This is a genomic window from Kribbella sp. NPDC056345 (genome assembly GCF_042262745.1).
Lineage (GTDB): Bacteria > Actinomycetota > Actinomycetes > Propionibacteriales > Kribbellaceae > Kribbella.
This window is the reverse complement of record NZ_JBHJQQ010000017.1, coordinates 1-57,037: the sequence shown is the minus strand read 5'-3', so window position 1 is coordinate 57,037 and position 57,037 is coordinate 1. Positions and strand designations below refer to the sequence as shown.

At 68.5% G+C, this 57,037-nt stretch carries 52 protein-coding genes and 1 pseudogene (1 of these 53 cut by a window edge); 27 read left to right on the top strand and 26 right to left on the bottom strand.

From position 1 onward, the window contains the following. The 4 genes and pseudogenes from ACFCV3_RS37465 to ACFCV3_RS37450 form a co-directional block, all read right to left on the bottom strand. On the bottom strand, window positions 1-997 hold the 5' end (the start) of the coding sequence (locus ACFCV3_RS37465) for a hypothetical protein (RefSeq protein ID WP_376039008.1). Its footprint begins 1,244 nt before the window's first position; 997 of the gene's 2,241 nt are visible here — the first part of the coding sequence; its start codon is at window positions 995-997; its stop codon lies off the left edge, out of view. Between the two features lie 282 nt (window positions 998-1,279). Next, a pseudogene (locus ACFCV3_RS37460) lies at window positions 1,280-1,372 on the bottom strand (DUF2510 domain-containing protein); the annotation flags it as partial. Window positions 1,373-1,421: 49 nt separating this feature from the next. Further along, window positions 1,422-1,709, bottom strand: coding sequence for an Lrp/AsnC family transcriptional regulator (locus tag ACFCV3_RS37455; RefSeq protein ID WP_376038807.1), 288 nt, complete (start codon window positions 1,707-1,709; stop codon window positions 1,422-1,424). Between the two features lie 76 nt (window positions 1,710-1,785). Beyond that, a complete protein-coding gene (locus ACFCV3_RS37450) occupies window positions 1,786-3,561 on the bottom strand; it encodes a DEDD exonuclease domain-containing protein (protein ID WP_376038805.1) in 1,776 nt (591 codons plus the stop codon). Window positions 3,562-3,738: 177 nt separating this feature from the next. On the opposite strand from ACFCV3_RS37450, the gene ACFCV3_RS37445 reads away from it, so the two are divergent. Both ACFCV3_RS37445 and ACFCV3_RS37440 read left to right on the top strand, forming a co-directional pair. Continuing rightward, window positions 3,739-5,046 carry an NYN domain-containing protein gene (locus tag ACFCV3_RS37445; RefSeq protein WP_376038803.1) on the top strand — a complete coding sequence of 436 codons (1,308 nt, stop codon included), beginning with the start codon at window positions 3,739-3,741 and terminating at the stop codon, window positions 5,044-5,046. A gap of 104 nt (window positions 5,047-5,150) precedes the next feature. Next, window positions 5,151-5,381 carry a hypothetical protein gene (locus tag ACFCV3_RS37440; RefSeq protein WP_376038801.1) on the top strand — a complete coding sequence of 77 codons (231 nt, stop codon included), beginning with the start codon at window positions 5,151-5,153 and terminating at the stop codon, window positions 5,379-5,381. A gap of 159 nt (window positions 5,382-5,540) precedes the next feature. Here the strand turns inward: ACFCV3_RS37440 and ACFCV3_RS37435 are convergent, their stop codons facing one another. After that, window positions 5,541-7,799, bottom strand: coding sequence for a tetratricopeptide repeat protein (locus ACFCV3_RS37435; RefSeq protein ID WP_376038799.1), 2,259 nt, complete (start codon window positions 7,797-7,799; stop codon window positions 5,541-5,543). Window positions 7,800-8,060: 261 nt separating this feature from the next. On the opposite strand from ACFCV3_RS37435, the gene ACFCV3_RS37430 reads away from it, so the two are divergent. The 5 genes from ACFCV3_RS37430 to ACFCV3_RS37410 all read left to right on the top strand — a co-directional run bounded on the left by ACFCV3_RS37430 (window position 8,061) and on the right by ACFCV3_RS37410 (window position 14,366). Further along, window positions 8,061-9,110, top strand: a complete 1,050-nt coding sequence (locus ACFCV3_RS37430) for an NlpC/P60 family protein (protein WP_376038796.1) — start codon at window positions 8,061-8,063, stop codon at window positions 9,108-9,110. 98 nt (window positions 9,111-9,208) lie between these two features. After that, on the top strand, window positions 9,209-10,675 hold the full coding sequence (locus ACFCV3_RS37425) for a hypothetical protein (RefSeq protein WP_376038795.1): 1,467 nt from the start codon (window positions 9,209-9,211) through the stop codon (window positions 10,673-10,675). Continuing rightward, the gene (locus tag ACFCV3_RS37420) at window positions 10,668-11,891 is read left to right on the top strand and encodes a M48 family metalloprotease (RefSeq protein ID WP_376038792.1); all 1,224 of its coding nucleotides are present in this window, start codon (window positions 10,668-10,670) and stop codon (window positions 11,889-11,891) included. Before ACFCV3_RS37425 ends, ACFCV3_RS37420 begins: the two co-directional genes overlap by 8 nt. Then, window positions 11,888-13,000, top strand: a complete 1,113-nt coding sequence (locus tag ACFCV3_RS37415) for a glycosyltransferase family 4 protein (RefSeq protein ID WP_376038790.1) — start codon at window positions 11,888-11,890, stop codon at window positions 12,998-13,000. Before ACFCV3_RS37420 ends, ACFCV3_RS37415 begins: the two co-directional genes overlap by 4 nt. A gap of 193 nt (window positions 13,001-13,193) precedes the next feature. Beyond that, entirely contained in the window at window positions 13,194-14,366 is a 1,173-nt protein-coding gene (locus ACFCV3_RS37410) for an alanine--tRNA ligase-related protein (RefSeq protein WP_376038787.1), read from the top strand. Here ACFCV3_RS37410 and ACFCV3_RS37405 read toward each other — a convergent pair. Genes ACFCV3_RS37405 through ACFCV3_RS37395 form a run of 3 tightly spaced genes read right to left on the bottom strand, consistent with a single transcriptional unit; the run spans window position 14,359 to window position 16,994 of the window. Further along, the gene (locus ACFCV3_RS37405; RefSeq protein ID WP_376038785.1) at window positions 14,359-15,330 is read right to left on the bottom strand and encodes a DMT family transporter; all 972 of its coding nucleotides are present in this window, start codon (window positions 15,328-15,330) and stop codon (window positions 14,359-14,361) included. The two genes, ACFCV3_RS37410 and ACFCV3_RS37405, sit on opposite strands and share 8 nt — an antisense overlap. A gap of 39 nt (window positions 15,331-15,369) precedes the next feature. Continuing rightward, window positions 15,370-16,014: a hypothetical protein gene (locus tag ACFCV3_RS37400; protein WP_376038782.1), complete on the bottom strand. Its 645-nt coding sequence runs from the start codon at window positions 16,012-16,014 to the stop codon at window positions 15,370-15,372. After that, window positions 16,011-16,994: a DUF5937 family protein gene (locus ACFCV3_RS37395; protein ID WP_376038779.1), complete on the bottom strand. Its 984-nt coding sequence runs from the start codon at window positions 16,992-16,994 to the stop codon at window positions 16,011-16,013. The genes ACFCV3_RS37400 and ACFCV3_RS37395 overlap by 4 nt, the downstream gene beginning before the upstream one ends. A 67-nt stretch (window positions 16,995-17,061) precedes the next feature. Between ACFCV3_RS37395 and ACFCV3_RS37390 the strand changes: the two genes are divergently transcribed. Continuing rightward, window positions 17,062-18,279 carry an MFS transporter gene (locus ACFCV3_RS37390; RefSeq protein WP_376038776.1) on the top strand — a complete coding sequence of 406 codons (1,218 nt, stop codon included), beginning with the start codon at window positions 17,062-17,064 and terminating at the stop codon, window positions 18,277-18,279. Here ACFCV3_RS37390 and ACFCV3_RS37385 read toward each other — a convergent pair. Together ACFCV3_RS37385 and ACFCV3_RS37380 are read right to left on the bottom strand one after the other, a co-directional pair. After that, window positions 18,228-19,217, bottom strand: coding sequence for a LacI family DNA-binding transcriptional regulator (locus ACFCV3_RS37385; RefSeq protein ID WP_376038773.1), 990 nt, complete (start codon window positions 19,215-19,217; stop codon window positions 18,228-18,230). The genes ACFCV3_RS37390 and ACFCV3_RS37385 overlap by 52 nt on opposite strands. A gap of 9 nt (window positions 19,218-19,226) precedes the next feature. Next, a complete protein-coding gene (locus ACFCV3_RS37380; protein WP_376038771.1) occupies window positions 19,227-20,939 on the bottom strand; it encodes a glycoside hydrolase family 36 protein in 1,713 nt (570 codons plus the stop codon). Between the two features lie 113 nt (window positions 20,940-21,052). Here ACFCV3_RS37380 and ACFCV3_RS37375 point away from each other — a divergent pair, with 113 nt between their 5' ends. The 5 genes from ACFCV3_RS37375 to ACFCV3_RS37355 all read left to right on the top strand — a co-directional run bounded on the left by ACFCV3_RS37375 (window position 21,053) and on the right by ACFCV3_RS37355 (window position 26,010). Next, a complete protein-coding gene (locus ACFCV3_RS37375) occupies window positions 21,053-22,264 on the top strand; it encodes a hypothetical protein (protein ID WP_376038768.1) in 1,212 nt (403 codons plus the stop codon). Beyond that, a complete protein-coding gene (locus ACFCV3_RS37370; protein ID WP_376038766.1) occupies window positions 22,261-23,505 on the top strand; it encodes an extracellular solute-binding protein in 1,245 nt (414 codons plus the stop codon). Before ACFCV3_RS37375 ends, ACFCV3_RS37370 begins: the two co-directional genes overlap by 4 nt. Further along, window positions 23,502-24,542: a carbohydrate ABC transporter permease gene (locus ACFCV3_RS37365; protein ID WP_376038764.1), complete on the top strand. Its 1,041-nt coding sequence runs from the start codon at window positions 23,502-23,504 to the stop codon at window positions 24,540-24,542. Before ACFCV3_RS37370 ends, ACFCV3_RS37365 begins: the two co-directional genes overlap by 4 nt. Beyond that, the gene (locus ACFCV3_RS37360; RefSeq protein ID WP_376038761.1) at window positions 24,539-25,366 is read left to right on the top strand and encodes a carbohydrate ABC transporter permease; all 828 of its coding nucleotides are present in this window, start codon (window positions 24,539-24,541) and stop codon (window positions 25,364-25,366) included. The genes ACFCV3_RS37365 and ACFCV3_RS37360 overlap by 4 nt, the downstream gene beginning before the upstream one ends. Window positions 25,367-25,443: 77 nt before the next feature. Further along, complete coding sequence (locus ACFCV3_RS37355) at window positions 25,444-26,010, top strand: hypothetical protein (RefSeq protein WP_376038758.1); 567 nt, start codon at window positions 25,444-25,446, stop codon at window positions 26,008-26,010. A 45-nt stretch (window positions 26,011-26,055) separates the two neighbouring features. Here ACFCV3_RS37355 and ACFCV3_RS37350 read toward each other — a convergent pair whose 3' ends face one another. The 5 genes from ACFCV3_RS37350 to ACFCV3_RS37330 form a co-directional block, all read right to left on the bottom strand. Further along, window positions 26,056-26,679 carry a response regulator transcription factor gene (locus tag ACFCV3_RS37350; protein WP_202874854.1) on the bottom strand — a complete coding sequence of 208 codons (624 nt, stop codon included), beginning with the start codon at window positions 26,677-26,679 and terminating at the stop codon, window positions 26,056-26,058. Then, entirely contained in the window at window positions 26,676-27,923 is a 1,248-nt protein-coding gene (locus ACFCV3_RS37345) for a sensor histidine kinase (RefSeq protein WP_376038755.1), read from the bottom strand. Before ACFCV3_RS37345 ends, ACFCV3_RS37350 begins: the two co-directional genes overlap by 4 nt. 16 nt (window positions 27,924-27,939) lie before the next feature. Further along, on the bottom strand, window positions 27,940-28,695 hold the full coding sequence (locus tag ACFCV3_RS37340; protein ID WP_376038752.1) for an ABC transporter permease: 756 nt from the start codon (window positions 28,693-28,695) through the stop codon (window positions 27,940-27,942). Beyond that, entirely contained in the window at window positions 28,692-29,597 is a 906-nt protein-coding gene (locus ACFCV3_RS37335; protein ID WP_376038750.1) for an ABC transporter ATP-binding protein, read from the bottom strand. Before ACFCV3_RS37335 ends, ACFCV3_RS37340 begins: the two co-directional genes overlap by 4 nt. A gap of 240 nt (window positions 29,598-29,837) precedes the next feature. After that, window positions 29,838-30,788, bottom strand: coding sequence for a saccharopine dehydrogenase (locus ACFCV3_RS37330; protein WP_376038747.1), 951 nt, complete (start codon window positions 30,786-30,788; stop codon window positions 29,838-29,840). A gap of 70 nt (window positions 30,789-30,858) precedes the next feature. Here ACFCV3_RS37330 and ACFCV3_RS37325 point away from each other — a divergent pair, with 70 nt between their 5' ends. Next, complete coding sequence (locus ACFCV3_RS37325) at window positions 30,859-31,401, top strand: TetR/AcrR family transcriptional regulator (RefSeq protein WP_376038745.1); 543 nt, start codon at window positions 30,859-30,861, stop codon at window positions 31,399-31,401. A gap of 1 nt (window position 31,402) precedes the next feature. On the opposite strand, the gene ACFCV3_RS37320 is transcribed toward ACFCV3_RS37325, so the two are convergent. Then, on the bottom strand, window positions 31,403-33,190 hold the full coding sequence (locus ACFCV3_RS37320; protein WP_376038743.1) for an AMP-dependent synthetase/ligase: 1,788 nt from the start codon (window positions 33,188-33,190) through the stop codon (window positions 31,403-31,405). 105 nt (window positions 33,191-33,295) lie between these two features. Here ACFCV3_RS37320 and ACFCV3_RS37315 point away from each other — a divergent pair, with 105 nt between their 5' ends. The 7 genes from ACFCV3_RS37315 to ACFCV3_RS37285 all read left to right on the top strand — a co-directional run bounded on the left by ACFCV3_RS37315 (window position 33,296) and on the right by ACFCV3_RS37285 (window position 41,041). Next, window positions 33,296-34,204: an SRPBCC family protein gene (locus ACFCV3_RS37315; protein ID WP_376038741.1), complete on the top strand. Its 909-nt coding sequence runs from the start codon at window positions 33,296-33,298 to the stop codon at window positions 34,202-34,204. A 6-nt stretch (window positions 34,205-34,210) separates the two neighbouring features. Beyond that, complete coding sequence (locus ACFCV3_RS37310) at window positions 34,211-35,500, top strand: ArsA family ATPase (protein ID WP_376038739.1); 1,290 nt, start codon at window positions 34,211-34,213, stop codon at window positions 35,498-35,500. Continuing rightward, entirely contained in the window at window positions 35,497-35,886 is a 390-nt protein-coding gene (locus tag ACFCV3_RS37305; protein WP_376038737.1) for a hypothetical protein, read from the top strand. The genes ACFCV3_RS37310 and ACFCV3_RS37305 overlap by 4 nt, the downstream gene beginning before the upstream one ends. Further along, on the top strand, window positions 35,877-36,836 hold the full coding sequence (locus ACFCV3_RS37300; protein ID WP_376038735.1) for an ROK family glucokinase: 960 nt from the start codon (window positions 35,877-35,879) through the stop codon (window positions 36,834-36,836). The genes ACFCV3_RS37305 and ACFCV3_RS37300 overlap by 10 nt, the downstream gene beginning before the upstream one ends. Before the next feature lie 70 nt (window positions 36,837-36,906). Next, window positions 36,907-38,037 carry an ROK family glucokinase gene (locus tag ACFCV3_RS37295; RefSeq protein ID WP_376038732.1) on the top strand — a complete coding sequence of 377 codons (1,131 nt, stop codon included), beginning with the start codon at window positions 36,907-36,909 and terminating at the stop codon, window positions 38,035-38,037. Further along, window positions 38,034-38,729: an endonuclease/exonuclease/phosphatase family protein gene (locus ACFCV3_RS37290; RefSeq protein ID WP_376038729.1), complete on the top strand. Its 696-nt coding sequence runs from the start codon at window positions 38,034-38,036 to the stop codon at window positions 38,727-38,729. Before ACFCV3_RS37295 ends, ACFCV3_RS37290 begins: the two co-directional genes overlap by 4 nt. Before the next feature lie 17 nt (window positions 38,730-38,746). Then, complete coding sequence (locus ACFCV3_RS37285) at window positions 38,747-41,041, top strand: glycoside hydrolase N-terminal domain-containing protein (RefSeq protein ID WP_376038727.1); 2,295 nt, start codon at window positions 38,747-38,749, stop codon at window positions 41,039-41,041. Between the two features lie 7 nt (window positions 41,042-41,048). Here the strand turns inward: ACFCV3_RS37285 and ACFCV3_RS37280 are convergent, their stop codons facing one another. The 5 genes from ACFCV3_RS37280 to ACFCV3_RS37260 form a co-directional block, all read right to left on the bottom strand. Continuing rightward, window positions 41,049-41,801: an enoyl-CoA hydratase-related protein gene (locus ACFCV3_RS37280; protein WP_376038725.1), complete on the bottom strand. Its 753-nt coding sequence runs from the start codon at window positions 41,799-41,801 to the stop codon at window positions 41,049-41,051. A 120-nt stretch (window positions 41,802-41,921) separates the two neighbouring features. Beyond that, window positions 41,922-42,341, bottom strand: a complete 420-nt coding sequence (locus ACFCV3_RS37275; protein ID WP_376038723.1) for a YybH family protein — start codon at window positions 42,339-42,341, stop codon at window positions 41,922-41,924. A 29-nt stretch (window positions 42,342-42,370) separates the two neighbouring features. Continuing rightward, the gene (locus tag ACFCV3_RS37270) at window positions 42,371-43,600 is read right to left on the bottom strand and encodes a TIGR00300 family protein (protein WP_376038721.1); all 1,230 of its coding nucleotides are present in this window, start codon (window positions 43,598-43,600) and stop codon (window positions 42,371-42,373) included. 55 nt (window positions 43,601-43,655) lie between these two features. Beyond that, window positions 43,656-44,312: a hypothetical protein gene (locus tag ACFCV3_RS37265; RefSeq protein ID WP_376038719.1), complete on the bottom strand. Its 657-nt coding sequence runs from the start codon at window positions 44,310-44,312 to the stop codon at window positions 43,656-43,658. Further along, the gene (locus ACFCV3_RS37260) at window positions 44,305-45,093 is read right to left on the bottom strand and encodes an alpha/beta hydrolase (protein WP_376038716.1); all 789 of its coding nucleotides are present in this window, start codon (window positions 45,091-45,093) and stop codon (window positions 44,305-44,307) included. The genes ACFCV3_RS37265 and ACFCV3_RS37260 overlap by 8 nt, the downstream gene beginning before the upstream one ends. Window positions 45,094-45,385: 292 nt before the next feature. Between ACFCV3_RS37260 and ACFCV3_RS37255 the strand changes: the two genes are divergently transcribed. From ACFCV3_RS37255 to ACFCV3_RS37245, 3 genes are all read left to right on the top strand, one after another. Further along, window positions 45,386-46,150: a lysophospholipid acyltransferase family protein gene (locus ACFCV3_RS37255; protein WP_376038713.1), complete on the top strand. Its 765-nt coding sequence runs from the start codon at window positions 45,386-45,388 to the stop codon at window positions 46,148-46,150. 63 nt (window positions 46,151-46,213) lie between these two features. Beyond that, on the top strand, window positions 46,214-47,587 hold the full coding sequence (locus tag ACFCV3_RS37250; RefSeq protein ID WP_376038711.1) for a class II 3-deoxy-7-phosphoheptulonate synthase: 1,374 nt from the start codon (window positions 46,214-46,216) through the stop codon (window positions 47,585-47,587). Next, window positions 47,584-48,609: a threonine aldolase family protein gene (locus ACFCV3_RS37245; protein ID WP_376038708.1), complete on the top strand. Its 1,026-nt coding sequence runs from the start codon at window positions 47,584-47,586 to the stop codon at window positions 48,607-48,609. The genes ACFCV3_RS37250 and ACFCV3_RS37245 overlap by 4 nt, the downstream gene beginning before the upstream one ends. On the opposite strand, the gene ACFCV3_RS37240 is transcribed toward ACFCV3_RS37245, so the two are convergent. Then, window positions 48,553-49,131, bottom strand: a complete 579-nt coding sequence (locus ACFCV3_RS37240) for a hypothetical protein (RefSeq protein WP_376038705.1) — start codon at window positions 49,129-49,131, stop codon at window positions 48,553-48,555. The two genes, ACFCV3_RS37245 and ACFCV3_RS37240, sit on opposite strands and share 57 nt — an antisense overlap. A 57-nt stretch (window positions 49,132-49,188) precedes the next feature. Between ACFCV3_RS37240 and ACFCV3_RS37235 the strand changes: the two genes are divergently transcribed. Beyond that, window positions 49,189-49,752, top strand: a complete 564-nt coding sequence (locus tag ACFCV3_RS37235) for an NADPH-dependent FMN reductase (RefSeq protein WP_376038703.1) — start codon at window positions 49,189-49,191, stop codon at window positions 49,750-49,752. Between the two features lie 38 nt (window positions 49,753-49,790). Beyond that, the gene (locus ACFCV3_RS37230; protein ID WP_376038700.1) at window positions 49,791-50,768 is read left to right on the top strand and encodes a ribose-phosphate diphosphokinase; all 978 of its coding nucleotides are present in this window, start codon (window positions 49,791-49,793) and stop codon (window positions 50,766-50,768) included. On the opposite strand, the gene ACFCV3_RS37225 is transcribed toward ACFCV3_RS37230, so the two are convergent. The 4 genes from ACFCV3_RS37225 to ACFCV3_RS37210 all read right to left on the bottom strand — a co-directional run bounded on the left by ACFCV3_RS37225 (window position 50,765) and on the right by ACFCV3_RS37210 (window position 56,370). Further along, window positions 50,765-51,595, bottom strand: coding sequence for a GNAT family N-acetyltransferase (locus ACFCV3_RS37225; protein WP_376038698.1), 831 nt, complete (start codon window positions 51,593-51,595; stop codon window positions 50,765-50,767). The two genes, ACFCV3_RS37230 and ACFCV3_RS37225, sit on opposite strands and share 4 nt — an antisense overlap. A 2-nt stretch (window positions 51,596-51,597) precedes the next feature. After that, the gene (locus ACFCV3_RS37220; RefSeq protein WP_376039003.1) at window positions 51,598-52,752 is read right to left on the bottom strand and encodes an amidohydrolase family protein; all 1,155 of its coding nucleotides are present in this window, start codon (window positions 52,750-52,752) and stop codon (window positions 51,598-51,600) included. Window positions 52,753-53,164: 412 nt separating this feature from the next. Next, window positions 53,165-54,730: a DPP IV N-terminal domain-containing protein gene (locus ACFCV3_RS37215; protein WP_376038695.1), complete on the bottom strand. Its 1,566-nt coding sequence runs from the start codon at window positions 54,728-54,730 to the stop codon at window positions 53,165-53,167. A gap of 167 nt (window positions 54,731-54,897) precedes the next feature. Then, window positions 54,898-56,370, bottom strand: coding sequence for a DHA2 family efflux MFS transporter permease subunit (locus ACFCV3_RS37210; RefSeq protein WP_376038693.1), 1,473 nt, complete (start codon window positions 56,368-56,370; stop codon window positions 54,898-54,900). An 84-nt stretch (window positions 56,371-56,454) separates the two neighbouring features. Here ACFCV3_RS37210 and ACFCV3_RS37205 point away from each other — a divergent pair. Then, a partial coding sequence (locus tag ACFCV3_RS37205) for a TetR/AcrR family transcriptional regulator (RefSeq protein ID WP_376038691.1) occupies window positions 56,455-57,037 on the top strand: 583 nt, incomplete at its 3' end.

Sequence of the window (57,037 nt, the reverse complement as noted above, 5' to 3'; positions counted from 1 at the left end):
ACCCTTGCTCCAAATCCGGACCCACACCCCACCCAGACTGCACCTGCGCAGCCCCCGCCTGCCCACCAGAGCCAGACTGACCGTCGGCACCCTCCCCACCCGAACTCGGCTGCCCCTGGGTAGCGTCACCACCCGCCTGCCCACCCCAGGTGGGCGCCGTCTCGCCAGTGGTCTGTGCGCCCCAGGTGGGCTGGGTCTGCGCAGCCTCGCCACCGGTGTGTGCGCCCCAGGTGGGCTGGGTCTGCGCAGCCTCGCCCGTCTGCGCGTGTGCGGCCTCGTCACCTGATTGCCCGCCCCAGGTCGGCTGCACCTGGGTGGCTTCGTCACTGGACTGCCCGCCCCAGGTGGGCTGGACCTGGGTGGTCTCGCTGTCCGGCTCTGCGCCGGCCTGGACCTCGGTGGTTTCCTCCACTGCACTCGACTCACGGGGCTTACGGGCAGGGTTAGGAGCCTGAGTCCAGCTCACATCGGACCACCCCTGCTCACCACCTTCCGCGACAGCACCAGCGTCGGCCGCTACCTCGCCACCGCTGTGAGCCCCAGCTCCCCAAGCCTCCGTCGTACCGCTGTCGGCCTCCGCGCCCCACCCACTGGCAGCGGCCTGCGCTTCGGTGTCCGTCTCGACGCCCCACCCACCAGCAGCACTGACCCCCGCCTGTACGTCGGTCTCACCCTCGACGCCCCAGTCGCCCCCAGAAGCACCCCACCGACCGGCACCGGAGTCCGCCGTACCAGCCTCTGCCGCCGCGTCCGCCGCCGCGTCTGCCTGGGCGTCCGCTTCAGGCGTGTCAGCCAGCCGCAGCGTCCACCCATTCGGCGCCGCCTGCTCCTCACCCTCTGAAGTGGCCTCAACCTCCGGCACCGGCTGCTGCGTCCAGTGCTCAGGCGGCGCCGGTGCGATCTCCGGTGCGTTCCAGGTAGCCCGCGCCCGCTCGAACGGCGTCAGCCCGTCATCCCCACGCACCTCACCGCTCGCAACTGCAGTGTCGCCACCCACCGGCCCCACCGCAGCCAGCCGTGGCCCACTCTCAGCCTCATCCGGATTAGGCCACCAGCCACCCTGCTGCGGAGGTGAAGTCGTATCCCACCCAGTCTGTGTCGCACCCCACGCCGGAGCACCAGACCCCTCCTGCACAGACGCAGTAGCCCCCCACCCCTGCTGAGGCTGAACGACAGTCTCAGGCTCTGCCGCCACAGGCTCCGGAGCAGTCTGTCCCTCGTCGCTCGGAGCAGGCCCGTCCGCAGCCTCAGGCTCTGTGGAACCGACCGTTTCCTTCTCGGTCCGATTGGTCCACTGCTTCCCGTTCCACCAGCGAATGGTGTCGGGCTGCCCGGTCGGATCCGGGTACCAGCCTGCGGGAGGGTTGCTCATACGTTCACCGTAACTTCAGCGCGTGTCAGAAAGGGCGTGGTTCCGAGCCTCAGACACCGTCCTCCTGGCCCAGGCTGAAGGCAGCCTCCAGGTCGTGGGTCGAGTACGCCCGGAACGCGATGTGCGTCTCGGTGCTCAGTACGCCGGGAACCCGGTTCAGGTGGTCCGGAATCACCGTCGCCAGCTCGTCGTGATGAGCGACCCGGATCATCGCGATCAGGTCGAGCCCGCCGGTCACGGAGTACACCTCGCTGACGCCCGCGATCGCCGCCACCTGCTCGGCGACCTCCGGGATCCGCGCGACATCGGCCTTGATGAACACGATCGCGGTGACCATGTCGTCCTCTCCTCGAAGCACACTCGAACGTGCCGAAGCATAGTGGCGACCACCCCCGCAGGCCTCACACGCCCGCTCAGCTCGCCCGGGCCGGCCCGAGCGGGCGGAGGCGGCGGCGTTCGGTGGGGTGGTGGAGGTCGGCGTTGGCGTTGTCGATGCGGGTGAGGTGGCGGCCGGCGCCGGTGATCGGGCAGGTCCAGGTGCCGTCCATCTCGACCAGGCGGATACCGGGCTGGTCCAGCCAGCGCAGGACCAGGTCGATCTCCTCGGGGGAGGCCGTGGCCACCGGGCCGATGCCGGGCAGGACCGTCTCGGCGGAGGCTCGCAGCATGTCGAGGTAGCGCCGTGGATCGGTCCCGCGCGGGCTGATGCCGGCCGCGGCCAGGCGGCCGTGGCGGATCACATGCAGCTCCCAGCCGCCGTCGTCGGTACGTCGAGCCGCGCAGATCTCGGCGCAGCTGGTGACGGACGCCATCCGCTGCATCCGCGCCGAACTCCTGACGAAGGCGCTCAACCGGTCCCGGTGGACGGCGGCGTCCTCGAAGCGCTCGTCGGCCGACAGTACGTCGATGCGCCGGTCGAGGGCGTCGATGACCGGCGTCGGGTCGGCGGTCAGCGCGGTTCGCAGGTTATGCACGAATTCGCCGTACGAATCGGCCGAGATGCGCCCGTCACACGGCGCCACACAACGACCCATCTCCGCCAGCACGCACGGCGACAGCCGGGGTGTCCGCGACATCCGGGCCGTGCACTGGCGGATCGGGAAGGCCTCGTGCAGCGCGGCCATCGCGCGCTCGGCGGTTTTGCGGGAGCTGAACGGGCCGAGGTAGCCGCCCTCGTCGTCACGCACCTGTTTGACCAGCGAAAGCCGGGGGAACGGCTCGACCGTGACCTTCAGCCAGTGCTGCCGCTCCGGGAACTTGGAGCGCCGGTTGTACCGCGGCTTGTGCTCCGCGATCAGCCGGAGCTCCCGGACCTCGGCCTCCAGCGACGTACCGCATTCGATACCGCGGACGGCGGTGGCGATCCCGACCATCTCGCCGATCCGGTTGCGGGTCTCGGAGGCGGTGAAGTACGAGCGGACCCGGTTGCGCAGGTCCTTCGACTTGCCGACGTACAGAACCTCGCCGCGGTCGTCGGTGAACAGGTACACACCCGGTGCATGGGGCAACGACTCGGCCAGGTGCCGCTTGGCCCGTACTGCGGGCGCGACGCGGGAGTTGAAGGTCTGCAGATCCTCAAGAGTCTGTACGCCGAGGGATCCGACCCGCTCGAACAGTCCGTGCAGCACGTCGACGGTGGCGCGGGCGTCGGACAGGGCGCGGTGGTTCGGCGTCGTGGTGGTGCGGAACAGCTTGGCCAGCGTCCCGAGTTTGCAGTTGGGCGCCTCGTCCGGCGTGATCACGCGGCGGGCCAGCAGTGCGGTGTCGACGACGGTGAAATCGGGCCAGTCGTACCCGTGCACGAGGCTGTCGTGCTTCAGGAAGCCCACGTCGAACGGCGCGTTGTGCGCCACCAGCACGCAGCCGCGGGCGAACTCGAGGAAGGCCGGCAGCACCGAGTCGATCCGGGGTGACGAGGCAACCATCGGGTTGGTGATACCGGTCAGGACGGCGATGAACGCCGGAATCGGCTCACCGGGATTCACCAGCGTCTGGAACTCGCCGACCACCTCACCGGCCCGCACCTTCACCGCACCGATCTCGGTGATCCCGGACTCGCCGGGCGCACCGCCGGTGGTCTCCAGGTCGACCACGCAGAACGTGATGCTGTGCAGCGGCGTCCCGAGGTCGTCGAAACTCGGCTGGACGCCCCGGATCGGCGACGACGTCGGCAGCGGCGGGCTGGTCATGGCAACGACGCTAAGAGCCGCCACCGACAATTCCCCAGGTGACACGCGAGTGAGTCGACTACGCTCTCGGTATGCGTACACAGGCGATCACCGCGAAATCGGCCGTGGTGCCGGTTCGTTGTGGTCTGCATCACGGGCCGCGTGCGGTGGCCGTCACCCCAGCCGGACTGCGGACCGGTGACTGAGGCAGGCACCGCCGCGAGCTCCGCCGCTACGACTTTGCCCGAACCCGTCCGGCAGCGAGTACTCGCTCTTGCCGCGCAGGCGCTCGGCCAGCTTCCCGCGACCGACGTCCCGGCGCCGTTGCGCCGGTTCGCGAGCTTCGCCCCGGCCAAGCGCGCCAAGCTCTCGGCCTCCGTGCTCGGCCCGATCCTCGAGACCGACGAGCATTTCCGCCGGCTGACGGCCTTCCAGGTACGCCGGGAGCACGCGGAGCTCGGTGATGCGGTCGCCGAAGGTATCCCGGTGCCGATGGCAGACCCGATCGAGGTCGCTGCACTGGCCTACCTGCTGCGTCCGGACGAGTGGGAGCTGCGGATCGCCGCGGCCGCCCAGCTGCCGGTCGAGGCACCGAAAGCCGACGACGAAGCCATCAACCGGCTGTCCGATCAGCTCGATCAGGCCCGTACCGAGACCCGCCAGGTCCGCGAACGGCTCCGCGAACAGGTCAACGAGCTCAAGGCCGAGAACGTCACCCTGCGGCGGAAGCTCAACGAGGCCCGGCAGCGGATCACCGGGCTGCAGAGCGATCTCGAACAACGCACCACCGAAGCGGAGACCGCCGACCAACGCGTCGATGCGGCCCGGGCCGAGGTGGAGCGTGAGGTACGCCGGCTGCGCGCACGGATCACGGAACTCGAAGCGGTCGAGCACGCAGCCCGTCGTACGGCGGGCCAGGAGCGCGAACTGGCGTCTACGCGGACCCGGCTGTTGCTGGACACCGTGATCGAGGCCGCGAGCGGTCTCCGTCGCGAGCTGGCCCTGCCACCGGGCGGTGACCTGCGACCGGCCGACACAGTTGCCGGGACTGAGCCCGCGGCCGCCCCGGTCGGGCGGACTGCGCCTGAGGACGATCCGGCCCTGTTCGACGAGCTGCTGGCGTTGCCGCAGGTGCATCTGATCATCGACGGGTACAACGTCACGAAGACGGCCTGGCCGACGTCGCCGCTGCACTCGCAACGGCAGCGCCTCGTCACAGCGCTCGGTGCGTTGGTCGCTCAGCGGCGGATCGAAGTGACGGTCGTGTTCGACGGCGCTGAGCTGTCCGGTCCGGTGCAGCTGAATCCGCCGCGTGGGGTCCGGGTGAGGTTCAGTCCGGCCGGTGTGATCGCTGACGAGGTGATCCGCCAGCTGGTGCGCGCCGAGCCGCCGGGGCGCCCGATCGTCGTCGTTTCGACCGATCGCGAGGTCGCCGAGAGTGTCGGAAAACTGGGCGCGCGTTCACTGTCCGCGACCAGCCTGATCAGCCGGATCGCCCGCGCCTGAATGCAGCGGCCGATCGGCAGACGATCAAAAACTGTCGGCGGGGTTCTCTAGCGTCCTTCTCAGCCGGATGCAAGTCCGGGTGCTTCCCCACTTTGGAGGACGTTGTGCTGATCGATTGCGACGCCTGTGTGATGCGTGGTCCGGGCTGCCAGGACTGCGTGGTGACGGTGGTGCTCGGCTTCTCCGCCGAGCGGGCCGGTTCCATCCGGATCGACGACGATGAGCGCGCGGCGCTCGACGTACTGGCCGAGTCCGGGCTCGTACCACCGCTGCGGCTCGTGCACGCCGTAGACACCATCCAGTCACCCACCGAGGAGACGGCGACCGGCACCTGACTGCCGCTGAACTGCCGGTCAACCGCCTGTCATGCGGCGATGACCATCAATAAGTTCGTGCCATGCCCAACAACCGCAGAAAAGCAGGGGACTCGGGCTGGGGCTGACCCAGCCACCATCAACCGGTACTGGTGAGCGCGCCACCAGTCCTTCGCATGGTCACTCGGTGGTTTCTCCCGCATCAAGCTCGTCCAGGGCCGTTTGCAGCTCCTCGAGTTGCGGATCACCACGACGCTGGGCTATCTCGACAGCGGACAGGTAGGCGCTTCGGGCCTCATCCGGTCGCCCAAGCTGCCGAAGGGTGATGGCGATCGCAGAGAGCGCGTCCACTTGCTGGCGCGGATTGCCGGTCTTCTCACCCAGCGCGAGCGACTCCCGAAAGCGGTCCAAGGCCTCTTCATGTCGTCCGGTCAGCCTCAGGGTTTCTGCGAGCCCACCAGTGCTCGCTCCCTCGATCTCGGCCAGTCCCAGTCGTTGCGCGGCCGCCAGTGCGGACTCGAAGTACGCTCCTGCCTCCTCGGCACGGTCTGCGCGCAGGTGCGCGAAGCCGAGGTTCAGGTCGGCGACGGCCGCAGCGTAACCGTCCTGGTCCTGCGCGGCGATCTCCGCACACTCCTGGAAATGGGCGATCGCCGTTGCGTTGTCGCCCAGGTCCATCTCGAGCACGCCCAGTGTGCTCAAGGCCCTGGCGAGCGGGAGCCGATGACCGTTGTCGCGGGCAATCGTGATGGCTGCCGCCAGCAGCTCACGGGTTTTGCCGTAGTCACACAGGTCCCGGTAGACGAGCGCAGTGTCGCGGAGCAGGATGCCCTCGCGTTCCTTGTCGCCGAGCCGGACGGCGGCCTCCAGGGCGCGCTCGTGGGTCGACAGCCAGATTGCCCAGTCCCGATGGATCTGGAAGTAGTCGATCATGGCCGTGGCCAGCTGGACGGCGTGCCGGTACTCGCCGAGTTTCGTGGCCACGTCGATGGCATCGGCAACGTTCGGGAGTTCGGCCGCGCACCAGCTGAGCGCGGCGTCCGTCGTACTGAAGCTCTCGGGGACGACGCCGTCGAGGACGGGGTCGATCGGCGTTCGGACTCGGGCGGGTCGCAGGGCATGACCCGCCCGGTCGGCGGACTGGAGGTAGTAGTCCAGGGCTCTGCGCCCGGCGGTCTCGTCCGGGTCGGGGAAGCGCTGAGCGAACAGCTTGACGAGGTCGTGCAGCACGAACCGCCGCTGAGCTTGTCCCTGCACCAGGTTGAGCGTCACCAGTTGCCTGAGCTGACGGTCGACGTTGGTGACCGACGTGGCCATCAGCGAGGCGACCACGTTGAGGCCGAAGGACGAACCCGGGAGCTGGCCGAGGCGGCGGAACAGGACCTTGAGGTCGTCGGGTAGCGGCCGGTAGGACAGTTCGAACGCCGGCAGGATCGAGGCAGCGGGGTCGTCCGGCAACGACAGTTGGTCGAGCCGGTCGGTCGACGCGAGCTCGTCGGCCACATCCCGCAGCGAGCGCTCCTTGTCGAAGGCAAGGTTGGCCGCAACGACTCGAAGCGCGAGGGGGAGACGTCCACACAGGTCGATGATGTCCGCGGCGGCCGGACGATCGGTGTCGACGCGGGCGTCGCCGATGATCCGGCGGAGGAGCTCTCCGGCCTCGGATTCGGCCAGTGCATCGAGCTGTACGGCGGTGGCTCCGTCGCGGGCGATGAGTCCGGTGAGGTGGTCGCGGCTGGTGATGAGCGTGGCGCAGGTCGGCGAGCCGGGGAGCAGCGGACGGACTTGGGCCGCGGTGGCGGCGTTGTCGAGGATCAGCAGCAGCTGCCGATCGGCAACGAGAGACCGGAAGAGCGTCGCGCGTTCGTCGAGCGTGATCGGTTGCTCGGCCCTCGAGACCCCGAGAGCGGCCAGGAAGCGACCGAGGGCTTCGGCGGGCTCGAGAGGTGCCTGACCAGGAGCAAATCCGTGCAGGTCGATGTACAGCTGGCCGTCTGGAAACCGAGCGGTCACTCCGTGTGCCCAATGGACCGCGAGCGCTGTCTTGCCGGCTCCGCCGATGGCCGAGATGACGACGGTGCGTGAGCCTGGCTCGTCCGAGACCAGCAGATCGAGATCGCGGAGCGCGGTGAACCGGCCGGTGAAGTTCGCGATGTCGGCCGGTAGCTGGGAGACCCGCTCGGCCGGCGGTGAGGCCGCGGGCCTCGGCTCGGGGGACTCGTCGGTGAGTAAGGCCAGAAGCTGACGTTCCTCGTCGGCGGGCAGTTCGAGTGCGTCGGCGATCTGGCGGATCGACCGGGACCGGGGCTTGGCGACGCGGCCGCCTTCGAGATCGCGGAGAGAACGCACGGAAAGAGCTGATCGGTCGGCCAGTTCTTCCTGCGTCAGGCCGGCGCGTTGACGTAACGCGCGGACTTGCCGGCCGATCTCGGTCACCACACCCCCAGGCTCATGGAGATGGCATCGTAACTGCTGTTACCCGACGTTAAGTTTGGATCAAACCCGAGGGGCGAATTGCACCGGTCACGAAACGGTCACTACTGTTACGTCCTGTTGCCTCAGGGTGCCGGTTGATAGGACCGGCCGGGCAGCGCGGAAGCCGAGGGAGTGACCTCGCGGGTGGTTCGGGCGTTAAGCCTGGAGAACCACCGGCGTGGTTGACGGGGACGGCGTCGAGCAGAGGAAGGGACCGACCGGGCTGTGTCCACCGGACGCATCAACCGCACCAAGGGAATCGCCCTCGCCGCCATCACCAGCACCGCCGTCGTGGCAGGTGTGCTGTTCATCCAGACGGGCGCGGACGCAGATCCGAAGCTCACGCTGGAGGAGGCGAAGCAGCAGGTTGCCGCTCTGCAGCACAAATCCGAGGAAGCCGGCGAGGCGGCCAACGACCTGCGCGGGCAGATCAGCTCCTCCCAGGCTCGGTTGAAGGCCCTGCAGGCCGCGGTCAACAAGCAGCAGGGTGAGGTCGACGCAGTCAAGCGTCAGATCGGCTCGCTCGCGGTCGCCGGGTACCAGACCTCCGGGATGTCGACGACGGCACAGTTGCTGCTGTCCTCCAACCCGGACCAGTTCCTCAGCCAGGCCTCGACCGCCCAGGCCTTCGCCGGGCAGCAGAACGCCGTACTGCGGAAGTTCCAGGACGCTCAGGGCAAGATCGCCGATCTGCAGGCCAGCGCGCGGAGCGAACTCGCTCAGTTGCAGGCAGTGCAGGGCCAGCAGAACAAGCTGATCGCGGAAGCCAAGGCCAACCTGGACGCTGCGGAGAAGGTGCTCGGCAAGCTCAGCGACGCCGAGCGCGAGCGCATCCGCCTCGAGAACGAGAAGGAAGCGGAGAAGGCGCGTAATGAGCGTCCGAGCCGCGACGGCGACCGGATGGACGACCTGCCGGTCCCGGCCAACGGGCGTGCGGGTATCGCCGTCCAGGCCGCGATGAACCAGCTCGGCGACTCCTACGTGTGGGGTGCCGAGGGACCGACTTCGTTCGACTGCTCCGGCCTGATGCTGTACGCCTGGGGCAAGGCCGGTGTCTCGTTGCCGCACTCGTCCAAGGCGCAGGCCAACGAGGGCCGCCGGATCAGCAAGAGCCAGCTCATGCCTGGCGATCTGGTCTTCTTCTACAGCCCGATCACCCACGTCGGCATGTACATCGGCAACGGCCGGATGGTGCACGCCCCGCGCCCGGGTAAGAGCGTCGAGACGTCGTCGATCAGCACGATGCCCTACAACACGGCCGTTCGGCCGGGCTGACCCGTCAGCTTGCGATACTCATCGGCTCCGGGGTCTCGGCCCCGGAGCCGAGTCGTTTCACGACCGTCCAAGTGCTCTACTGTCGGAGGAGGCACGTAGTGTCGCGCCTGACTGGGGCAGGTGAGCAGCGAGGGGTCGAAGTGATCGACGAGCAGGGCGATACCGTGCCGATGCCCGCCGTCGAGCACGCGGTCCAGGACGAGCTCAGGCCGGCGGAGCCGAAGCCGCCGTCGCCGTTCAGCGGAGTGATCGTCAAGAAGGTTGCCATCGGCCTGGCGGTCGTTCTGGTGGCCGGAGCGGGGTATGCCGGTCTCCGGCAGGTGGCCAACGCTCCTGCGGATCCGAATGCGCCGGTCGGTTCGCAGAATCCGCAGACCTCCACCACGCCGGACGACGAGGCAGCGGCCGGGGTTCAGCGGGCGACCGACGGTGGCGCCGTACTGCAGGCGATGGCCGACGCGGTGAAGAGTGACGACCGCAGCGACTTCCTCGACACGGTCGACCCGCAGTCGACCGCCTTCAAGGCCAGCGCGCGGACCATCTTCGCGAATCTCGAGCAGCTCCCGATCGGGATCTTCCAGTTCCGCTACATCAGCGACGACATCGCGGCGCTCCCGCCCGATCGCACCGCCGAGCTCGGCGGGACGGCGTCCTGGCTCGCGCAGGTCGAGGTCTCCTGGCAACTCACCGGGTACGACGTGAAGCCGGCGCGCGCGATTCTCCCGGTCACCTTCGTCGCCCGGGACGGCAAGACGTACGCCGCTTCGTTCTCGGATCGCTTCGTGGCGGGGCAGCGGCGTCCGGTCTGGACGCTGGGCGCGCTCGATGTCGCCAAGGGCGCCCGCAGTCTGGTGATCAGCCTGAAGTCCGAGGCGCAGGCGAAGGCGTACGTCGCAGTCGCGGATCGGGCGGTCACTTCGGTCAGCAAGGTGTGGGGCAAGTCGTGGCCGCAGAAGGTTGTCGTGTATCTGCCGGCCAAGCAGTCCCAGATGGAAGCCGTCCTCGGCGCCGCACCGAACACGTACACGCAGATCGCCGCCGTCACGATGGCGGAGCTCGATCAGCCGCAGAGTGGTGCACCGGTGCGGATCGTGGCCAACCCGAAGTTGTTCGAGGAGCTCGGCAAGCAGGGCCGCCGGATCGTGCTGACCCACGAGACCACGCACGTCGCGTCGACGGCGACCGCGTCGCCGGTGCCGTTGTGGCTGGCGGAGGGGTTCGCCGACTACGTCGCGTTCACCGCCGTGCCGGTGCAGGACGAGTCGGCCGCGAAGGAGCTGTTCAAGGCGATCCGGGCCGGCAAGGTCCCGGCCACGCTTCCCGATACGAACGCGTTCGCCGCGTCGTCAGCCGACCTGTCCCAGGCGTACGAGTCCGCCTGGCTGGCCTGCCGGCTGATCGCCGAGCGCGAGGGACAGTCCGCGCTGGTGAAGTTCTATCGCGCGGTGCACACGTCGAAGAGCTCGACCGGGCTGGCCGATGCGTTCAAGTCCACGCTGGGGATGACTGAGCAGGAGTTCGTCGTCGAGTGGCAGAAGTACCTCAAGAGGCTCGCGGGTGTCTAAAGGGGCGCCGCGGGTTGCGGCTCTCGTCCTCGCGGCCGCACTGGTCGTGGTGATCGTCACCACGACCCCCTGGCACCTGATCGATCTGCCGACGCCCGATCCGGCGCTGGACTTCACGCCGGCCGAGATCGCCCGCCAGCAGGCGTTCCGCGCCGAGCTGTTGCCGTGGTCAACGACTTCGTGGGCGCTGTCGGTGCTGGTCCCTCTCGTGATCGGATTCAGTCCGCTCGGGCGCCGCCTGTACGACGCCCTCCGCATCAGCCGGTGGTATGTCGCCGTACCGCTGCTGATCGCCGGTCTCGGACTGCTCACCAGCATCATCACCTTGCCCACCGACATTTTGGCCGAGCGGGTCCTGCGGGAGTACGGGCTGTCGGTGCAAGGTTGGGGACTGTGGGCTCGCGACCGCGCGGTGAACTGGCTGCTGGTCGCGCTGGCGATCGCCGCGATCGCTGTCTGTTTGATCGGGCTGGCGCGGCGTCGTCGTACTGGCTGGTGGTTGCCTGCGGCCATCGTTACTGCGCTGCTGGTGCTGGGGGTTTCGTTCGCTTATCCGGTGTTGGTCGAGCCGCGGTTCAACAACTTCACGTCGATGCCGGCGGGTCCGCAGCGGGACGACTTCCTGCGGCTCGCGGCGGAGGACGGCGTACCGGTCGAGGACGTGCTGGTTGCTGATGCGTCTCGGCGGACGACTGCGTTGAATGCTTACGTTTCCGGCTTCGGGTCGACGCGGCGGCTGGTCGTGTACGACACGTTGCTGAAGGAGACGCCGCCGGCTCAGACCCGGTTGGTGGTGGCACACGAGCTCGGGCATGCGGCTGAGGACGATGTGTTGCACGGCACGCTGATCGGCGTACTCGGTGCTGCTCTTGGGGTTGTCCTGTTGGGGGCGTTGCTCGGGGCAAGGATGGCGGATCCGCGGCGCACGGCGGCGTTGCTGGCACTGATCGCGATCGGTACGACGGTCTCCGGGCCGGTGCAGAATCTGGTCAGCCGGCGGATCGAGGCCCGCGCGGACTATCACTCGCTGCGGCTGACGAACGATCCACAGAACTTCGTGGCGATGGAGCACAACCTGGCGGTGACGAACATCTCCGGGCTGACGCCGAGCCGCTGGCGCTACTGGATGTTCGCCTCGCACCCGACCGCGCCGGAGCGGATCGCGATGGGCCGCGCCTGGGCTGCTGCGCACGGGTCGTCGGTTCCGTCGCGATGACGGTTCTCGTTGTCACCAACGACTTTCCGCCGCGCCAGGGCGGGATTGAGACCTTCGTCCGCTCGTTGTGCGACGAGCTGCCCGACCTGGTCGTGTACACGTCGAGCGAGCCCGGAGACGCCGAGTACGACGCGATGCTGCCGTTCCCGGTGATCCGCGATCGGACGTCGATGCTCCTGCCGACCCCGAGGGTCACACGACGCGCGGTCGGCCTGATGCGCGAGTACGCCGCCGACCGCGTCCTGTTCGGTGCCGCCGCACCCCTCGGGCTGATGGGCCCGGCTCTACGCCAGGCCGGCGCCCACCGAATAGTTGCCATCAGCCACGGCCACGAAACCTGGTGGGCAACCGTCCCCGGCACCCGCCAAGCCCTCCGCCGACTCGCCGACGCCGCCGACACCCTCACCACAGTGTCCTCCTGGTGCGCCGACCAGATCGCGCCGGCGCTGTCACCGCAAGCAGTACGCCGAATGCGCCGCCTCACACCGGGAGTCGACACCACGCGGTTCTTCCCGGGGTGTGGCTCCATCCCGTCCACCACGGTTCGTGGGGATGGGCCGGTGGTGGTTTGTGTTTCTCGGCTGGTGGCTCGGAAGGGGCAGGACACGTTGATTCGGGCTTGGCCTGGGGTGTTGGCTGCGGTGCCGTCCGCCACGTTGCTGCTCGTTGGGGGTGGGCCGGAGCGGGAGCGGCTGGAGAGGTTGGCGGCATCCATCGGGGTGGGGGAGTCGGTGGTGTTTACCGGGCCGGTGCCGTGGAGCGAGATTCCGCCGTACCTGGATGCTGCCGACGTGTTTGCGATGCCGACGCGGACCAGGCGGTTCGGGTTCGAGCCGGAGGCGCTGGGGATTGTCACGCTGGAGGCGTCGGCCACCGGGAAGCCGGTGGTGATCGGGGACTCGGGTGGGACTCCGGACACGGTGCGGCATGGGGAGACGGGGTACTTGGTGGATCCGTACAACCCGGTTGCGGTCGGCGTGCGGATCGTGGAGTTGCTGACCGATCCGGCCAAAGCGCAGCGGATGGGTGCGGCCGGTCGGCGGTGGGTCGAGGCGGAGTGGTCGTGGCAACGGTCCGGGGCCACGCTGAAAGAACTACTGGACATCTAGCTGGTGTGGTCGTGTACTCTCCGTCGTATGCATCCGATGTTCAGCCTTGTAGCAGCCGTACGAGCTTCGTGCTCTCCGGCTGCCGCTGCCTGACATCTTCTTCCACCACCGGCGACCGGAAACGGTTCGCCGGTTTCGTCGTTTCCGACGCCAGGTGACTCGGTTCCGGTCTTTCATCAAAGGACCAAGAACCATGACCACCACGCTCCAGAAGACCATCACCCGCACCTTCATCGACTACTTCCAGCAGCAGCACGGGCACATCCCGACCACCGGGTCCACGCTCATCCCGCGCCTCGGTGATCCGGTGCTGTTCACCACGTCGGGGATGCATCCACTGACGCCGTACCTGGAAGGTGAACCGCATCCGATGGGTCGCCGGCTGGTGGGGATCCAGCGCTGCCTGCGCACGACGGACCTCGACGAGGTCGGCGACCCGACGCACCTGACGGTGTTCGAGATGCTCGGCTCGTGGTCGCTCGGCGACTACGGCAGCGGTCAGACGCTCCGCTGGGGGTACGAGCTGCTGACCGAGGGGTTCGGTATCGATCCGACCCGCCTGTACGTGACCGTGTTCGGTGGGGACAGTCAGGTCCCGCTCGATCAGGAGTCGCTGCAGACCTGGCAGGAGCTGGGCCTGCCGATCGAGCTGACCACCGAGGACAACTGGTGGTCGAACGGCCCGACCGGTCCCTGCGGTCCGGACTCGGAGATGTTCGTGTGGACCGGTGACGGCGAGCCGGAGGGTACGCCGACGACCGACGACCGCTGGGTCGAGGTGTGGAACCACGTGATGATGCGCTACCGCCGCCAGGACGACGGTTCGCTGGAACCCCTGCAGCAGCAGAACATCGACACCGGTCTCGGCCTCGAGCGGCTGACGATGCTGCTGGAAGGCAAGGACTCCGTGTACGAGACGTCGCTGTTCGAACCGTGGATGCGGCAGATCCCGAAGCTGTGGAAGCTGAACACCGAGGAGCAGCGGATCGTCATCGACCACCTGCGGTCGAGCATCGTGATCGTGGGCGACGGCGTGCACCCCTCGAACACCGGCCGCGGCTATGTCCTCCGCCGCTTGATCCGCCGGGTGCTCACGCTGTTGTGGCGCGGTGATGATTCGAGCAGCCTGTCCGATCTGCCGCTCGAACTGTTCGAGCACACGCTGAACCACTTCCACCAGGGCGAGTCGGTGACGCTGGTGCGGCGGATCCTGATCGACGAGGAGATCCGGTTCAGCAACCTGCTCGACCGTGGCCGCAAGGTGCTCAGCCACGAGCGGTTCCACAAGTCGCTCGACGAGACCGACTACGAGTACCTGCACGAGACCCACGGTCTGCCGCGGGAACTGGTGGACTCGCTCAGGTGAGGCTGCGATCCAGTACGTCGGTGGGGACCGGCGTCTCCGACGGAGGAGTGACCTTCCCTACCGACGACTGGGCCACGAAGGCGCCGGCCAGCACGATCACCCCGCCGATGATCTGGTTGGTGGTCAGCCGCTCATTCAGCAGGATCAAGGCGAACAGGCAGGCCGCGACAACTTCGACGTACGCGACTGCACCCGCGATGGCCGCCGACAACCGTTGTACGGCGGCCGCGCCGGCGAGGTAGGCGATGACCGTGCTCACGATGATCAGCCAGGCGGCCAGCAGCCAACCCGGCGCATGCCGGTCGCCCATCGCGACGCTCTCCGCCAGCACATGCCACGGGACACCCCAGGGCGCGGAGATGAGCGTGAGCAGAACCGCACCGACCACGCTGCCGGCGGCCGTCATCACGAGCGGATCGGCGACGCCGGTCAGCTTGTCGATCAGGATGAAGTACGTCGCCTGGCACGCGGCCGCGGCGAGTCCGGCCAGCAACCCGATCAGGTCGATGGTCAGCCCGGACCAGACCTCGGCCACCGTGGCCAGGCCGATCAGGGCGATGCCGACGCCGATCGCAGCCGATCGCGGGACAGCAACCTTCTGACCGTATTTCAGCCACAGCACCACCAGCACCGGGCCGGTGAACTCGAGCATCAGCGCGACCCCGACCGGCAACCGGCTGGCCGCGATGAAGAACAGCGTCTGGCACCCGGCGATACCGGTCAGTCCGTACACCACCAGCGGCTTCCAGGAGGCCCGTGCGGCGCGCAGTCCCGCGCTGCCCCGGAGCACCAGGACCAGCGGGACGAGCAGCAGTGCCGCGCCCAGAATCCGCACCCAGGCGGCCTGTTGCGGGGTGAAACCGGCGCCGATCAACGCTTTCGCGAACGGTCCGGAGCCGCCGAAGGTCACGGCCGAGAAGAGGGCGAAACCGAGCCCCACCGACTTGGTGCTGTACATGAGCATAACGTTCTCATGCCCATTACATGGCTGTCGAGGCCCGTCTCAGAGGACGTTCACGGCGCGCGCGGCGACGACCGCGATCGTCAGTAAGGCGATCGCCGACTGGATCGCCATCAGCACCTTCACCCGGGCGGTCAGCGGCATCGTGTCGGTCGGACTGAACGCCGTGGCCGCGGTGAACGCGACGAACAGGTAGTCGGTGAACCCGGGCAGCCACTTCTGCCACCCCGGCAGGTCGACGGTCATCTGCGGGAACAGCAGGTCGGCCCGCTCCTCGGAGCGCTCGTGCTCGGGTGCCCGGGCGAACGGTCCGCCGCGGTCGATCTCCCAGTACCAGACACCGAAGGCGACCACGTTCGTCGCCCAGATCAGGGCTGCCGCCTTCACCAGCACCATGCCGTTGGTGGCGTCGCCGGAGTTCAGATAGACGATCAGCTCGGCCAGGTAAACCGCGTTGGCCAGCACGAGGACGGCCAGCAGCGCCAGCTCGACCCAGCGTAGCCAGGGCTCGTCGCGGCGCAGGTGGAACGGGTTCATCCAGATCAGCGGGAGCAGGAGCAACGCACCGAGCGACGGCATCACCCAGCGCGGGAACGCGGCGATCTGCGTTGGAACCAGCAACTGCAGGATGAGTACGGCGACCACCGCCAGCGAAGCCGGCCAGCGCCGGATGTGCCGCATGTTCATGTCGACAGTATGGATGCGTCGATGACGGCCTGGCCCACTTCGGTCCGCCGGTAGTGCACCTGATGACCGGTACGGCGGCGTGTCGCGAGCCCGGCGTCGTGGAGCGCGGCCAGGTGTTCGGCGACTGTGGCCAGCGCCAACCGGTAGTCCGCAGCGAGAGCACTGGTCGTGGCCGGCGGGTCGAGCGCGACCAGCAGCGTGGCGCGCGTCCGGCCGAGCAGGCGAGCGAGTGGGTCCGGGGGAGCGGGCGCGTCGGACCAGAGGCGGGCGGCGCCGCGGGCCGGATAGACCAGTGTCGGTTGGTAGTTCGGGTCGACGACCATCACGAGGTAGGGCCAGGCGAAGACACCGGGGACCAGCAGCAGGCCCTGGCCGGTGAGCTTGTGGTCGGGTTCGCGATAGCGGTCCGCGATCAGGCGATCATCGGCCCAGCTGAGCGTCGGGTGCAGGTCGTCGAAGAGTGCGGCCAGTCCACCGTCCGTGAGCTGACTGCCGCGGTAGGCGATGTCGTCCTCGAGGAACCGGCTGATCTTCGGCCAGTCGGGTTTGATCAGTGCGTGCCAAGCGCTCTCGATCTCGTCGGCCAGCCGGTCGCGGGCGCGGGCCGGATCGGTCAGCATCCGGTCGATCTCGGGCGCTCCGGGGTTGCTGAGTTCGTCTCGCGAGCGGATCAGCTCGCGCCGGACCCGGTCGATCGGCGTACTGCGGATCCGGGCCAGTTCGGTGCTGATCTTCGCCCGGGACGCCTTGGGAGGCGGGGTCAGGAAGTCCGGTGAGAAACCGGCGCGCGGCTGGAGGGCCCGCAATCCGCTGAGGTCCAGACCGGCGGCCGCTTCGGCCTTGGCCGCCACCCAGGGCGCGTACATCGGCCGGTGCCGGATCCCGTTCAGGACCCGGACCGCGGATACGGTCTCCCACAGCGGCGAGGCCCCGAACCGGCAGCGCAACGCGTCGCTCTGGGTGAAGTGCAGGACCGTCATCCGGCCGAACTTTCGGTCACAACCAAAAGTCTAGGTTGCCTGGGTGCAGGTCGGACAGTCTTCGGGGGTGAGGTCCTATCGAGCCGTCCTGAGTCTTCCCGGTCTGCGCACCGTGTTCGTGGCGCATGCCGTCTCGATGCTCGGCACCATCGCCGCCCAAGTGGCGTTGTCGATCCTGATCTTCGAACGCACCGGCTCACCGTTGCTCTCGGCACTCGTCCTGGCCTGCTCGTTCCTCCCGTACGCCGTCGGCGGGGTCCTGCTGTCGTCGATCGCCGATCGCTTCCCGGCGCGCCGCGTACTGGTGGTGTGTGACGTGTTGAGTGCGATCTGTATCGGCCTGATGCTGATCCCGGGGTTGCCGGTCGGCGCGCTGCTGGGCCTGCTGCTGGCGACCGGGGTGATCGCGCCGATCTTCGCCGGCGCGCGCTCGGCGAGTCTCGCGCAGCTGCTGCCGGCCGAACTGTTCCCCGTGGGTCGTTCGTTGCTGCGGGCAATCAGTCAGCTGACTGTGCTGACCGGGTTCGCGCTCGGTGCGGCCGCGGTGGCGGCGGTTGGTGCTCCGTGGCTACTCGCGGTCGACGTCGTGACCTTCCTCGTGTCCGCAGTACTGATCGGAGTCGGTACGCCGTACTCACCGGCAGGCGAGCGCGTTCGCAGTACTGTGCGCGACTCGTGGTCCGGTCTGCGGTATCTGTTCGCCCATCCGCGGTTGCGGCCGTTGATCCTGCTGACCTGGGTGGCACCGGCCTTCTCGGCGGTTCCCGATGGGCTCGCGGTCGCGTACACGGCTCAGACCGGCGCCGCACCGGCCGCGGCTGGTGCACTGTTCACCGGGTATGCGGCCGGCACTGTACTCGGCGAGCTCGTCGTCGCAAGGTTCAACCCCTCCTTGCGGCGACGGCTCGTCGTTCCCTTACTGCTGGCCAGTCAACTGCCCGCAATCGCCTTCCTGGCAAGGCCATCTGTGCCGGTTGCGGCGGTTCTGCTCGCGGTTTCGGGTGCCGGGTACGCGTTCAACCAGGCGATCGATCCGATGATCCTCGACGCGGCCGACCCGGCGTACCGGGGTCGTCTTTTCACCGTTCAGACCAGCGGGCTGATGGCGATCCAGGGCGTGAGCATCGCGCTGGCCGGTGTGGTCGGAAGCTTTGTCGCCCCCCACCACACCATCGCCGCCGCCGGCGTCTGCGGAACCATCGTCACGCTCGCGATCGCCCGCCGCGCGCTGAATCAGGCGCTCGAGCGGATGATCAGCGGGGCGGTGACGAGGCGGCCGGGCTGATCCGGCGCGCCGCTGATCTCCAGGAGGGCACGGTCGAACAGGCAGGAGGCGATGTCGCGCAACGGGATCCTGGCGGTGGTAAGGGGAGTGTCGAGCATGCTGGCGAACGGGAAGTCGTTGAAGCCGGTGACCGCGACGTCCTCACCGACATGCACACCGCGGCGTTGCAGGGCTCGCAGCGCGACGACGGCGAACGCATCGTTGTCGGCGACAACTACATCCGGGGGAGTGCTCTCCGCCAGGTAGGCGTCGACCTCTTCCATCGTCCGGAAGGAGCGGACGACCGTACTGGGAAACTCGCGGACGAAGCCCTCCTCGCGCTGATGGATCCAGGGCAGCGAACCGTCGGTCCGCAAATAGAGGGCACTCGAGCGGCCGGTCTCGCGGAGGTGCTGGGCGATGCCGGCCATGGAGGTCTCATTGTCGACGTCCACCCAGCACTGCCGGTGCGTCGGACCCGTGCGGCCAAAGGCGACGAACGGGAACCGGCGCTGGCTGAGGAACTCGATCCGCTCGTCGTTCGGCATCGTCTCCAGTACGACGATCGCATCGACCTGGCGGGCGGCGATCAGCTTCTCGTACAGCGCGATCTCGGTTGCCCCGGCCGTCGGCGTGGTCACGTGCACGCCGTACCCGGAGACGGCCGCGGCCCGGACCAGGCCGTCGAGCAGCCCGTGCAGGAAGCCGCCGAGACCCGGGTTCTCCTCGCTGACCTCGTCGTACAGCGGCAGGCCGATCACCTCGCTGCGTCCCGAGGACAGCGCCCGGGCGGCGTGGTTCGGGGTATACCCGAGCTCGTCGATCGCTGCCTGCACCGTCTGGACCGTCGAGTCGCTGACCCGGTGCGGTGCGTTCAGGACGTTCGACACCGTCATCGCGGACACCCCGGCAAGCCGGGCGACATCCGCAACCGTCGTACGGCGTGGTCGTGACACCATTCGGCCCTCTCAGTTCCGTTCGATGCGGGCCACTCCGGCCGTCGGTACGTCGACTACCCACAATCCTGCCGGTGGAGTCGTCGTACGGCGGTAGACCTCGGTGCCCGAACAGTCAGACACTACGAGGTCGACCGGTCCGGAGCCGGCACCTTCGACCAGGAGTCGCGGTTCGCTACTGCCGTTGACCAGGACGACGGAGCGATCCTCCTCCCCGAGCTGCACGACAGGGTTCGTGAACGCGGCCACTACGGTCGTGGCGCCGACGGCTCTGACCTGTGCATAGCGGGCGTCCGAACGGGACGGCAACAGCACACCGTGCTGCAGTACGTCGAAGTGCTCGCGCAGGAACGCCAGCCAGTAGCGAACGACGCGATCATGTTCAACCGGCAGCGCCTCGAGCTCCATCGACACCTGCACGGTGCTGAACAGCGCACCGATGAACTGCTGCGCCACCGTCTCCGGCGTGGCCGACGGATGCCACATCAGCATGTCCGAGTGCACTGCGCGGTCCCCGGCGAGCAGTCTGCTGTCGATCGTGCGGACGCGGTTCTCCACCGCGTCCATCGCGCAGTCCCCGGCGCGCAGGAAGGTGCCGAACTGCCACAGCCGCGGGTTCACGTAGTCCTGCCGGAACTCGATCAGCACCTCGTCACCCAGCTGGTCCCGCACCGCCTGTAGCAACAGCTCGACGCCCTCGTCGATCGAGGCGCAGTCAGCGTCAGGTGCATCCGGGACCGGACCGTCCCACGCCCACGAGTCGATGAAGTCGATCTTCAGTCCGTCGACACCCCAGTCGCGCACCGGCCGGACACAGCACTCGACCAGGTGCTCGCGCACCTCGGGGTAGCGCGGGTCCAGCACGGCCACCACCTCACCGTCGGCGAACCCGAGCACGCGGTCCTGCAGCCGCTCCCACGCCTTGGAGTGCACCCCGATCAGCGGTGGCGCGATCCACAGCACGTAACGCAGTCCGAGCTCGTGCACCCGCCGTACATGCGCGGTCATGTCGGGGAACTTGCCGCTGGTCGGCTCCCAGTCACCGCAGTACGCGTAGCCGCGCGCAGTGCTGTCGGTCTGCCAGCCGTCGTCCACGATGATCGCTGCACACCCGTACGCCGCGCTGGCGCGTGCGTGGTGCTCGACCGACTCGGCCGACACGTGCTGATGGTCGCTGTACCAGGTCGAGTACATGGCCTGCCGGGCGATCTCCGGTACGGCGGCGATCCGGTCACCGAGGTCAGCGGTCCACTCGGTGGTGACGCCGCGCAGGGCCTCGGCGAAGTGCACCTCGCGCAGGTCGATCCGCAGCACGAAGCCGTCCGCTTCGATGTCGTCGGCAACCAGCTCGATCAGCTGCTCGGCGGTCTCCTCGTTCACCCCGATCGCGAACTCGCAACCGCGAACGTGGGCGGACAGCGAAACGGTCAGCAGGTTGCGGTCCTGGTCGTCGACCAGACTGCCGACCGGCGCGGACCGGACCGAGCGGATCCGGCGCCGCGATCCCCAGTCGGTCGGGAGCTCCCGGCGTGCGCCCTGTGAGGCCCGCCAGAACGTCACCGCCGCCCCGGTCGGCCAGGTCCACTGCAGAGTCACCGGACCGTCCGCGACCACCTCGAAACGCAGTACGCCGGGCACCTCGGCCGGCAGCGCGGTCACCGACCGCGCGCCGGTCGCCGTACCGGTCCGCCGCACGGACCCCGCCAGGATCTCAAAGCTCGTCACGGCAGCGACTATAGCGGTAAAACCGACCGAGTCGAAGTATTGACGGAATTGGTCTACCTGCTTACTTTAGCTGGGAATTTTACCGCTAATATTCGATCTCCGAGGAGCGCCAAGTGCTCACTGTGAGCTCCGACTCCAGCTACGTCGAGGAGGCCTTCGCCTGGGCTTCCCGGCGCGCGCTGGACTGGGTCCAGACCGACGCTCAGCCCGGCAACCTGCCGTCGTACTGGGCCGGCTACCCGTCCCGGGAGCTGTTCTACTCGCGCGACGTCTGCCACCAGGCCGCCGGTGCGCACCTGCTCGGGCTGGACGCCGAGAACTTCGCCATGTTCCGGCATTTCGCCCGGTCGGCGACGCCGGCCCGGAAATGGTTCCCGATCTGGGCGTTCCACTTCGACGGCCGGATCGCGGCCCTCGACTACCACGACGACGAACACTTCGTCCGGGAGATCCCCGCGGTGTTCGACCTCTGCTTCCGGGCGCTGGAACAGTACGACTGGACCGGCGACCGCCGATGGCTCGACGACCCCGATCTCGCGGCCTACTACGACGCCAGCCTCGGTGAGTTCGTCGCGGCGCATGACGCCGATGGTGACGGCATCCCCGAGGCCGGTGGCACCGCCGACATCTTCCTCGGGACCGCGACGTACAACGAGCGCGAAGCGCCGCTGCTGATCGCGGGCGACGGGCTCGCGACGCACTACGCCGTACTGCGGAAGCTCGGGCGGGACGCGGAGGCGGAGCGGATCGAGGCGACGTACCAGACCTGGTGGAACGGCGAGCACTTCGCGCGCGGGGTGACCAAGGACGGCCTGGACTTCGACTGGGGTCTGGAGTCGCACACGCTGCCGCCGCTGTTCGGGCTCGGTGGTACCGAGCAGTCGCTCGACTGGCTCGAGACCAAGATGGACTCGGATCCGCCGAAGAACATCGAGTCGCTGAGCTACTACCCCGAGCTGCTGTTCAAGTACGGGCGCGACGAGTCCGCCTGGCGCTGGACCAAGCATCTGATCGACAGCCGGGACGACTACCCGGAGATCTCGTTCACAGTCGTCGAACACCTGGTCGCCGGCCTGCTCGGGCTGCGGCCTACAGCCGGCAACGCTCTAGCCATCGAATCCCATCTGCCCGCCGAGATCGGCCGGCTCACCGCCGATCACGTGCGGGTCGGTGACTGGGACCTGCGCATCACCCAGGAAGCCCGGCGCGCGACCGAGATCACCGTGCACAGCGGACCGGCGCCGCTGCCGGTGACGGTCGGCGCCGAAACCCACCTCATCCAGCCCGGCATGACCGTCCGGGTCGACACCAAGGATCCCTCATGAAGACCTTCCGCCTGATTCCCGCCGCTGCCGCGCTGCTGCTCGCTGCCGGTTGTGCCACCGGCAGCCAGCCCGCGAGCAACACCGACAGCGACTCCGCCGACATCACCTTCTCGTTCTGGGGGACGAACTCCGAGGCTGCCTCGCTGAAGGCGATCGCGGCCGCCTTCGAGCAGGCCAACCCCGGGACCAAGGTGACGACCAACTGGATCCAGGCCGACTACGAGCAGAAGATCCAGACCTCGATCGCGGGCGGTACCCAGTCGACCGTGATGGAGATCAGCAACAGCAGCCTGGCCGGGTTCGTGCCCAGCTTCGCCGAGCAGCAGGTGGACCCGGCGAAGTACGTGCAGCCGAATATCTCGTCCGCCCTGCAGTTCGAGGGCAAGTACTACGCGATGCCGTTCGCGGCCAAGCCCAAGGTGATGGCGGTCAACGTGGACGCCTTCAAGGCCGCCGGCGTGCCGTTGCCGAGCGCAACGACCCCGCTGACGCTCGACGAGTTCAAGACGCTGGCCGCGAAGTTGTCCCACGGTGACGGCAAGGCGCGGGTCTTCGGTTCGAGCAACCTCTGGTACCGCGGCTGGCTCACCGCGGCCGGTGGTGGCTACTACAACGCCGACGCGACCACATGCACCTTCGGCGACGCGACCGGTGTGAAGACCGCGCAGTACGTCGTCGATCTGCAGAAGGAGCGGTTGGCTCCGACCTCGACCGACGTACAGGGTCAGGATCAGGCGCAGTGGTTCGCGGCCGGCCGGCTGGCGATGTTCAGCGACTTCGGGCCGTGGACGGTCGCCGACTTCGCGAAGATCAGCAAGCCGAACTGGACGCTGGTCCCGGTGCCCGGCAAGGGGTTCCCGATGGAGGTCGACGGGCTCGCGATCAGCAAGAAGGCGACCGGCAAGCAGTTGGAGACGGCGAAGAAGTTCGTCGAGTTCGCCGGGACCCAGCAGGCCGCGCAGGACCTGCTCATCCAGGGGAACACGGCCCTCGGCGTGCCGGTGATCGCTGCGTCGACCGCGACGCTGGAGAAGGTACTGCCGGCCGATCGGAACCTGGCCGCGTTCACCACCGCGCTGACGACCGGCCAGGTCGGGCCGTCGGTCGCTCGGGAGGCACAGATCTCCGGTGACGCGGAGAAGGGGATGAACAGCTACACCCCGCTCGGTACCGGCAAGGACGATGTCGCCAAGGTGCTGCCCGAGCTCGCCACCAAGTGCACGGCGGCGTTGCAGAAGTGAACCCCACCATCGGCTGGATTCGGGACCTCGCGGCGTCGTGGGGTGTGCCTGCTGTCCTCGTGCCGCTGGTCCCGTTCCTGCTCCTGCTGGTCGCCCTGTACGCCCTGCTCGGGCTGGCGGCGTACGGGGCAAGGCGACGGTGGCCGCGGGCTGACCGGACGATCGCGTTCTGGATGTTCATCTCGCCCTGGCTGATCGGGTTCGCGATCTTCACGGTCGGGCCGATGATCTCGTCGATCTACGTCAGCCTGACCTCGTGGGACCTGATCACCCCACCGCAGTTCGTCGGGTTCGCCAACTACACCGAAGCCTTCCAGGATCCGCGGGTCGGGCAGGCGCTCAAGGTGACGCTCCTGTACGGCGTGATCAGCGTGCCGCTGCAGACCGCGCTCGCCTTCGTGGTCGCGTTGCTGCTGAACGCCGAACTGCCCGGGATGCGGTTCTTCCGGACCATCTGGTACCTGCCGAGCCTGGTGTCCGGTGTGGCTCAGATGGTCTTGTTCCTCTGGGTGTTCAACCCGCAGTACGGGCTCGCGAACGACGTTCTCGCGAAGGTCGGGATCGAGGGACCGGGCTGGTTCAACGACGCGTCCTGGGCGCTGCCGACGGTGATCCTGATGAGCCTGTGGACGGTCGGCGGCGCGATGGTGATCTACCTGGCCGGCCTCAAGGACGTCCCGGCGAACCTGTACGAAGCGGCCGCGATCGACGGCGCCGGCCCGCTGCGGATGTTCTGGCACGTGACCATGCCGCAGATGTCGCCGATCATCCTGTTCAACGCCCTCACCGGGATCATCGGCTCGCTGCAGATCTTCACCCAGGGTTTCGTCGCGAACGGCGGCCCGAAGGACTCGCTGCTGTTCTTCGTCTACTACCTGTACGACAACGCGTTCCAGAACTTCCGGATGGGCTACGCCTCGGCGCTGGCCTGGATCCTGTTCGCCGTCATCCTGGCGCTGACCACGGTGACGCTGCGGGGGAGCGCTTTCGCTGTCTACTACGAGACCGAGCTGACTACTCGTCGGAGGAAACGTTGAAGCGCCGTGGGCTACTCACCACAGTTGGCCTGTACGTCGTCCTGGTCGTCGGCTCGGTGGTGTTCGTGTACCCGTTCCTGTGGATGATCGCCACCTCACTGCGATCCCTGGCCGGGGTGGGCAGCGCCGGGGCGAGCGTCGTACCGGAGGAGTTCCGGTGGGACAACTACGTGCGGGCGGTGACGTCGTTCCCGTTCTGGCGGTACACGCTGAACTCGGTGCTGACCACGCTGATCCCGATCGTCGGCACGGTCTTCTCGTGCACGCTGGCCGGGTTCGCGTTCGCGCGGTTGCGGGTGCGGTTCTCGGGCCTCGTGTTCGGGATCGTGCTGGCGACGATGCTGCTGCCGGGGGAGGTGACGATGGTTCCGCAGTTCATGCTGTTCAACAACCTCGGGATGATCGACACCCTCTATCCGCTGATCCTGCCGGCCTTCTTCGGGTCGCCGTTCTTCATCTTCCTGTTCCGGCAGTTCTTCGCGCGGATGCCGTCCGAGCTGGCCGACGCCGCGGTGGTGGACGGGTGCGGCTGGTTCCGGACCTTCTGGCTGGTCTACCTGCCGCTGGCCCGGCCGGCCGTGGTGGCGGTCTCGATCCTGCTGTTCATGGGGTACTGGAACAACTTCCTCGGACCGGCGATCTACATCAACTCCGACCAGTGGAAAACGTTGCCGCTGGCCCTGGCCGGATTCCAGTCGGTGAACGGCACCGACACCCCGTTGCTGATGGCAACCTCGCTACTGATCACGCTGCCCTGCCTGGTGCTGTTCTTCGCGGCCCAGAAGCACATCACGCAAGGGATTACCTTCACCGGCGGAAAGTGATTGTTCGGTAACGTGGAGCCACCTTCTGCCTCCGCCCTCCCGTGTGAGGCACCCGCCCCCCACAGAAGGAGAAGTCAATGGCGCGCAAGCTGTTGATGCTGTCCGGCCTGGCCACTGTGGTCCTCGCCATCGTCACGTATGCCGCCCCGGTCTCACTCGCCGGTGCGTCTCCGTCTCCCGCCCAGGAGACAACTACCTCCGCCCACGCCGAAGGTGCGTCAGCACCGCACGGCACTTCCGTGATCCCCAGGCCCGCAGACCTTAAGGGCAAGGCGAAAGTACTGGCTCCGCCTCCTGGCGGCTGGTCGGTCCCGAGCCAGCGGAACTACACCATCACCTCCTCGTGCCAGTCGCACGCAGCTGCCATCCGGCAGGGTGCAGCAGCCTGGCAGGGCCTTCGGGAAGGTGGCGGCACTCCGATCGAGTGCCGCAACGGCTACATCACCGACTGCGGTGGTGGCAGCAACGTTGTCGGCTGCAACTGGGGAGCCGGTCAGCGCATCGCCTTGTACATGGGCGGTGTGAACGACGACGCCCTGCTGGTCGCGCACGAGTTCGGCCACAACTGGTACGGACACTCGACCTTCCGCTGTGCCGGTTGGGGCAGTCCGTCCGAGGTGATGGCACCGAGTATCTGTAACTAGCTTGGTGCTGGTGGTCCGGTCCGCACCTGCCGGCGGACCGGGACACTACGCTCCCAGAATCCCTTGCTGGTAACCCTTTGCGACTGCCGCGGCCCGATCGTTCACGTCCAGCTTGGTGAAGATGTGGCTGAGATGTGTCTTGACCGTGGCCTCACTGATGAACAGCTCGCGGGCGATCTCCCGGTTCGAGGTTCCCTTCGCGACCAGCGCCAGTACTTCGCGTTCCCGGGCAGCCAAGGGGCTCGGGGCCGGCGACTGTACGGCGGAGACCAGTCGGGACGCGACCGCGGGGGAGAGCACCGCCCGCCCGGCCGCGGCCTCACGAACGCCGAGGAACAGCTCCTCCGGCGGAGCGTCCTTGAGCAGGTAGCCGGTCGCCCCGGCCTCGATGGCGGGCACGGTGTCCGTATCGGTGTCCCACGTGGTGAGGACCAGCACCTTCGCGCGAGCGCCGCGGCGCTGCAGCTCGGCGATCGCCTCGAGACCACTGCCACCGGGCATCCGCAGATCCATCAGAATCACGTCCGGATCGAGCTCGGCCGCCAGCGCGACCGCCTCGACGCCGTTCGACGCCTCCGCGAGCACGGTGAATCCGGGGACCGACTCGAACATGCCGCGGAGCCCGTTGCGGACGACCGGGTGGTCGTCGACCAGTAGTAGCGAGATCACGTGGTTCCCCGTTCGTCGACGACCAACGGTACGCGGGCGGAGACCGCCGTACCGGATCCTGGTTCTGATTCGATCGTGAGTGAGCCGGCGATCCGCTCGGCGCGGGCGCGCATCCCGTCGAGGCCGAACCCGCCGGTGCCCGTGCGAACCGGCAGGCTGAGCGCGTCGAACCCCTTGCCGTCATCGCGGACGTCGAGTGTCACCTCGGTGTCCATGAAGCTGAGCGTGACACCGACCCGGGTGGCCGACGCGTGTTTGCCGACATTCGCGAGTGCCTCCTGGGTGATCCGGAGCAGGGTTGCGGAGATCTCGCCGTGCAGCCGCTGGGCGGTGCCGGTGACGGTCAGCTCGGTCCGTACGCCGGTGCGCTCCGCCCACTGGTCGACCGTTTTGCGCAGCGCCTCCGGGAGGCCGTCGTACGAGAGTCCTTGCGGAGCTAGGTTCTGGACCGACCGTCGGGCTTCGCCGAGACTGTGCCGGGCCAGGTCGGTCGCCCGGGTGACGTGCTCCTCGGCGACCTTCGGATCGGGGGTGGTCGCGACGACCTGGAGCTGGGCGATGATGCCGGTCAGGCCCTGGGCGAGCGTGTCATGGATCTCCGCGGCCAGCCGGCGGCGTTCGTCGGCGACACCGGCCTCGCGGGCCTGGATGAGGAGCTGGGCGTGCAGAGCGGCGTTCTCCTCCTGGGCCTTCTCGAGCTCGGCGATCGTGGCGGCCCGTGCCCGCGATCGTTCCTCCTCCTGCTCGGACAGTCGCCCGACGAAGTTCAGCAGCGCGTTGTTGGCGACGAGCAGGCAGCCGAACACGATCCAGCCCATCGAACCGTCTCTCGGGATTCCGCCGACCTGGGCGAACGAGATCGGCACCGAACAGGCGAACAGGGCGAACCGCTGCTGGTTCCGCCCGCGCAGCAGGTAGCCGGGATCGAAGTACCCCGCAGCGACATAGAACGCGTAGAAGCCGTTCATCAGCGCGAGGGGGGCGCCGATCGCCCAGCGGAGCACGTAGTACACCGTCGAGGTGGCGTCCGGTCCGGAGCGTCGGGGACCCGCCCAGAACCACCACAGGTGCACGACTGTCGCCGCGGCGACCAGAGAGATCACGGAGAGCTGCTGCCAGCGATGCGGGGTGATCAGGTCGGCAGTGGCGATCGCCAGGATCGAGGACATGACGAGCAGCACCGGCGGCGCCAGGCGGGTGAACACTGCCCGGCGCCGATCGATCTTGTCCCCTGTCGTCGTCACGGCATTAGTCTGCATGCTATTCCCAGCGGAACCAGCGCACGGCGGCCGCCGACAGCACCACGGCCCAGGCAGCCAGTACGCCGAGATGCGACCAGGCGGGCCAGTCGCCCGTTGCGGCCTCGCCGAGCGCCTCGGCGGCGGCGCCGAACGGAGTGAGGGTGACGATGCGCGCCATCAGGTCCGGCATCGCCTGCACCGGCAACCACATCCCCGCGCAGAACAAGCTCGGGAAGAACGCCGCGGAGCCGATCGCGGTCGCGATCTTCGCCGTCCGCGCCACGGCTGTGATCACCGCGCCGAAGGCGAGGGCGGCAGCGCTGGTGAGCAGCAGGGCCAGCACGTAGCCGAGTGGCTGACTCGGCAGCGGTACGCCGAACGCGAGCCGGCCGATCGTGAGGCAGACGACGGCCGAGACCAGCGCGGCGCCGCCGTTCAGGATCATCTGGGTGGACAGCAGCGCGGACGGGCGGACCGGGGTGGTCGACATCCGGCGCAGGATGCCGCGTTCGCGGTACCCGGTCAGGACCGGCGGCATCGTCTGCAGGCCCGTCATGATCACGGCGACCAGGACCAGGACCGGCACGTACACGTCGATCATCCGCAGTCCGCCGAGGCCCGGCTCGGGATCCCGGAAGGAGGGGATCGAGCCGAGGATCACGAGCAGGATCGGCGGGAAACCGAGGGCCCAGAACAAGGTGCCGGGTTCACGCCCGAAGAGGCGGGCCTCGGTACGCAGGACGGCGACGTACGGGGAGGTGGCGGTAGCGCTCATGAGGTGGCTCCGGTGAGATTCAGGAAGGCGTCGTCGAGGGTGGCATCGGTGATGCGGAGCTGGTGCGCGGTGAGGTGCCGGCGGACCAGCAGCGCGATCACCGCGTTGACGGTCTCGTCGGTACCACTCAGAGTGATCCGGCCGTTCTTGTGCTCGACCGAGGTGAGCGCGGGCAGCGCGGCGAGCTCTTCGTCGTCGAGCGGGCCGGACGGCGTGAACGAGATGACGGTCGAGCCCGCGGACCGGGCGATCAGACCGTGCGGGGTGTCGAGTGCGGTGATCCGCCCGTGGTCGATCAGGGCGATCCGGTCGCACAGCCGCTGCGCTTCCTCCATGAAATGGGTGACCAGGAGGACCGTGACACCGCTGGCCCGGACGTCCTCGACGATCTCCCAGGTATCGCGGCGGGCCCGCGGATCGAGCCCGGTCGTCAGCTCGTCCAGCACGACGACCCGCGGGTTGCCGATCAGCGCGAGCGCGATGAACAGCCGCTGCTTCTGACCCCCACTCAGTACGCCGAACCGCTTCTTCAGCATGCTGGTGAGCCCCAACCGCTCGGCGAGTGCCCGCCAATCCGCCGGCCGCGGGTAGAAAGCGGCGTACAGCTCGAGGGCCTCCTGCACGGTGAGCTTCGCTTGCAACTCACTCTCCTGCAACTGCGACCCGAGCACCCGAGTCACCGCCTCCCGGTCCCCAACCGGATCCAGCCCCGCCACCCGGATCCGCCCCTCATCCGGCACCCGCAGACCGGAGATGCACTCGACGGTGGTCGTCTTCCCAGCCCCATTAGGCCCGAGGATCCCGAAAATCTCCCCCTCCCCAACGCTGAACGACACCCCGTCCACCACGGCCCGCCCGCCGTACAACTTCCGCAACCCACTGACTTCCACGACCGGATTCATACCCAGAGCCTCGCGGACCGCCCGCCACCCCCACATCGCCCGATAAGCCCCATCCCATCAACCAATCGGCTGACCCCCGCCTAGCAACCGTGGCCTTGAACAGGAAGTGGCGGGCCTGAACAGGTCATTCCTTGTTCAAGCCCGCGAGGCGGTGTCTACACCCCCGACAAGAGGCCGGGGGCGCGTCCGCTCGCCTCCACGCCGGTTCGGGGTGGAGGTGCAGGTTCGCGTTGGCGGTGGTCAGGGGGTGAGGGTGGCGCCGGAGGTGCGGAGGCGGGTGGTGGCGTGGGTGGGGGTGATGAGGGCTTCGGGGGAGTGGATGCCGGGGGCAACGGGGTCGGTGAGGAGGCGTTCGACGAGGAGGGCGATGCCTACGGCGGTGACTGGGCGTTGGCCGGCGGGGTGGGTGAGGTCGTGGGTTGCGGTGCGGTTGCCGGCGGACAGGTGGATGCGTACGTCGTGGGAGGGGGTGCCGCGCTGGCGGCGGCCGGAGGACTCGCCCATCGCGAAGGCGAAGCGGACGTTGGCGGCGCCGGTGGCCAGGGCGAGGCTTGGTACGTCGAGGATCGCGGCGAGCTGACCGGGGATGGTGCCACCGTCGAGATTCGGTACGGCGACCTCGGTGTCGGCGGTCCAGCGGAACGTGCCGTTCTCGCGGATGTAGGCCGCGGGCGATGCGTCGGCCAGTCGTTCCATGTCGGTTGCCGAGGCGGGTCCGCCGGCGTCCTGGTCGTCGAGGATCGCGCTGATCTCGATCGTCTCGACCGGGCCGAACTCGCGGACCACGTCCAGCGCCGCGAGCGTGATCACCCCGGCGGCCCAGTGGCTGGCCAGCACGATCGGGGCGCGCCGGCTGCCGGCGATCACCTCGGGCGCGATGTCCGTCATACCGCTGGAGATGCTGAGGTACGGGATCTCGTGATCCTGGGCGTACCGCAGTCCGTGCAGGTGCTTGTCCCAGACGGTCGCGACGACGGCCGAGTACGACGTGTGGTCCGGCAGACCGAGGTCCGGCCGGGTCAGGTCGATGGTGGCGGCGGTCGCCGTACCCAGGTCGTCGGCGACACGTTGGGCGCGGCCGAGGTCGCGGCCGGCGATCGTCACGGGCAGGTCGGGATGCCACTCGCGGAGCATCGTGGCGGTGCTCGAACCTGCTTGACCTGAGCCGCCGAGCATCAGTACCGGGTGCATGTTTCCTCCTAAGCTACATTTTGTAGGCTACAAGTTGTAGCTTAGGATCTGGGGTAACGCAAGGAGGGTCATGGCGGCTCGGATGTCCAAACAGGCAAGGCGCGACCAGCTGCTCGATGCTGCCCTCGCGGTGGTCCGCGAGCGGGGGACCGACGGGCTCACGCTGGTCACGCTCGCCGAGGCGGCGCAGGTCAGCCGGCCGATCGTGTACGACCACTTCGGCACCCGTTCGGGGCTGTTGCTGGCGCTCTACCGGCTGCTCGACGAGCAGCATCGGGCCGCCGTCACGCAAGCCCTCGAGGGTGCTGCCGACACCGCGCAGGTCTTGAGTACGGCGTACTTCGCGTGCGCGACCGATCTGCCGGAGTTCGCGGCGGTGTCCGCGGCGCTCAAAGGCGATCCGGACGCGGAGGCTGCTCAGCACGAGCTGCTCGGCGACTACGTCAAGCTGATGGTGACGGCGCTCAAGCCGCACTCGAAACTCGCGCCCAAGGCGCTGCGCCTGCGGTGTCTGGCGTTGCTGGGCGCGGCGGAGGCATTGACTGTCGAGCTGAACCACGGACGCATCACGGCCGGCGAAGCAGTCACAACCTTCGCCGGCCTGATGCGCTGAGTTACTTGGTGTAGAGGGCCTCGACGTCGGCCTCGTGGTTCGCCATCACGATGTGGCGGCGCAGTGAGAGCTTCAGGGACAGCTCGCCGGACTCCTGCGTCCAGTCGATCGGCAGGATCTGGAACTTGCGGATCGCCTCGGCCTTGGAGACCGTGCCGTTCGCCTCGTCGACCGCCTTCTGCAGCTCGGCGATCAGATCCGCGTCATCGGTCAGCGCGGCGACGTCGGTCGGCTTCCCGCGCTCGGTCGCCCACGGGACGATGTTCTCCGGGTCGATCGTGATCAGCGCCGCGATGAACGGCTTGCCGTCGCCGACCACCATGCACTGGCTGACCAGCGGGTGCAGCCGGATCTGGTCCTCGAGCACGGTCGGGGCGACGTTCTTGCCGCCGGCAGTGACGAGGATCTCCTTCTTGCGCCCGGTGATCTTGATGAACCCGTCGACGTCGAACTCACCCAGGTCGCCGGTGTGGAACCAGCCCTCGGAGTCGATGGCGGCCGCCGTACCCTCGTCGTTGTTCCAGTAGCCCGACATCACCTGACCGCCCTTGAAGAGCAGCTCACCGTCGTCCGCGACAGCGACCGTCACACCAGGAAGCGGCCGGCCCACGGTGCCGATGCGGATGTCGGTCGGCAGGTTCACCGAGACCGCGGCGGTGGTCTCGGTGAGGCCGTAGCCCTCGAGAACCGGTACGCCGATACCGCGGAAGAAGTGGCCGAGTTTGTCACCCAGCGGCGCGCCGCCGGAGACGGCGTACTGGACCTTGCCGCCCAGGACCGCGCGCAGCTTGCTGAAGACGAGGCGGTCGAACAGGGCGTGCTTGGCCTTCAGGCCGAAGGACGCGCCACCCTTGTCCTGGGCCTGGGAGTACGCGATCGCGGTCTCCGCGGCGGCGTCGAAGATCTTGCCCTTGCCGTCGGCGTGCGCCTTCTGGCTGGCCGAGTTGTAGACCTTCTCGAACACCCGCGGCACGCTCAGGATGAAGGTGGGCTTGAAGGAGCCGAGGTCTGCGACCAGGTTCTTCACGTCCGGGCTGTGCCCGACCTTGACCCGCTTGATCACGCAGCCGACCTGGATGATCCGGGCGAAGACGTGGGACAGCGGCAGGAACAGCAGGGTGCTCGCGCCGTTGGTGTCGAAGAGCTCGTCGAGGATCTTGACGGCCGGCTCGAGCTCGGCGAAGAAGTTCCCGTGGGTGATCCGGCAGCCCTTCGGCCGGCCGGTCGTGCCGGAGGTGTAGATCAGGGTCGCCAGGTCCTCGGGCGTCACCGCCGTACGGCGCTTGTCGTACTCGGCGTCGGTGATCTCGCGGCCGAGCTCGGTGAGCTGGTCGACGGCACCGGCCTCGATCTGCCAGACCTCCTGCAGCGCCGGGGCCTCGGCCCGGGCCGACTCGATCACGGCGCCGTGGGTCGCGTTCTCGGCCACCGCCACGACGGCCTCGGAGTCGGTCAGGATCCACTGCACCTGGGAGGCCGACGAGGTCTCGTAGATCGGCACGGTGACCGCGCCGATACTCCAGATCGCGTAGTCGACCAGGGTCCACTCGTAGCGGGTCGGGCTGAGCAGGGCGACCCGCTCGCCGTGCTTCACGCCGGCCGCGATCAGGCCCTTGGCGACTCCGGCCACCTGGGCGGCGAACTCGGCCGCGCTCACGTCCTGCCACGCCTCACCCACCCGGCGGCTGAACACCGGGAGGTCAGGATGGGACGACGCGTTGGCCCACACGACATCGCTCAGGCTGCCGGTGGGCGGCTCGGTCACAGCAGGAACGGTGTACTCACGCATCCGCGTCTCCTCAGTCGGTCACGAATTGTCGACTTCCGGCGCACGCTACAGTCACCTACCCAGAAGTAGCCAGGTTTATGTGACCCACGGAACTAGGTTCTAGTCATGCCCACACTCGACATCAGTTGCGACGACCTGGTCGTTGCGGATCCAGCCTACGTCGCCGAGCGGCTCGGTTCGGACACCCTGTGGCGCGAGTGGTGGCCGGAGCTCACCCTGACCCCCTCCGAACGGCGTGGTGCCGAGGGCGTGCGGTGGGCCGTCACGGGCGCCGCGATCGGTACGGCGGAGTGGTGGCTGGAGGAGGTTCGGGACGGGGTCGTCGTGCACTGGTACCTGCGGGTCGATCCGGTCCGCCCGGTCCGGGGCCGGGCGCTGACCAGGGTGCGGGAACGGTACGTGACGCAGTACCGGGAGCGGTTGTGGGCGTTCAAGGACGAAGCCGAAGCGGGCCGCGCCGCGGGCGAGCGACGACCCGGGCACCAAGCCGCGATAGTCTCTCGCTCTGAGCAACTCCCGGCAGTGCACTTCCCGTTTGGTCAAGACCCGTTTAACCAGGCCCGGCAGCAAAGAGGTGAATCGATGGCGGATCAGACCACCTCGACCATCGTGGTGAACGCGACCCCCAAAGAGATCATGGCGGTGATCGCGGACTTCGCGGCGTACCCGGAGTGGGCCGACTCGATGCGGGAGACCCAGGTGCTGTCCACCGACGAGGCCGGCCGGCCCAAGCAGGTCCGGTTCAAGGTCGACGCCGGCGCGATCTCCGACGAGTACACGCTGGACTACGTCTGGTCCCGCAACGAGGTCACCTGGACGCTGGTCGAGGCCAAGATGGTCAAGGGCATGGACGGCGCGTACGTGCTGCGTGACCTGGGCGCGGAAGGAACCGAAGTGACGTACCGGCTGGCGGTGGACGTGGCGATCCCGATGATCGGCATGCTGAAGCGGAAGGCCGAGAAAGTCATCATCGACACAGCCCTGAAGGGGCTCAAGAAGCGCGTCGAGTCCTGATCAGACGTGACTCGGGTACTGCTGTACACAGGTAAAGGTGGCGTCGGCAAGACGACGTCGGCCGCGGGCACGGCCACGCTCGCCGCACTGCGCGGTCTGCGCACGCTGGTGCTGTCGACGGACGCCTCGCACTCGCTGTCGGACGCCTTCGACTCCGAGGTCGGCCAGGAGCCGACCGAGATCGACGACCTGCTGTTCGTCCAGCAGATCGATGCGCAACGCCGGTTCGAGCGGTCCTGGGGCGACATCCAGGCCTATCTGCGGTCCGTGCTGCACATGGTCGGCGTGGACCCGATCGAGGCCGAGGAGCTGACCGTGCTGCCGGGTGCCGAGGAGGTGCTCGCGCTGCTCGAGGTGCGCGACCACGTCCGGTCCGGGCGCTGGGACGTGATCGTGGTCGACTGTGCGCCGACCGCCGAAACCCTGCGGCTGCTCGCCCTGCCCGATGCGCTGAACTGGTACATGGAGCGGATCTTCAACGCCGAGCGCAAGGTGATGCGGACGTTCCGGCCGTTCCTGAGCCGGTCGTCGAGTATCCCGATGCCGGACGACACCGTCTTCGACGCGCTGCGCCGGTTGCAGGCCGACCTCTCCGACATCCGCGCGCTGCTCGCCGGCCCGGACGCTTCGGTGCGGCTGGTGCTGACGCCGGAGGCCGTGGTGGTGGCGGAGGCTCGACGTTCGCTCACGCGCTTGTCCTTGTACGGGTACCGGGTCGACGGTGTGGTGGCCAACCGGGTGTTCCCGGCGGCCGGTGCCGACACCTGGCGCCGGCAGTGGGTTGCTGCTCAGCGCGGGATCCTGGAAGAGGTGGCCGACTCGTTCCGGCCGCTGCCGATCTGGGAGTCGCCGTACCGGGTTTGTGAGCCTGTTGGGGTTGAGGAGCTGGCCGCTTTCGCTGTCGAGATGTACGGCGGGGACGATCCGTTCGCGCGGGCTACCGAAGAGACTTCGTTGTGGGTGGATCGGCACATCGATACCGATGGGCGCACCTACACGCTGACGATGCCGTTGCCGCTCGCCTCTGCGAGCGAGTTGGAGCTGGCGCGGCACGGCGATGAGCTGATCATCACCGTGGGGTCGTACCGGCGGGTGCTGCCGCTGCCGGCGGCGCTGGCGCGGGGCGTGGTGGCTGGGGCGCGGCTGGACGATGGACGGCTGCAGGTGCGGTTCGCGCCGCGCGAGGTGGCTCGGCCGCTCCCGATCGAGGCGGCTTCCGAGCTGGCTCAGGGACTGACGGCTGAGTACAACGCTCAGCAGGAGCCGCGTGAGGCTGCGATTGGGGAGAGCCGGTGAGCAAGGAGCCGGTGGGGTCGGTCGCCGAGGAGGCCGCGAAGCTGTTCGCCGTACTGCAGGCTGCTGCGGATACTCATGGCGGAGAGCATGTGGCTGAAGACCCGCCTGAATCACATGAGCACAAGGCTGGGCCGGACTGCGTCTGGTGCCCGGTGTGCCAGCTGATCAACAAGGTGCGCAACACCAGCCCGGAGACGATCGAGCAGCTGTCGACGGCCGCCGCCCAGGTGCTCGGCTCGGTGCGTACGTTGCTGGAGGCCGCGGCCGAGGTCGCCCGCCAGAAGCAGGAGGACGCAGCGTCGCGTTCCTCGAAGTCTGAAGAGGAGCCGGTCGCACCCAAGGTGGACCGGATCGACGTGAGTGAGGACCCCGAACCATGGGACTGACCATCGGTATCGATGTCGGCGGGACCAAGATCGCCGCCGGTGTCGTGGACGCGGACGGCACGATCGGTGCCCGGACGCATCGCGACACCCCGGCCGACTCGGTCGACGCCACCGCTGCGGCGATCGTCGACGCGGCCGCTGAGCTGATCGCGGCGCATGAGGTGGAGGCTGTCGGGATCGGCGCGGCCGGGTTCGTTTCGTCGGATCGGTCGACCGTGCTGTTCGCGCCCAACCTGGCCTGGCGGGACGAGCCCCTCGGGGCCCGGGTCGCAGAGCAGCTGAAGATCCCGGTGGTGGTGGAGAACGACGCCAACGCCGCGGCCTGGGGGGAGTTCGCCTTCGGTGCCGCGCGGGATGCCGAGCACATGGTCTGCATCACGGTCGGGACCGGTATCGGCGGCGGCGTGGTGATCGATGGCGAGCTGCTGCGTGGCGCCCATGGTGTCGCAGCCGAGCTCGGCCACATGCGCGTCGTACCGGGCGGTCATCGCTGTGGTTGTGGAGCGCGCGGCTGCTGGGAGCAGTACGCGTCCGGCCGGGCGCTGGTGCGCGAAGGGCGTGCGCAGGCGGAGTCCGGTTCGCTGGCTGCGGCGCAGATGCTGAGTGTGTGCGGGATCACCGATCCGGCTGAGTTGACCGGGCCGATGATCACCGAGGCTGCCGCGGCGGGGGATCCGTGTGCGATGGAGCTGCTGGAGGATCTCGGGCGATGGCTGGGCGAGGGGCTGGCGAGTATCGCCACGCTGTTCGACCCGACCACGATCGTCATCGGTGGTGGCGTGAGCGCGGCCAAGGAGCTGCTGATGAAGTCGGCGCAGGTCGCCTTCGAGAAGCACCTTCCGGCCCGGTCCAACCGGCCGCATCCTTCGTTCGGGCTCGCCGAGCTGGGGAACGACGCCGGCCTGATCGGTGCCGCTGACCTCGCCCGTAAGCCCGCCCCGGTCCTGTGACGGCCGGTCGAGTGATTGGCATGCTGCGGGATACTGGACCTACTGAGGGGGACACGACGAGGAGGCTCGTGTGGCTCTGACGCAGGCTTTGACGATCGGCATCGACATCGGTGGCACCAAGGTCGCCGCCGGTGTGGTCGACCCCGAGGGCAACATCCTGGACCGGCTGCGCCGCGACACGCCGACCAAGGACCCGCGCGAGACCGAGGACGCGATCGCCGAGATCGTCCGCGACCTCGAGTCGCGGCACGACGTGATCGCGGTCGGGATCGGAGCGGCCGGCTTCGTCGACGGGACGCGGTCGTCGGTGCTGTTCGCACCGCACCTGGCCTGGCGGCACGAGCCGCTGCGGGACGCGGTCGAGCGGCGGCTCGGCGTACCGGTCGTGGTCGAGAACGATGCGAACGCGGCCGCCTGGTCGGAGTGGCGCTTCGGTGGCGGGCAGGGTGAGAGCCACCTGGTGTGCGTCACGCTGGGGACTGGTATCGGCGGCGCCATCCTGAACGACGGGGCTCTGCAGCGCGGGAAGTTCGGCATCGCGGGCGAGTTCGGGCACATGCAGGTGGTGCCGGGCGGGCATCGCTGCGAGTGCGGCAACCGTGGATGCTGGGAGCAGTACGCCTCCGGTAACGCCCTGACCCGGGAGGCGCGTGAGCTGGCGCTGTCGGGGTCGCCGGTCGCGCACAACCTGCTGCGGGCCGCCGGTGGCGATCCGCGCAAGATCAACGGACCGATGGTCACCGAGCTGGCCAAGGACGGCGACCCGGTCGCGGTCGAGCTGCTCGAGGATGTCGGTCGCTGGCTCGGCATCGGCCTCGCCAACCTGGCTGCCGCGCTCGACCCGGGCACGTTCGTGATCGGTGGCGGGGTCTCGGATGCGGGCGAGCTGCTGCTGGCGCCGGCGCGGGAGGCGTTCAAGCGGACGCTGACCGGTCGTGGTTTCCGGCCGGAAGCGCGGATCGTGCGCGCGGTGCTCGGACCCGAGGCAGGCATGGTCGGTGCTGCCGACCTCGCGCGCGAAGAGGCAACCTGGCTGCGCCGAGTCCGCGTGAAGACAACTGCGGTAACAGCCAAGACAGCCGCCGCCCGAGGCCGCTCCACCCGAGTAGAACGAGCCGCCCGCAAGTCGGCAGCCCGCCGCACCGGCCTCCGCGCCGCATCCCCCGAAACCGCCGTCGAACTGGACGACTCGGAGGCATGACCTCAGTTCTGAGGGTCTTGTCGTACAACGTTCACCGGTGGGGGGATGATCGGGAGGCGTTGGCTCGGGTGGTGCGGGGGTGTGCGCCTGATGTGATGTTGGTGCAGGAGGCTCCTACTTGGTGGGGGACTCGGCGGAAGCGGCGGGCGATGGCGGCCAGTTTTGGGTTGCGGTATGTTGCCGCGTCCGCGCGGAATGCGATTTTGGTTGCTGAGAGCATCGATCTGGTCGAGGCGTTGCACTGGCGGATCTGGCGGCCGTTCGTTCGCCGGCGGTTGCGGCTGATTGCGACGCAGCTGCCCGGTGGGGCGGTCGGTGGGCGGGTGACGGTGGGGTCGGCCGAGCTGGCACTGGTGGTCTGCCATCTTGGGCTGCACATTCTTGGCCGGCAGCATGAGCTGGAGCAGGTTCTGCGCGGCTGCCGCTCGTTCGGTACGCCGTACCTCCTGGTCGGTGATCTCAACGAGACCCCGGACGGGCCCGTGTGGAAGCGGTTGGCCGACGAGGGGTTGATCGACCTCGGGGTGGACGCCGGGCCGACGTTCAGTTCGCGTGATCCGCACAAGCGGATCGACGGGGTGCACGTCTCGCCGGGGCTGTCGGGCCGGGTGCTGCCGATCCCGGCCGAGGTTGCGGATGATCTTCCGCTCGCATCCGACCACCTTCCCCTCTTGATCGAGCTGCACCTCTGAGACATAGGATCTCTCGCATGGTGAACCCGGTGAGCAGCTTGCACTACGACCGTCCGGCGGGGGAGTGGGTGGAGGCGTTGCCGCTGGGCAACGGCCGGATCGGGGTGATGTGTTTCGGCCGGCCCGGGACCGAGCGGCTCGCGCTGAACGACGAGACGCTGTGGTCCGGGAGCCCGGAGACCCAGCGGCTGCTGTCGGTATCGCGAGGTGCGGTCGGATCGCAGGCTGTGCAGGCGGTTCGGGAGGCGGTCGCAGCCGGTGACGTACGGCGGGCCGAGGAGCTCGCCACCGGGTTCCAGGCGGGTCACTCGCAGGCCTACCTGCCACTCGGGGACCTGCTGCTGGACTACACCGTCGACGGCGAGACGACGTCGTACCGGCGGGAGCTCGACCTGGATTCGGCGATCGCCACGGTCGAGTACGAGATCGGAGGTCTGAGTGTTCGGCAGGAGGCGTTCGTCAGTCATCCGGCGGGCGTGTTCGTCGTCCGGGTGACGGCTTCGGCGCCGATCGGGGTGACCGCCCGGCTGATCTCACAGCTGCAGACGTCGCCGGTCGGCAACGGGCTGCTCATCCAGGCTCCGGCCGACGTGGCGCCGCCGCATCGCGACGTACCGGAGCCGGTGCGGTACTCCGACGGACTTGATCGGGGTATGGCGGCGGCCATTGCGCTCCGCATCGACAGCAACGGCTCCGGCAGCGGAATGTCCGTTGCAGACGCCACCGAGATCACCATCATCCTGTCGACCGCCACCGGGTACGACGGTCCCGCGACAGCGCCCACCCGGACTGGCGAGGAGTGCTTGGCTCAGGCCGACGAGCGGGTGCAGGCTGCGCTCACTCGTGGGTACGACGAGCTGCTGGCCGAGCACGTGGCCGACCATCGCGCGCTCTATCGCCGTTCGACCCTCACCCTCCCGGCGACCGCGGCGGCCGAACTGCCGACGGACGAGCGGCTGGCGCACAGTGACGATCCCGCGTTGGCCGCGCTGATCTTCAACTACGGCCGCTACCTGATGATCGCGAGCTCGCGGCCGGGCGGTCTGCCGACCAACCTGCAGGGCATCTGGAACGACATCCTGCAGCCCCCGTGGAGCTCCAACTACACGGTCAACATCAACACCGAGATGAACTACTGGCCGGCCGAGACGACCAACCTCTCCGAGTGCCACGAGCCGTTGCTCAGCTATCTCGGCCACCTCGCCGCCGCAGGCCGCCGTACCGCCTCAGAACGCTATGGCGCAGCCGGATGGGTCGCGCACCACAACGCCGACGCCTGGTGCTGGACGGTCCCGGTCGACGGCAACCCGAAGTGGTCGAACTGGCCGATGGCCGGCACGTGGCTGGTGCGGCACCTGTGGGACCACTACGCGTTCACCGGGGATCGCGAGTTCCTCGAGCGGGCGTGGCCGGTGCTGCGGGGAGCTGCCGAGTTCTGCCTCGACTGGCTGACCGAACTCCCCGACGGCACCCTCGGTACGTCGCCCTCCACCTCCCCGGAGAACGAGTACGTCGCCGCTGACGGCGAACCGGCCTCCGTCACGGTCTCGGCCACCATGGACCTCGCGTTGATCGCCGACCTGTTCGACCGGTGTGTCGAGGCCGCCTCGGTGCTCGGGCTGACCGACGTACTGGTGGATGAGTTCGCGGCAGCCCGGAAGCGGATCCCGGACCCGTCGATCGGTAGCCAGGGGCAGCTGCAGGAGTGGGCGGCCGATCTGCCCGAGCAGGATCAGCACCACCGGCACATGTCGCATCTGATCGGTCTGCACCCCGGCGACCTCATCACCCCGGACAACACGCCGGAGCTCGCGGCCGCGGCCACTCGGACGATGGACCTGCGCGGCGACGAGGCGACCGGATGGTCGCTGGCCTGGAAGATCAACCTCCGGGCGCGCCTCCGCGACAGTGCCGGCGCGCACCGGCTGGTCCTGGCCTTCCTGAGCCTGGCCGGCCACACCAAGACCGACTACGTCGGCAGCGGTGCGGGCGTCTACCCGAACCTGCTGTGCGCGCACCCGCCGTTCCAGATCGACGGCAACTTCGGCGCCACCGCCGGCATCGCCGAGATGCTCCTCCAAAGCCACACCGGCGAGCTCGAACTCTTCCCGGCCCTCCCCACCGACTGGCCCACCGGAACCATCACCGGCCTCCGCGCCCGCGGCGGCGTCACCGTCGACCTCACCTGGTCCCCGGACGGCCGGTCAGCAACCCTCACCGCCGACCACGACCAGAACCGCACCATCCGGTACGGCGACGGCCGCACGCCGGTCGCTCTTGTCGCCGGAACGCCACACCAACTGCGGTGGTGACCCGTTCTTAGCTCTTCTTCTTGCGGTTGAGGAAGGCGAGCATGGCTTCCTGGGCGGCGGGGGAGCCGAAGAGGCCGGCGGAGAGTTCGGCGAGTTCTGTGCCGCGGGCGTCGATGTCGGCGAGGAGCTCGCGGTTGAGCAGCTTCTTGGTCTCGCGGAGGCCCTGCGGGACGCCCTTGAGGACGGACTCCAGCAGGGAGTCGAGGGCGGTGTCCAGCTCGTCGTCCTTCACGGTGAGCGTGACGAGGCCGAGGCGGGCGGCCTCCAGACCGTCGAACGCGTTGCCGGTCAGGAACGTGTACGCCGCCGCGCGGTCGGCCAGGCGGGCGAGCACGGTCAGCGAGATCGTCGCGGCCGCGAGCCCGAGCCGGACCTCGGTCAGGGCGAACGTCGTACTGGCCCCGGCGACGCTGATGTCGGCCGCTGCCACGATGCCGATGCCGCCGGCGCGCACCGGCCCGGCGACACGGGCGATGACCGGCTTCGGGTTCGCCACGATGGCGCGCTGGACGTCGACCATCCGCTGGGCGCCGACACCCATCCCGACACTCGTCGCCTCGGACATGTCGGCACCGGAGCAGAACACGTCCAGCGCCGACCGGATCACGATCACCCGTACGGCGTCGTCCGCGGCCGCGCTCTCCAGGTGCTCCAGGAGCTCACCCGTGAGCTGCTGGGAGAGCGCGTTCTTGTTGTGCGGCGAATCCAGGGTGATGGTCGCGACGCCGTCGGCGGTGCTCAGGTGCACGAGTCCGGTCATGAGGCCCCGTTTCTGGACTGAGGAGCGCAGGGAGCGAAGCGACTGGAGTGACGAGGGAAGAAATGGAACCAGGCCTCAGGACCCGCCGCGCGGAGCGTGGCAATGTGTACGGTCATGGGGTTATCCAACCTCAGGTGCTGTTTTGCGGTTCAGGGGGTCCGCGTGCCGGTGGACCAGCTTCCAGTCGCCGTCCTCGGCCCTGAACACCATCGTCACCCGCAGTTCGTGATCATGCTCACCTGGGCGGTCGACGTACCGGACCGTGCAGCGCTCGATCGCGACCGTGTACGCCGAGTCCGGGCCGACGTGCTTGTCCAGGTACTCGAACTCGACCTTCGCTCCGCTCGGCGTGAACTGGGCCGAGGCCCACTCGTACCGCGCGCCGACCTGTGCGCTGCCGGTCTCGTAGCCGCCGAAGCCGCCGAAGATCGAGCTCACCTCGCGGCGGGAGACCAGCGGCAGCCACCGCGAGACGTCCCCGTTGACGAAGGCGCTGTTGGCCTCCTCGAACTGCCGCAGGAACGACTCGAAGTCCTGCACTACGTTGCCTCCGCTATTTGATCCCGGCGCTATTTGATCTCGGCGTAGGTCGGCGACAGCTCACGGGCCAGGTGCTCGACGAACAGGCCGACGTCGGTGACGATACCGCGCGCCTGGGTGGAGCCGCGGTCCGCGAGCTTGGTCACGGTGGCCGGGTTGATGTCGACGCAGGTGAGCGGGATCGAGGCCGGCAGGATGTTGCCGGTGGCAACGGAGTGCAGCATGGTCGCGGCCATCAGGCAGTAGCCGACGCCGGCCAGCTCGTTGCGCATCGCGCGCTGGCCCTCGAGGACGTCGGTGTAGACGTCGGGCAGCGGGCCGTCGTCGCGGACGGACCCGACCAGCACGAACTTGTTGCCCTTCTTGACCAGTGCGTGCATCACGCCGGAGGTCAGGACCCCCTGCTCGACGGCGGCTGCGATCGAGCCGGCCTTGCGGATCGTGTTGATGGCCCGGATGTGGTGCTCGTGGCCGTGCTCGACGCCACGACCGCGGGCCAGGTCGACACCGAGCGACGTACCGTAGAGCGAGGACTCGATGTCGTGGGTGGCCAGTGCGTTCCCGGCGAACAGGACGTCGACGAAACCGGCCTCGACCAGCGCGACCATGGCCGGTGCGGCGCCGGTGTGCACGATGCCGGGGCCGCCGACCCAGAGCACCTTCAGCCCGTTCGCCTTCGCCTCGCGCATCCCGTCCGCGACCTGCTGGACCAGCACCCGCTGCGGCTTCTCGCTGGACACGTCGGACTCCATGAAACCGAAGCCCTCGTCGGTGCTCGCCACGATCGGCGGGGTCACCTTGACGCCCTGCGCGCTCGAGATGATCCGCATCCCGGCCTTGACCTCCGACATCGGAATCGTCCGGACGCCGCCGTCCTCGACGAGCAGGCCGCAGTCCATCTCCGGGTTCTGCACTGTCACCCAGTGACCGTCCAGCCGGACGCTCGTCGGCAGGTTCGTGGTCGAGTAGAAGCCGTCCGGGAAGACGCCGTCCTGGCTCACCTCGGTGATCTCCGGCGTGCCGGGGTCGACCAGGTTCGCACCCTTGGTCTGGATCCGCATCAGCAGCCGCTGCAGCGACTCCTCGTCGTCCGCCCCGACCGTCATCCGGACCGTCGACGGGTCGTCCTTGTCGTAGCCGAGGTCGAACTTGTCCAGCGTGTACTCACCGCCGTACCCGCGGATGTCGTCGAGCACCCGGGAGAGCAACCCCGAATCCATCAGGTGGCCGGTGATCTCGACCGTCTCGCTGACCTGCACGGGGTACCTCCCTCACCAAGAACGTCAGATTGTCCGACGATCTGCTGATGCTAACTCACACCACAGCTCCGTCGTCCGGGGTGTCGTCCTGGGGGAGGCGGTCCTTCATCCGGATCACCAGGGTGAGGAAGCCGCCGATGAAGCCGGCCACGGCGGCGGCGGTGATCCGGCTGTCGCCGAAGTCGAGGATCGCGGCGAGGATGAGCAGGATCGGTCCGCCGAGCAGGCCGAGCCAGGCGAGCCGGCTGATCCAGTCCAGTTTCGGGCCGCGAGTCGGCTCCGGCGGGACGTAGTGGTCGTGCGGGTCGTCGGCGGCCCGCTTGGGGCGCGGCTCGGGCTCGTCCTCGGGGTCGTCGCCCACGATCAGACCGGCCGGTACGTCGATCAGCGGTTCGTACTTCTCGTCGACGTCCTCGCTGGCCGGCCACCGCGGTACCGGCGTCTCGCCGCCGTCGTGCCCGGGTGCGGACGGCGCGTTGAACTGCTCGACCAGCGACTTCCACTCCGCGTCCTCGGTGCTGCGCGCGATCACCGGGCGGGCCTGGTCGATCTGGCCGGCGTCGACGAACAACTCGTCCGGCACCTCGTCGGAAGTCTCGCAGTACGCCGCGATGCCGGCCTTGGCCAGCGCGGCCAGGACCGGCTCGGCCACCAGCGCGTCGATCCCGCCGAGCGAGGTGTACTCCGCGGCGGTCAGGCCGTTGTCACGCATCGGCGGGGCCGGTCACGCGGGCGGTACCAGTCACTCTGGTGATGAAGGCGGCGGAGTCGTCGAAGATCCGTGGCGCGTCGTTGTCCAGGGTCGCGACGTGATAGCTGTCCTCGAGCAGGGTCTCGGTCACGTCGCGCGAGGAGATCGACGTGAGGACCCGGCGGGCTGAGCTGGCTTCGACCACGTGATCGACAGTACTGCGGAAAAGCAGCACCGGCTGGGTCACCTTCGGCAGATCCGCCTGGACGACCTTCCACAGCTTCGACAGCGAGAGCGTCGCCTTCAACGGCATCCGGGAGTAGGCACCCTCGTCGACGCCGGGCTTCTTGATGTCGTTCGCGATGCCGGGGAACGAGGGGATCACCTTCGACAGCACCGGCAGCAGCCCGAGCCGCTTGTCCTCGGTGCTCACCGACGGGTTGATCAGGACGACACCGGAGATGTCGGCGCCGCGCTCCTCGGCCAGCCGCAGGACGAGCGCTCCGCCCATCGACAGGCCGATGACGACCACCTGCTCGTGCTCCTGCCGAAGCCGCGTCAGCTCGCTGTCCAGTACGGCGTACCACTCCGGCCAGCTGGTCCTGTTCATCTCCTGCCACGTGGTCCCGTGGCCGGGCAGCCGCGGCACGGCCACGCCGTACCCGAGAGCGGCCAGGTGCTCGCCGAACGGGCGCATGGCGCGCGGTGAGCCGGTGAATCCGTGGCTCAGCAGGACGCCGACAGCGGCGTTCTCACCGGTCCCGGCGCTGCGGAACTCCTCCGCGTGGACTTGCACTGGCACGGTCGACTCCTCGCCCGGTCGTGGGTTCCTCACAGACGGCGCTGAGCGGTGGCACGAGCCCCCACCCCCGCCGCGGGATCAATGGTCGCATCTGGACTTCATCCAGTCTGCATCCAGGTGACAACACGGTGAGCAACTTCGGCATTCCTGGCGGTGACATTGCCTGAGGGGGAAGCTGGAACGTAGTCTCCGCACCGGCGGGCACTGGTGCCGGAGCCGGTAGGGACCGACCATGGAGTGGGTACTTAGTCGGTGATGACGTATGTCGGGCGAGTGACGGAGGTCGAGGCGGATGCTGTACCTGCTCATCAGACAGTTCATCGTTGCACCATTCGTGAAGCTGTTCTTCCGGCCGAAGGTGACGGGACTGCAGCACATCCCGACCAGCGGCCCGGCGCTCCTGGTCAGCAACCACCTCGCGTTCGCCGACTCGATCTTCCTGCCGGTCGCGGTACCGCGGCAGATCGTCTTCCCGGCCAAATCGGAGTACTTCACCGGTCCCGGGCTCAAGGGCAAGCTGACGGCGACCTTCTTCCGGTCGATCGGCCAGATCCCGATCGACCGCTCCGGCGGGCGCGCCTCGCTGGCCGCGCTGAACACCGGCCTGGACATCCTGAAGAAGGGTGAGCTGTTCGGGATCTACCCCGAGGGCACCCGCTCGCCCGACGGCCGCCTGTACAAGGGCAAGACCGGCGTGGCCCGGATGGCGATCGTCGCCGGTGTCCCGGTCATTCCCGTCGCGATGATCGACACCCACAAGCTCCAGCCCCCGGGCTCGGTCCTGCCGAAGGTCTGGCGCCGCGAGCCGGGCAAGCTGTTCCCGCGGATGAACCGCCCGGGCGTCGCGATCGGCGAGCCCCTGGACTTCTCGCGGTACGAGGGCATGGAGCGCGACCGCTTCGTGCTGCGCTCGGTCACCGACGAGATCATGTACGCCCTGATGGACCTCTCCGGCCAGGAGTACGTCGACATGTACGCCGACAAGGCCAAGGAACTGATCAAGGCCGGCGAGTCCGTCGACGACCACCTCCGCCTGGGCGACACCAAAGCCTCCTGACCTCCCGCCGGTGTGACTGAGACGGCGGTGCCGGGGTTGGTGGCGGTCGCTTAGGGTTAGGGCATGCAATTCGCGACGTTGAGTGCCGGGGAAGTGCCTGGGGTTCCGAGTTTGGACGAGTTGCGGGGGCTGAAGCCGCTGCAGCAGCCTGAGTGGCCGGATCCGGTGGCTCTGGAGCAGGTGATCGGGGAGCTGCGGACGTTGCCGCCGCTGGTGTTCGCGGGTGAGTGTGACGACCTGACGACGAAGATCGGGGCGGTGACGCGGGGTGAGGCGTTCCTGCTGCAGGGCGGGGACTGCGCGGAGACCTTCGACGGGGTGACCGCCGAGAACATCCGCGCCAAGTTGCGGGTGTTGCTGCAGATGTCGGTCGTGCTTCAGTACGCGGCGAGTGTGCCGGTGGTGAAGGTCGGGCGGATCGCCGGGCAGTACGCGAAGCCGCGGAGTTCCGGTGAGGAGACTCGGGACGGTGTCACGCTGCCGTCGTACCGGGGGGATGCGGTCAACGGGCTGGAGTTCACGCCGGAGGCCCGGATTCCGGATCCGCGCCGGTTGCGGGGGGTCTACAACGCGGCCGCCGCGACGCTGAACCTGACGCGTGCGTTCACCACGGGTGGGTACGCCGATCTGCACCAGGTGCACGCATGGAACACCGACTTCGTGAAGTCGTCGCCGGTCGGTCAGCGGTACGAGCAGCTGGCCACTGAGATCGAGCGGGCGCTGGCGTTCATGCGGGCCTGTGGTGCGACGGCGGACGAGTTCAAGACGGTCGACTTCTACGCCTCGCACGAGGCGCTGATTCTTGAGTACGAACACGCGCTGACCCGGATCGACTCGCGCACCGAGCAGCCGTACGACGTTGGTGGCCACCTGCTGTGGGTGGGGGAGCGGACGCGGCAGCTGGACGGCGCGCACGTCGAGTTCCTGGCGTCGCTGAGCAACCCGCTGGGTGTGAAGATCGGGCCGACCACGACCCCGGAGTACATCCGCGCCCTGATCGACAAGCTGAACCCGAAGGGCATCGAGGGCCGGCTGACCTTCATCACCCGGATGGGTGCGGGCAAGATCCGCGACGGGCTGCCGCCGTTGCTGGAGGCGGTGCGGGATCACGGTTCGCCGATCGCGTGGGTCTGTGACCCGATGCACGGCAACACGTTCGAGACGCCGAACGGGTACAAGACCCGCAGCTTCGACGCGGTGATGGACGAGGTCCAGGGCTTCTTCGACGCGCACCAGCAGGTCGGCACGTGGCCGGGCGGTATGCACATCGAGCTGACCGGTGACGACGTCACCGAGTGCGTCGGTGGCGGCGAGGCGCTGGTCGCCGAGGACCTCGCGAACCGGTACGAGACGGCCTGCGACCCGCGACTCAACCGGCACCAGTCGCTCGAGCTCGCCTTCCTGGTCGCCGAGCGGCTGCGGGCCGCACGGGCATGATCGACCTCCGGTCGGACACCGTCACCCGGCCGTCGGCGGGGATGCTGGCGGCGATGACGAGCGCGCCGCTCGGCGACGACGTGTACGGCGAGGATCCGACGGCCAACCGGCTCGAGGAGACCGTCGCGGGACTGCTCGGCCACGAGGCCGGGCTGTTCGTGACCACGGGGTCGCTGGCGAACCTGCTCGGCGTACAGGCGTTGGTTCCGCGCGGCGGGGAGCTGCTGTGTGAGGCGAGCGCCCATGTGGTCCGCGCAGAGCTCGGCGGGCACGCGGCCGTCAGCGGTGTCACCACGCGCACGTGGAGCGCACCGGCCGGTCAGATCGACCTCGAGCAGCTCCGGGCGCTGATCGCGCCCGACCTCGGCCCGTACTTCGTCACTACCTCGGCCGTCTCGGTCGAGAACACGCACAACTTCGGTGGCGGTGCGATCCAGCACGGGTACGACGCTCTCGCCGACGAACTCGAATCCCGCGGAATCCCGCTGCACCTGGACGGCGCTCGGCTCTGGAACGCGGCCATCGCCACCGGCCGCATGCCGGCCTCGTACGCCGTTCGTGCGAACGCCGCGAGTGTTTGTCTGTCCAAGGGCCTAGGTGCGCCGGTCGGCTCGGTCCTGGTTGGGTCGACCGAGTTGATCCGGGAAGCGCGCGTCTGGCGGAAGCGCCTCGGCGCCGGCTGGCGGCAGGCCGGCGTACTGGCTGCGGCCGGTCTGCATGCGCTCGACCACAACCTCGACCGCCTCGCCGAGGACCACGCCAACGCCCGCCTGATCGCCGAGATCCTGGCCGACGCCGCGCCCGGCTCGGTCAAGCCCGACCAGGTCGACACCAACATCGTCATCGCCGACCTCGCGGTCATCGGCAAGACTGTCGCCGGGGTCGTGGCGGCCGCCCGCGCCGAAGGCCTTCTCGTCGGCGGTGTCGGCGCCACTCAGCTACGCGTCGTCACCCACCTCGACGCATCAGCCGCCGACTGCCGGACCGCTGCCGAAACCCTCGCCCGCCTCCTCACCACCTGACCGCCGGGCCACGAAGCGCTGGCGGACGATGATCGTGCCGTCGGCGTCTTCGTCCTCGTTGCGCCACTGGAAGCTGTCCGGCGTGATCCCGGTGAAGATCCAGCGGGTCTTCGCGGACTTCGGCTCACGCGCCTCGAGGGTGATGCTGTCCGGGCCGGGATGACCGATGAACGTCATCACCACGGCATGCTTCGGGCCCATCCAGGTGGACCGGAAGGCGCCCAGTTCGGGATCGTGCAGGCGGATGGTCAGGCCCCATTCGCCGTCACCGTCGGTCGTCCGGGCCGCCCGGCTCGGTGTGATCCAGATGTCGGCGACCGCCCGGCCGTCCAGCGCCCAGGCGAAATGCCACTCGCCCTTGGTCTCCCGGGTCGGCCGGCCCTCGTCGTCGTACCAGGTGACGTCGAGGTCCCAGCTGCCGATCAACGGCGCGAACGGCCGGAACGCCTGCTCGAACTCGGGCCGGGGACCGTCGGAGACCATCAAGCCTGCCAGTACCGAAGCTGCGTTTGCACCTGTCATGCCGGAAATCTAGCCCGCCTCAGGGTCAGGTGTTTTAGTTTATGTTTAAATAGTTGAATGACTGACCTAAACATCCTGGGGATCTCCGGAAGCCTGCGGACCGGCTCACTGAACACGGCGTTGCTGCGGGCGGCGCAGAAGCACGCGCCGGCGGGAGTGACGATCGAGCTGTACGACGGTCTCGCGGAGCTCCCGTACTACAACGGCGACCTGGACACCGAGGAGAACCTGCCCGAGCAGGCGCGCGAGCTGCGGGAGCGGATTCACGCGGCGGACGGGCTCCTGATCGCGACCCCGGAGTACAACTACTCGATCCCGGGTGGGCTGAAGAACGCGATCGACTGGGCCTCCCGGCCGTCGGCGACGTCGTCGTTGCTGCACAGGCCGGTGGCGATCATGGGCGCGGCGCCGACGAACTTCGGGACGGTCCGGGCGCAGCTGGCGTTGCGGCAGGTGTTCGTCTGGACGCGCTCCGATCTCGTGGTGAAGCCCGAGGTGATGGTGTTCCGGGCGCACGAGCGGTTCGACGAGGCCGGGAACCTGGTCGACGAGGGCACCATCACCCTGGTCACCGAGCTCGTCGACGCCCTCGCCGCGAAGATCCGGAACGCCACCAAGTAAGGTGTGAGCTGTCGAATCGGCAGCATTCGGGGAGAGCCGTGCGAGAGATCGTCGTGTTCAGCGGAAGTGCCCATACTGGTCTGGCAGAGCAGATCTGCGCCGATCTCGGCGTTCAGCTCTCACCGGTCGAGATCCATCGTTTCAGCAACGACTGCCTGCAGGCACAACTGCAGGCGAACTGCCGGCAGCGCGATGTCTACATCGTGCAGCCGCTGGTGCCACCGACGCAGGAGCACCTGATGGAGCTGCTGCTGATGATCGACGCGGCCCGGGGTGCATCGGCGCAGCAGATCACCGCGGTGATGCCGCACTACGCGTACGCGCGGTCGGACAAGAAGGACGCGTCCCGGATCTCGATCGGCGGCCGGCTGGTCGCCGACCTGCTGGCCACGGCCGGGGTCGACCGGGTGCTGACGATGGCACTGCACGCACCCCAGGTGCACGGCTTCTTCTCGGTGCCGGTCGACCACCTGACCGCGATCGGCGTCCTGGCGGATCACTTCCGCGGCCGGGACCTGAGCGACACGATCGTGGTCAGCCCGGACCTCGGTGCCGCGAAGACGGCCACCCAGTTCGCCCGGCTGCTCGGTCTGCCGGTCGCGGCGGGCAGCAAGCAGCGGCTGGCCGACGACCGGGTCGTGATCGACGCGATCGTCGGTGACGTGAGCGGCAAACGGGCGATCGTGCTCGACGACGAGATCGCCACCGGCGGTTCGATCTTCGAGCTGCTGGACCGGCTGAAGGAGCGCGGCGTCACGGAGGCCGCTGTCGCCTGTACGCACGGTCTGTTCGCCGGGAAGGCCGTCGAGCGGCTGCGGTCGCACCCGGCGATCACCGAGGTGATCAGCACGGACACGGTCCCGCGGCCGGAAGGCTTCCCGGAGCTCCAGGTCAGCTCGGTGGCCGGTCTGTTCGCCGAGGCGATCAAGCGGATCCACGGCGGTGAGTCCGTCAGCAGCCTGTTCGACGGGGTCGACCCGGCGCACGCACCGCCGCAGCCCAAGCTTCCGTTCTAGCCGAGTTCCAGGGTGGTGGTCGCGTAGATGCCATCCTGGTCCAGGTCCGGTACGGCGCCCGTGTACATCCGCGCGCATTCGAAGGTCGGCGTCAGCCCGAGCAGCTCCACCAGCTTCAGCGCGGGCAGGTTGATATCCGGCACATCCAGCGCGACCGGCTGTCCAGCGGCCAGTTCTGAGATCAGCGCGGCGGCGATCTCCTCCGACGCGGCGTAGAGCGGTCCGATCCGCAGACCGGTCCGCGCCGGTCGCAGTACGGCGAAACCTTCGAGCCGTCCGTCGTGGACGGCTGCCAGTGAGCGGTGCCCGGGCAGCCCCAGCCAGCTCGCCAGGAAGGCATCCCGGGGCGCCGGGAAGAACCGCCGGTCGTATGCCGCGAGCTGGTCGAACGGAATCGAACGGGCATCGACCAAGACGACGCTCGACTCGATGACGGGCGGGATTCCCGCGTGGCGGATGTGGTTCCAGCCATGGCGGAATCCGGACTCGCGGTAGTTCGGCTGCTGTTCGACCACACCGTCCAGGGCAACGTTGCGGTGGGCAAGGTGTTCCATCACGTGCTGCCAGATGCGGAGCCCGTAGCCCTTACCGCGCTCGGCCGGCTGGACGATGTACAGACCGAGGAAGCCGAAGTCCGGCCCGTACCGCACGCCCGACACCGAAGCGATCGGTTCACCGTCCAGCCGGCCGACGAAGAAGCCGTGCGGGTCCGCCGCGGCGAACGCGAGTGGATCCGACAGGCCCGGATTCCACTGCTCGGCGGCGGCCCATTCGCTGACCGTCCGCAGATCCGCCGCGCTCGCCACGGCGATGTCGAATTGCGCCATCCCTACCCTTCGCAACACACTCGATGCAGCCACTCGGGTTCGTGCCACCAGTACTCCGCGTCGTGGGCATGAGCCTTGGCCCGGCTGAGCCCTGCCGCGGTGTTGGCCTTCCCTGCATACGGTGCCAGCAGCTGATCGATCGTGTGCAGTTTGCCCGCGATCATGACCCGATCGACCGCAGCCGCTGCCCGAATGTCGGCCAGCGGATCACCGGTGACGAACGAGAGGTCGGCCTGGGCACCGGGTTTGACCACGCCGAGCTTGTCCTCGAGGCTGAGCCAGCGCGCCGGGTTCCGGGTCGCTGTCGTGAGGGCCTCGTACGGCGTGAATCCGCCGGCCACCATCGACCGCAGATTGGCGTGCAGCGAGATCGCGATGTTGTCCAGCGGGGTGTCGGTCCCGGAGATCACGAGTCCGCCGCCGCGATGGATCCGCAGGACCATGTCGACGTTCCCGCGGAGGAGCTCGCGCGTCGTCACCCCGGCCGGGCCGGAAGCCGTGTCCACCTCAGCGCGCAGATTGGTGTACTCCCACGCCGGGAACAACGTCGTCGTACGCCGATCCGTCAGCAGCGACGGATCGTCCACATGCGCCATGGTCGAGTTGAACAGCGTCGGCGTGACGGACAGCCCGGCCCTGGTGAACAGCGTGACGACATCGGCGTACGCACGGCCGAGCCGGCTGACCGTGTGCGAGTAGCCCAACCGGTTGGTCGCCCCGGTGTGCTCCATCCCGTCCATGCCGAGATGCTCGGCCGGGTAGAGATAGTGCGAGGACAACTGCAGACCAAGGCGATGTACGGCGGCGATCGCGCGCCGCTGGTAGTCGATCGGCAACCGGACATACGTCTTCACCAAGTCGTACGCGAGCCCCTCGACCCGATCGAGCTCGAGCCCCAACTGCCGCACCGACAGCGTCGGCCGCATGAAGTTGTAGAAGACCCGCGACCCGTCGATCGCCTCACCGGTCGCGAAGTACCGCGGACCGATCAGAGCGCCGTGGGTGAGCGCCTCCCGCGTCTCCTGCATCTGGTACGCCGGGTCGCCGGGCGAGCGCGTAGTCGTGATCCCGTAGGCCAGCCACAGGTTCCCCTGCCGCGCACCCCAGGCACGACCGCGCAGATGCCAGTGGTTGTGCGCGTCGATCAGTCCGGGCATCACAGTCAGCTTGGATGCGTCGATATCCGCTCGCCCTTGATGCGGCCGTACGGCGGCGATTCGCGAACCGTCGAGCACGATGTCGACGTTCCGCCGCAGAGCGGTCGCGCGGCCGTCCCAGAGCGCACCGGCGTGGATCGTGACGTGCTGCTTGATCGTTGCCCGCCGCCACTGCAGATCGATGGCTACCGTGCGCGGACGCGATCCCTGCAGGTCGACGCGACGGAGGCGGCCGTTGTTGAGGTAGAGCAGTGTGTTGCTGTCCTGCCAGACGGGTGAGTCGGTGACCTCCGCGGTGATCGCCCGCGGTTCGGCGGTGAAACGGCCTCGCTGGTCGACAGGGGCGACATACAGGAGGCTCTCGACGACAAACGCGAGCCGGCGACCGTCGGGCGAGAAGACCGGGCCGTCGTCACCGCGGGTGGCGAGCGAGCGGAACGGCATCGGTTCGACGTACTCGAGAGCGCCGGTGGCGACGTCGACGTACAGGAGTTGGCTGGTGCCTTCCCGGAAGCGCTTGGAGAACGGCTTCACTGCCGCGAGGACTATGGTCTTGCCGTCCGCCGTCCGCCGACCAGCTGACACGGCCGGGCTGGAACAGCGTCGGCGTCACCTGCCGGACCGCCCCGGTGCTGATGTCGAGGATCCAGGCGATCCCGTCCTGGTCCTGGTACGCGACCTGCTTGCCGTCCGGCGAGAAGCGCGGCGCGGTCTGCGCGCCCGGCAGCGTGGAGAGCTTGCGATTCGTGCCCGCCTTGAGGTCGTGCAGCCAGAGGTCTGCGGTGCCGTCGCGATCGCTTGCGTACAGCAACGACTTCCCGTCCGGCGCGAAGTCGGGGTCGCTGTTGAAGTAGCCGTCGGCAACGATCTTGCGCGGCTTCCCGCGGCCATTCGTTGCTGCCAGCCACAAAGCGTTCAAGGCCCGGAAGGCGATCCACTGCCCGTCCGGCGAGACCGCCGGACTGGCGATCCCGAGGACCGGGTGGGATCCGGTGGACTCCAGATCGGGCGACTTCGGCCGCGGCCGGCGCGACGTGATCGGCACGGTGGCAGCGAACGGTACGACGGTGTGTGCGCCGCCGAGGCGATGCCGGACCACGTGGCCGTCGGCGGTGTACACGAGCTCGTCCGCCGATACCCACGACGGCGGTACCGCGAACACGTCCTTGCCGCTGGTCACCTTCTGATCGCCGACCACGAGGTCGCACACCGGCCCGGCGAGCCGGACGTACGCGAGCTGGCCGGTGGGGGAGTAGGCGGGACCGTAGACGCTGCTGCCGGTCTGCGCTGTGACGACAGTACGGCGGGTGCCCGTGGCGAGGTCGACTTCCGCGATCGAGGACGCGTCGACGGTGAACGCGATCTTCGTGCCGTCGGGGGAGACGATCGGCTCGGCCTCTTCCGACGGATCGTCGGTGAGCGCGGTGATCGCGCCGCTCGCCAGGTCCAGGCGGTGGATGCCGTAGCTGCCGGTACTGCCGCGGTCGGAGGAGAAGACGATCGATCCGCCGTCCGGGGTGAAGTGCGGCTCGCGGTGATCGTTGCGTCCGGTGGTCAGCTGGCGCAGGTTGTTGCCATCAGCATCGATCGACCAGAGGTGGAAGTTGCCGTCGCGGTAGGACTGGAAGACGATCCGCCGGCCGTCCGGCGACCACCGGGGCCGGGTCGCGTCCTGCAGGTCGTCGGTGAGCCGCCGGGAGACGCCACCGGCGGCCGGGGTGACCCAGATGGCGGTGACCAGATCGAACGCGAGCCACCGGCCGTCCGGTGAGGCGGCGACCATCAAGTTGGTCCCCTCGTCCAGCACAGCGTGATTGGAGGCCTGCTCGCCCGCGGCCGCCGGGGCGGCCTCATCCGGTGCCGCCTGGGCGTGCGTCGTACTGGCTGTTGCCGCGGCGGCGACGCCGCCGCTGAGTTGGAGTGCCCGGCGCCGCGAGATGCTCCAGGTGCCGGGGTCGGTGGGGTCCTCGTGAACCACGGTCGTTCCAATCCCTCGGAGGGCGGTCCGGACCTGGTAGGCCCGGACGGGACTCTTCCGACCCTGCCAGCCGCCTACCCCACCAACGACCCTGACCGGCGAGTCGCGCCCCAACGCACCAAGCCGCCGCCCCGGAATCCCGGAACGGCGGCTCTTTCGCGGTGCGCTCAGTGCTCGATGCCGGCCCGCGAGGACTTCGGGAGCAGGAAACCGGCGGCGAAGGCCAGCGCCAGGCCGGCGATGGTCGCCAGTAGTGCGGTCTGGGTGCCGTCGAGGGCGGCCAGGGCCCGGGTGGCCGCGTCGGCGGCCGACACCTTGCCCATGAAGATCGTGCCGATGACGGCGATCCCCAGCGCGATCCCGACCTGCTCGAACGAGCCGAGCATCCCGGTCGCGGAACCGACCTCGTCGTCGCGCACCCCGCTCAGGATGATGTCGAACAGCGGCACGAAGACCTTGCCCATCCCGATCCCGCCGAACAGAGTCGGTACGGCGATGTCCCAGCTGCCGACGCTCAGACCGGTCAGCGCGAGGACGGCGTACGTTCCGGTCAGGCCTACTGCCATCAGGGCGAGCCCGAGGTGGAGCAGCCGGCGGCCGTACTTCTGCATCGTCATCCCGGAGACCGCCGAGCCGATCAGCGCGCCGAGGGCCCAGGGAGCCATCGCGAGGCTGGCGCGGATCGGGGTGTAGCCGAGGCCGACCTGAAGGAACATGCCGAGCACGAAGGTCCCGGCCATGGCGCCGAAGAAGACGACGGCGAAGAAGACACCGGACAGGTACGGGCGGCTCTTCAGCAGGCGGGGCTCGATCAGCGGGGTGCCGCCGTTGCGGCTGCGGCGGGACTGGTGGATGCCGAAGCCGGCCAGGACGGGCAGCGAGGCGACCAGCAGGAGCTTCGACCACAGCGGCCAGCCGAGCTCGTGACCCTGGACCAGCGGGTAGACCAGGGCGAACAGACCGGCGCTCGCGATCAGCAGTCCGGGGATGTCGAGCGAGATCTTGCGGGCGGAGGGCTTCGTGTCGGGCAGGTGCTTGGCGGCGATCGCGAAGGTGAACAGGCCGATCGGGATGTTGATCAGGAAGATCGCGCGCCAGCCGGTACCGAACAGGTTCGCGTCGAGGACCGTGCCGCCGATGATCGGGCCGAGGACGGCGGCCAGCCCCATGATCGGGCCGAAGAAGCCGAAGGCCTTGGTCCGCTCGTCCGGCTCGAACAAGTCCCGGACCAGTCCGAAGCCCTGCGGGAGCATCACCGCGGCGAAGGCGCCCTGGGCGACCCGGGAGGCGATCAGCATCTCCGGCGACACCGCGAGACCGCACAGGAGCGACGTCACGGTGAAGCCGGCGACGCCGATCAGCAGCGCACGCTTGCGGCCGACCAGGTCGCCGAGGCGGCCGCCGACCAGGAGCAGGACGGCCAGCGCCATCGTGTAGCCGGCGGCCATCCACTGCAGGCTGGCGTAGGAGCCGCCGAGGTCGCCGCGGATCGCCGGTGCCGCGACGTTCATCACGGTCGAGTCGAGCAGGTCCATGACGGCCGCGGTCATGACGGCGGAGAAGGCGAGCCAGCGCTTGCGGAGCCGCCGGGGCGCGGCAGCGGTGGTTGCGGGCTGGGGGAGTACTGCGACTGCGGTCATCTTCTGCTCCTCAAACGGAACGAACTGTTCTGTTCCAAACTCTAGCGGAACGGATCATTCCGTTCAAGTGCTAATCTGGGTGACATGACGAAAGCTCTGAGTGGCCGGCAGGCGCAGGCGGCCCGGAATGACGAAGTGATCCTGGCGGCCGCCCGGGCGGTCTTCATCGCCGATCCCGGTGCGCCGATCGCCGCCGTCGCCGAGCAGGCCGGCGTCGGGATCAGTGCGCTGTACCGCCGGTATGCGAGCAAGGAGGAGTTGCTGCGGAAGCTGTGTACCGACGGGCTTGCGCGCTACATCGCGGAGTCGGAGAAGGCGCTGGCCGACGACCGGGATCCATGGACCGCCTTCGAGGCGTTCCTGCACGCGCTGGTCGACGCCGACACCAACTCGCTCACCCAGCGGCTCGCGGGCACGTTCACGCCCACCCCCGAGCTGTTCGAGGCCGCCGTACGGGCCGGTGAGCTGAATCAGGCCGTCTACGAACGCACGAAGGAGTACCTGCGGCCGGGCATCGTGGTGGAGGACTTCGCGATGATTCTCGAGCAGATCACCTCGATCAAACTCGGTGACGAGGCGCGGACCAACCAATTGCGCCATCGGTATCTGACGCTGGTGCTGGAGGCGATGCGTCGTTCCGGTGAGCAATCGGGCGGCGGGCCGGAGC

Coding starts and splice junctions, on each gene's coding strand:
- ACFCV3_RS37455 (WP_376038807.1), bottom strand. CDS start 1,709: ATGGTCACCGCGATCGTGTTCATCAAGGCCGATGTCGCGCGGATCCCG.
- ACFCV3_RS37450 (WP_376038805.1), bottom strand. CDS start 3,561: ATGACCAGCCCGCCGCTGCCGACGTCGTCGCCGATCCGGGGCGTCCAG.
- ACFCV3_RS37415 (WP_376038790.1), top strand. CDS start 11,888: ATGACGGTTCTCGTTGTCACCAACGACTTTCCGCCGCGCCAGGGCGGG.
- ACFCV3_RS37410 (WP_376038787.1), top strand. CDS start 13,194: ATGACCACCACGCTCCAGAAGACCATCACCCGCACCTTCATCGACTAC.
- ACFCV3_RS37405 (WP_376038785.1), bottom strand. CDS start 15,330: ATGCTCATGTACAGCACCAAGTCGGTGGGGCTCGGTTTCGCCCTCTTC.
- ACFCV3_RS37400 (WP_376038782.1), bottom strand. CDS start 16,014: ATGAACATGCGGCACATCCGGCGCTGGCCGGCTTCGCTGGCGGTGGTC.
- ACFCV3_RS37395 (WP_376038779.1), bottom strand. CDS start 16,994: ATGACGGTCCTGCACTTCACCCAGAGCGACGCGTTGCGCTGCCGGTTC.
- ACFCV3_RS37385 (WP_376038773.1), bottom strand. CDS start 19,217: ATGGTGTCACGACCACGCCGTACGACGGTTGCGGATGTCGCCCGGCTT.
- ACFCV3_RS37370 (WP_376038766.1), top strand. CDS start 22,261: ATGAAGACCTTCCGCCTGATTCCCGCCGCTGCCGCGCTGCTGCTCGCT.
- ACFCV3_RS37355 (WP_376038758.1), top strand. CDS start 25,444: ATGGCGCGCAAGCTGTTGATGCTGTCCGGCCTGGCCACTGTGGTCCTC.
- ACFCV3_RS37340 (WP_376038752.1), bottom strand. CDS start 28,695: ATGAGCGCTACCGCCACCTCCCCGTACGTCGCCGTCCTGCGTACCGAG.
- ACFCV3_RS37335 (WP_376038750.1), bottom strand. CDS start 29,597: ATGAATCCGGTCGTGGAAGTCAGTGGGTTGCGGAAGTTGTACGGCGGG.
- ACFCV3_RS37330 (WP_376038747.1), bottom strand. CDS start 30,788: ATGCACCCGGTACTGATGCTCGGCGGCTCAGGTCAAGCAGGTTCGAGC.
- ACFCV3_RS37325 (WP_376038745.1), top strand. CDS start 30,859: ATGGCGGCTCGGATGTCCAAACAGGCAAGGCGCGACCAGCTGCTCGAT.
- ACFCV3_RS37320 (WP_376038743.1), bottom strand. CDS start 33,190: ATGCGTGAGTACACCGTTCCTGCTGTGACCGAGCCGCCCACCGGCAGC.
- ACFCV3_RS37315 (WP_376038741.1), top strand. CDS start 33,296: ATGCCCACACTCGACATCAGTTGCGACGACCTGGTCGTTGCGGATCCA.
- ACFCV3_RS37300 (WP_376038735.1), top strand. CDS start 35,877: ATGGGACTGACCATCGGTATCGATGTCGGCGGGACCAAGATCGCCGCC.
- ACFCV3_RS37290 (WP_376038729.1), top strand. CDS start 38,034: ATGACCTCAGTTCTGAGGGTCTTGTCGTACAACGTTCACCGGTGGGGG.
- ACFCV3_RS37285 (WP_376038727.1), top strand. CDS start 38,747: ATGGTGAACCCGGTGAGCAGCTTGCACTACGACCGTCCGGCGGGGGAG.
- ACFCV3_RS37280 (WP_376038725.1), bottom strand. CDS start 41,801: ATGACCGGACTCGTGCACCTGAGCACCGCCGACGGCGTCGCGACCATC.
- ACFCV3_RS37265 (WP_376038719.1), bottom strand. CDS start 44,312: ATGCGTGACAACGGCCTGACCGCCGCGGAGTACACCTCGCTCGGCGGG.
- ACFCV3_RS37255 (WP_376038713.1), top strand. CDS start 45,386: ATGCTGTACCTGCTCATCAGACAGTTCATCGTTGCACCATTCGTGAAG.
- ACFCV3_RS37250 (WP_376038711.1), top strand. CDS start 46,214: ATGCAATTCGCGACGTTGAGTGCCGGGGAAGTGCCTGGGGTTCCGAGT.
- ACFCV3_RS37245 (WP_376038708.1), top strand. CDS start 47,584: ATGATCGACCTCCGGTCGGACACCGTCACCCGGCCGTCGGCGGGGATG.
- ACFCV3_RS37240 (WP_376038705.1), bottom strand. CDS start 49,131: ATGACAGGTGCAAACGCAGCTTCGGTACTGGCAGGCTTGATGGTCTCC.
- ACFCV3_RS37235 (WP_376038703.1), top strand. CDS start 49,189: ATGACTGACCTAAACATCCTGGGGATCTCCGGAAGCCTGCGGACCGGC.
- ACFCV3_RS37225 (WP_376038698.1), bottom strand. CDS start 51,595: ATGGCGCAATTCGACATCGCCGTGGCGAGCGCGGCGGATCTGCGGACG.
- ACFCV3_RS37220 (WP_376039003.1), bottom strand. CDS start 52,752: ATGCCCGGACTGATCGACGCGCACAACCACTGGCATCTGCGCGGTCGT.
- ACFCV3_RS37210 (WP_376038693.1), bottom strand. CDS start 56,370: ATGACCGCAGTCGCAGTACTCCCCCAGCCCGCAACCACCGCTGCCGCG.